Raw genomic sequence first — 57,671 nt, forward strand, 5'->3', positions numbered from 1 at the left:
TTCATAATGGCACCGACTTTTCAGGAAGTGAATGAAAAGGCATTAACCCCGTTATTTAATGAAGAAATAGATTTAGAAGAGGCATATGTACAGGCCTCGATACCTTTTAAGCAATTCATGAGTGCCCATACTAGGCAAAAGGATTTGGAGTTATTCTTGGAGTATGCCAAGGTTGATAAGCCGGAAACGATACAGGACATTCCCTTGACTGCCTTTGTACCAGCTTTTGCAATCAGTGAAATCAACACAGCTTTTCAAATAGGTTTTATGATTTTCATTCCATTTTTGGTTATTGATATGGTCGTTGCAAGTGTCTTGATGTCGATGGGTATGATGATGTTGCCGCCGGTCATGATTTCACTGCCATTTAAAATCCTCCTTTTCATTCTTGTTGACGGATGGTATTTAGTAGTGAAGTCATTATTACAGAGTTTTTAAGCAGGTGAGAAAAAATGAGTGCAGAGTTTGTTGTTGATGTAGCAGAAAAAGGAATTTATATGGTATTGATTATCGCAGGCCCATTGATGGTAATCGCTCTTATTGTAGGGCTATTAGTAAGCATCTTTCAGGCGACTACACAGATTCAGGAACAAACCTTGGCTTTTGTTCCAAAAATCGTGGCCGTCTTATTGGGTCTCATACTATTGGCTCCATGGATGCTGAGCCATCTATTATCATATGCAAATGAAATATTCGGTAATCTGAATCGATTTGTAGGGTAGGGCATGGAGGAATTATTTCCGCACTTTCCCGCCTTTTTATTAATTGTGGTCAGGGTCACTACGTTTTTTGTGGCTATGCCGATTTTTTCGTACCGTTCAATACCGGTACAACATCGAGTGGGGCTTGGGGTCTTCCTTGCCTGGATCATGTACTTTACCATTGAAGCCCCGATTCTGGACTTGGATGTCACATTTTATTTATTAATCATAAAGGAAGCAGTTGTTGGGCTCTTCATTGGGTTTGCTGCCTATATGATTTTATCGGCCGTTCAAATCGCTGGAGGATTGATTGATTTTCAAATGGGTTTTTCAATTGCCAATGTCATCGATCCCCAAACTGGGGTACAAAGCCCGTTGATGGGACAATATCTTTATACAATCGCTTTATTATTCCTATTGAGTACTAACGGCCATCATTTGCTTTTGGACGGAATCTTTTATAGTTATCAGTTCATCCCGATTGACCAATTATTTGTACCATTCGGAAATAATACACTGATAGAATATTTGGCCAAAGCTTTCAGCAAAGCTTTCATGATTGCTTTTCAAATGTCCATACCTGTAGTGGGAAGTATTTTCTTAGTGGATGTCACTCTAGGGATCCTTGCTAGGACAGTCCCTCAATTAAATGTGTTCGTTGTCGGAATTCCAGTGAAAATCATAGCCGGCTTAGCGGTTATCGTACTGGTGATGGGGATGATGATGACGGTTGTCACCCAACTCTTCAATTTCTTGCTTTTGACTATGCGTCAACTAATGCAGTTGATCGGAGGCGTTTAATATGGAGAGGTTCCAGCTGGATTTACAGTTTTTCGCTGGTGAGAAGACCGAAAAGGCGACTCCAAAAAAACGTCAGGATTCGAAGAAAAAAGGTCAGGTGGCAAAGAGTCAGGATGTAAATACCTCTGTTAATTTAATTGCCGTGCTTTCAGTGCTACTGCTTATGGGACCTTACATGTATAATCACCTGCTTGGTCTCATGAAAGAATATCTGCAGCATTTTACCTTGACTGGATTCAGCGAGGAGAATATACAAATTATCATGATTGATGTTTTAAAGGAGATGGGTCTTATTCTTGGACCGGTTTTTACGGCAGCGATAGTGGCTGGAGTATTGGCTAATGTCATGCAAATCGGTTTTTTGTTTTCGACTGAATCCATTCAGTTCAAACTTGAAAAATTGGATCCCATTAAAGGGTTCAAACGAATTTTTTCAATGAGGGCCATTGTTGAATTATTGAAATCCATTCTTAAAATATCATTTGTTGGTTTTGTTGCCTTTTATGTACTTTGGCAGCGCATGGACGAAATTATGATTTTATCACAGATTTCTGTGGAAGCAGCGATGGCAACATTGGCGGATATTACGATTAAAGTAGGATTTTATGCTGCCATGGCTTTATTGTTCATTGCTCTTTTGGACTATTTGTATCAAAAATATGACTTTGAAAAAAACATCCGGATGTCCAAACAGGATATTAAGGATGAATATAAAAATTCCGAAGGGGACCCTCTTATCAAATCCAAGATTAAGCAAAAGCAAAGGCAGATGGCCGCTCAAAGAATGATGCAGGAAATTCCCAATGCGGATGTCGTAATCACTAACCCGACGCATTTTGCAATTGCTTTAAAATACGATGAAGATAAGGCAGAGGCTCCGTACGTAGTGGCAAAAGGCGTTGATTTTGTTGCTCAGAAAATTAAATTCATTGCTAAAGAAAACGATGTGATCATGGTGGAAAATCGGCCTTTGGCCAGGTCTTTATATGATCAAGCTGAATTAGGCCAGGCAATACCTGAGGAGTTCTTTAAGGCGGTCGCTGAAATACTGGCCTTTGTATATAAAACCAAAGGTAAACTGTAAAGAAGTATTAGGGTAACCCGTTAGTTAGGAGAGAAAAAACATGCGAGCAAGAGATTTGGTTGTTATATCGAGCGTCATCATGATCGTTGCCATGTTGGTCATTCCATTGCCAACATGGTTGTTAAGTATTTTACTCCTTTTAAATATCTCTCTTGCGCTGCTGGTTCTATTGACTACGATGAATATGAAAGAACCTCTCGAATTTTCAATCTTTCCTTCCTTGCTCCTTTTACTGACATTGTTCAGGCTGGGGTTGAATGTTTCGACGACTCGTGCCATTTTGACCTATGGTGATGCTGGAGGAGTTGTAGAAACCTTTGGATCGTTTGTAGTCGGAGGTAACGTGCTTGTGGGATTAGTTGTATTCATCATTTTGGTCATCATCAATTTCATCGTCATCACGAAAGGATCCGAACGGGTCTCGGAGGTAGCGGCAAGGTTTACACTGGATGCGATGCCAGGGAAACAGATGGCCATTGATGCAGATTTAAATGCTGGGATGATCTCCGAAAACGAAGCACGTGCCAGAAGGGAAAAAATTAGTAACGAAGCAGACTTTTATGGATCCATGGATGGAGCGAGTAAGTTTGTTAAAGGGGATGCCATAGCGGGCATCATCATAGTCATCATTAACTTGATTTTCGGTATGATCATTGGCGTCATGCAATTGGACATGAGTTTTGGAGAGTCCGCCGTACATTTTTCCATGTTATCGGTTGGTGACGGAATCGTGAGTCAGGTACCTGCCTTATTGATTTCCACAGCTACGGGAATAGTCGTAACCCGGGCAGCCTCGAATGGAAACCTCGGTGCGGATATTGTTGAACAGTTATTTCAATTTCCTAAAATGCTTTACCTGACAGCAGCGACCATTTTCCTTTTAGGGTTATTCACGCCCATTTCCGACTTATTCACCTTACCGATTGCTGCTTTATTAGTCGTTGGCGGGTATTCGATTTCAAGGATACCGCAGCAGGATGAAAGGGAAATACTAGAAATGGAAGAAGTGCTGGAAACCGATGAAATGAAAAGTCCAGAAAGCGTCGTTAACCTTTTAAATGTCGACCCGATCGAATTTGAGTTTGGATATGGATTGATTCCGCTTGCGGATGCCAATCAAGGTGGAGACCTACTGGACCGAGTCGTCATGATTCGCAGGCAGCTTGCAATTGAATTGGGGCTCGTGATCCCTGTCGTCAGAATACGTGATAACATTCAGTTGAATCCTAATGAGTATCGGCTGAAAATTAAGGGAAGTGTCATGGCAAAGGGGGAATTGCTCCTTAATCATTTCTTGGCCATGAGTCCAGGGATTGAGGATGATTCAATAGAAGGAATCGATACGATAGAGCCGTCCTTCGGTTTACCCGCCAAATGGATCACGGATGATATGAAAGAACATGCCGAGATGATGGGATATACAGTTGTAGACCCGCCAAGTGTAGTATCCACACACTTGACGGAAGTCATAAAGGCCAATGCACAGGAACTACTGGGCAGGCAGGAAACGAAACAATTAATCGATCATCTCCATGAATCCTCACCTATCCTAGTAGAGGAAGTCACTCCGAATCCGTTGTCTATAGGAGATGTACAAAAGGTATTGGCAAAATTATTGAAGGAAAAAGTTTCTATAAGGAACTTACCGATCATTTTCGAAACACTTGCTGATTATGGCAAGTTATCGACTGACACAGACTTGCTTACTGAGTATGTAAGACAGAATTTAGCTAGACAGATTACGAATTCTTTTATTACGGATGAAAATAGAATTAAAGTCATAACATTATCGGGCAAAGTGGAAAAGACCATCGCGGATGGTGTACAGCAAACCGAACATGGTAACTTTTTATCATTGGATCCAACTATATCGCAATCCATATTGGAGGCAATTGCAGCCAAATTGGAAGAGTTGACGTTAATGGATCACCAACCGATCTTACTCTGCTCTCCAGCAGTAAGGATGTATGTACGGCAATTAACTGAACGTTATTTTCCCAATGTACCGATTCTTTCATACAATGAACTCGAATCGAATGTAGAAGTACAAAGTGTAGGGGTGGTGAATGTCGATTGAAGGTAAAGAAATATTTGGCACCATCTATGAACGAGGCGATGAAGCGAATAAGGGGTGAACTAGGCAGTGATGCGGTCATCTTAAGTGCAAAGGCTGTATATAATGGTGGTTTCCTAGGTTTATTCAAAAAGAGGAATATTGAAGTGATTGCAGCCATAGACCCGGTTTCCCAGCCTATCCAAATGAAAATCAAACAGAAATCGAAAAAGTTGCCAGCGAAACCGGAAGTGGCAAGTCATGCCACTGATACGAATGAAGGTAATAGGGAAAGTGCTGATTTATTAACAGAAATCGAAGGTTTGAAAGATATGATCAAGAGTTTACAAATCTATTCACCTGATAGAAAATATCCAGGGAAACTGCAAAAAATCCACGATTACCTAACAGAGCAGGAAGTGGATATATCACTTCGGTCTCAAATCATGGATGAACTATTTGAGAAATGGTTCGTTTTCAAACAACAATCTACAGATGAAGAGGTTCAAGTTTGGTTGGAAGAAGCCATGTTCGGGATTTTGGAAAAGGTTGAAAACGGAAAACCTGGGCTGCAAAAAAAGTATATTAATATTGTTGGTCCAACAGGTGTGGGAAAGACGACAACCCTTGCAAAAGTAGCTGCGGAAACCATGTTGAAGCATGATAAAAAGGTGGCTTTCATTACGACGGATACGTACAGGATTGCTGCAATAGATCAGCTTAAGACATATGCAAAGATTTTAAACGTTCCAATTGAAGTCGCTTATAATTTGGAAGATTTCAAAAGGGCAACTGAACGTTTCTCCCATTATGATTATGTTTTTATTGATACGGCCGGGAGAAATTTCCGTAACCCTCAATACGTTAAGGATCTTAATGAAATCATCCATTTTACAGCTGAGATGGAAACCTATTTAGTTTTGTCATTAACCTCTAAACAAAAGGATATGGAAGATATTTATCGACAGTTTGCTACGATACCGATTAAACAGGTCATTTTTACAAAAGCGGACGAAACTTCCACTTTCGGGGCTATATTCAATTTTATACACACTCATGAAGTAGGAGCCGCTTTTATAACAGATGGACAGAATGTGCCAGACGATATTGAAATAGCTACATCATCACAGTTATTGAAAATGATTTTTGGGGCTAAAAAATATGAAAGATCAAGCTGAGAACTTACGAAGACGATTGGAAGCCCGCCAAAATCAATCAATGGCCAGGACGATTTCCGTTTTAAGCGGTAAAGGTGGGGTGGGAAAATCAAACTTTTCTTTGAACTTTTCCATTGCTTTATCCCAAAGGGGGAAAAGGGTCCTGTTGTTCGACATGGATATCGGTATGGGGAATATTGATATTTTGATTGGGGGACAATCTCCTTGCAGTATTATTGATTTCTTTGAAAATGATTATAGTTTGAATGATATCATTACGACCGGACCGGGGAATATTTCAATCATTACAGGTGGAACAGGATTGAAGAATCTCTTTGCGTTTAATGAAGATTCGTATACCCGTTTTAATGAAGAATTCAGTTTGTTGTTGGCAAACTACGATTATATTTTATTTGATATGGGTGCAGGTATCACACAGGATTCTATGAAATTCCTTTTATGTGTGGATGAATGGGTCGTTATCACGACGCCTGAACCTACTTCTATCATGGATGCATACTCCACGATTAAATATATTCATTCCGTAAATAAAGAGATTCCACTGTTCCTTGTTTGCAATAGGGTTTTCACTAGCAAGGATGGCAAAAAAACGATTAATCGTCTCCAAAATGCACTGATGAAATTTTTGGGTCTGGAAACGGTTGCTCTAGGGTTCTTACCAGACGATAGAACAGTATCAAAATCTGTTTCCAAACAAATGCCCTTTATCCTTTTCGATTCTGAAGCCGATGTATCCAAAGCTATTTTGGACATTGCATCGAGATATGCGAATCATTCATTTGGGGAAGAATTGACTTTACAAAAAAGCGGTTTTCTCCGAAATATGAAGAGATATTTTCTAGGAAAGTAGGTCTCCTTACATGGGTAAAGTAAAAGTGCTGATAGTGGATGATTCTGCGTTTATGAGAAAGTTAATTTCAGAGTTTTTAGCAGAAGATAGCAGGGTTGAGGTCATCGGGACTGCCAGGAATGGGAGAGATGCCTTAGATAAAATAAAGTCTTTAAAACCCGATGTCGTGACTTTGGATGTGGAAATGCCGGTTATGGACGGATTGGAAGCATTAAACCGGATCATGAATGAATGTCCAACAGCTGTAGTCATGTTGTCAAGCACAACGAAAGAAGGAACGGAAAATACATTTGCTGCCATGAACAATGGGGCCTTTGACTTTGTGGCTAAACCCTCAGGTGCCATTTCATTGGATTTACATAAGATCAAGAAAGAACTCCATGAAAAAGTTATGGCAGCCAGCAGGGCAAATGTTCACAAACTACAAAAAAATGCAATAAATATGGAAATAAGTCCATTAGTCTGGGGAAAATATAGTAAAATAGATTCAAAAGAATTGATTAAAATTGAAAAAAATGAAAAAACATGGTCCTATGGAAACAGGAAGGTAATAGTCATTGGTACATCTACAGGAGGTCCAAGAGCTCTGCAGACCGTCTTGACGGAACTTCCAGAAGAAATTGATGCGCCCATACTCATTGTTCAGCATATGCCCCCCGGTTTTACAAAAACCTTGGCAACACGCCTGAATTCATTATGCAAGATTAAAGTGAAGGAAGCTGAAGAGGGTGAACTGATCCAAAAAGGTGTCGCCTACATCGCACCTGGAGGTTTTCACTTGAAAGTGAGGAAAGTCGGAATGAGCTGGGCAGTCCTTTTGGATCAATCCGAATTGCGTAATGGACATCGCCCGTCAGTTGATGTGCTATTTGAGTCGGTAAGTGAAATGAATGATCTTGCGAAAATAGCCGTTATCATGACCGGAATGGGAATGGATGGGTCGCTAGGGCTTACTAAGCTGAAACAAGAGGGTCCTTTAAAAGCGATAGCCGAATCTCAGGAGACATCAATCGTTTTTGGTATGCCGAAAGCCGCAATCAATACCAATTTAATAGATAGCATAGAGGATGTAGAAAAAATAGCTAAAGCGATAATAAGCTATTTTTAACACATGGAGGTGGGATTGTATGGATATGAACCAGTATTTAGAGGTATTTATAGAAGAAAGTAAAGAACATTTACAAATGTGCAGCGAACAGATGCTGGTACTCGAAAAGAACCCGGAAGACATCTCGATTGTCAACGAAATCTTTCGTTCCGCCCATACCCTAAAAGGGATGTCGGCAACAATGGGGTATGAGGACTTAGCCAATTTAACCCATAAGATGGAGAATGTTTTGGATGCGATCCGAAACAGTCAAATCATTCTTACGCCTGAATTGTTCGATGTGTTATTTTTAGCTGTTGATGATTTAGAGGCGATGGTCATGTCCATTGCTGAAGGTGGAGATGGAAAAAGAAATGTGAAGAGTGTTGTCCGCCAGCTGGAATTGATTGAAAATGGGGAGTCACCCGTGTCTACCTCCATTGCAGAAGTTGCAGCTTCTGTCGCTCTTGAAAAGGAGGAAATGATTGCGGGAGAGTACGATGAATTTGAATGGACAGTACTTCAGCAGTCCAATGATCAAGGCTTCAACAGCTTTGAAATTTCGATAGGTTTGCGTGAGGACTGTCTTTTAAAAGCTGCCCGGGTTTTTATGGTATTCGAGGTGCTTGAAAAATCAGGTGAAGTAATCAAGTCACACCCACCCGTAGAGCTTTTGGAAGAAGAACAGTTCGATCAGCAATTTACTGTCACCATGGTAACAACAGAGTCGAGTGAAGTGATAAAGAAAAAAATCATGAAGGTATCTGAAGTGGATCACGTTGTTATAAATACCCTTGACCTTGAAGGCTTGCGACATGCTGCCAATGTTAAAGTGGATAAAGTTGCTGAAGTTCAGGAACAAGAGACTAATCATGCAGTGCTTCCAACTGATATTAATGAGAAGAAAAAACAGTCACCCGCTAAGCCGGCATCAAGCAAGACCATTCGGGTGAACATTGAGCGGCTTGATATACTAATGAACTTATTCGAGGAACTTGTAATCGATAGAGGCAGACTTGATCAAATTTCAAGTGATTTGGATAATCAGGAATTGCATGAAACAGTCGAAAGAATGTCCCGTATAACAAGTGATTTACAAACAATCGTATTGAATATGCGGATGGTGCCAGTGGAAACGGTATTCAATCGTTTTCCTAAAATGGTTCGTCAATTAGCAAGGGATTTAAACAAGAAAGTCGATTTGGAAATCATCGGAGCTGAAACGGAACTTGATCGTACAGTCATTGATGAAATCGGTGATCCTCTCGTCCATTTATTAAGGAACGCCATGGATCATGGGATTGAAACACCTGAAGAACGTCTGGCAAAAGGAAAGGTTGAAGAAGGTAAAATCCTTTTAAAAGCATATCACAGCGGCAATCATGTTTTCATTGAAATCGATGATGACGGTGCAGGCATCAATAAAGAGCGGGTCTTGAACAAGGCGCTATCCAATGGGATATTAACTAAGGAAACTGCCGCCACCCTCTCGGATAAGTAAATCTATGAATTGATATTCGCTTCAGGTTTCTCAACAGCGGAAACCATATCGGATGTTTCAGGGCGCGGTGTAGGGCTGGATGTAGTTAAAAATACTATTGAGTCTCTCGGTGGAACTGTCACGATCGATTCCAAGGAGAATGAAGGTTCCATCTTCCTTATTCAGCTTCCGCTTACATTGTCCATTATTTCTGTCATGCTGGTTGCAATCCAAAATGAAAAATATGCGATACCGCTTTCTTCTATTATAGAAACGGCAATCATAAAAAAAGAAGATATCATGAATGCCCATAATCAACAAGTTATTGACTTCAGGGGGAAAGTTCTACCACTGCTGTTCCTGAAAGATATATTTGAAGTGCCTTTCAGCCAGGAAGATGAAGAGTTCCTCTCCGTGGTCATTGTAAGAAAAGGCGATAAATTAGCGGGATTGGTCGTTGATTCATTTATCGGGCAGCTGGAAATCGTATTGAAATCACTAGGTAATTATTTAACAACTGCATTTGCAATATCGGGGGCAACGATTCTTGGTGATGGCCAAGTTGCCTTAATCATAGATTGCAACACATTGATTCATTGAATAATAGATAACTAGGGCAGGGTGATGGGAAGTTGGTTCATAATTTCGTATATAGTTTTGCTTTAAGAGTAACCTGTCATCATGAGTTTTTTTAGAGGAGGGGAATGAGATGTCGCAGGATATGAAAGTAATCGTATTTCAAATTAAGGATAAAGAATATGCCATTCCAGTGGATAAGGTAAGCGGTATCGAAAAGCTTCTTCATATTACCAGAGTTCCAAAGGCTGCACTGTTTGTTAAGGGAGTCATAAATTTAAGGGGTGTAATCACTCCAATTATTGATTTACGGGTCCGTTTTGGTTTCGAAGAGGTGGAATACGATGGTTCAACACGGATCATCATTGTCATTCTGGATGATATGGAAGTGGGATTAATAGTGGACTCTGCCAATGATGTTTTGGATATTCCAGTGGATAGTATCGAGCCGCAGCCTGAAGTTGTGGGACATGTGGCTTCAGAATACATTAGCGGGGTGGCTAAAATTGAAAAGCGTCTGCTCGTCCTAATTAATTTGAAAAAGGCTTTGAGTCTAGAAATGACTGAAAATATATTAAGAGAAGGATAATCATATGTCGTTCATTGAGAAAATCAATCCTCTTCAACTCGATATTTTGAAGGAAATTGGCAATATAGGTGCAGGGAACGCAGCAACGGCGCTTTCTGCCATCCTAAATAGGAAAATTGATATGAATGTTCCTAATGTCCAAATCGTTTCCTTTGATGAAATGATGGTAATGGCCGGCGGGGCCGATCACGTCGTTGCCAGTGTTTTCCTTAGAATAGAAGGGGATGCTTCCGGGAGTATGTTTTTTGTCCTATCGCTTCCAGTAGCTGAATACTTGATTCGTCAGCTGACTGGTGTTGAAACCTTTTTGATAGATTCCACACCTTATAATGAATTGGCACTCTCCTGCCTTGAGGAATTAGGGAATATTTTATCGGGATCCTATCTCTCATCACTCTCTGATTTCACCCGATTGAATATCTATCCATCCGTTCCGTCATTGAGTATCGATATGGTCGGGGCATCGATCAGTTATGGATTATTGGGATTATCTCAAGTAAGTGACGCAGCCATTGTCATTGATACTGTACTTGAAAAAGACCAGCTATTTGCTGAATCCATTAATGGTCATTTCTTTCTCTTACCCGATCCCGATTTTTTTGATATCATTTTTTCCGCTTTAGGAGTGTCACCTAATGACTGAACTGTTAAAGGTCAAGGTTATTAAGGTTGGAATAGCGGATATGAATATTATAAAAACTCCCTATTCGATTCGTACTTCTGGGTTGGGGTCGTGTGTTGGTGTTGTGATTTATGATAAAAAAAAAGAAATTGCAGGTTTGGCCCACATCATGCTGCCTGACTCTTCACTTGCTAAATCGGGACAGATAAACGTTGCCAAATTTGCAGATACGGCGATAAAGGAATTAGTGCAGCTCTTAGTACAAGAAGGCGCGAGAATGCGATTCCTAAAAGCGAAGTTGGCTGGAGGTGCGCAAATGTTTCAATTTGCCTCCGGAGGGGATTTATTGAGAATAGGACCCCGGAATGTTGAAGCTGTCCGGAAAGAGTTATCTGACTTGCACATTCGAGTCGTTGCCGAAGATGTAGGCGGGAATTTCGGGAGAACGATCGAATTCAATTTGAAAGATTGTTTGCTAAATATACGGACCGTTACTAAAGGGACAAAAAACATATAGGAACGTATCAGGCTTTTCTTAAAAAAAGAACAGCCAAAACTCTGAAAGTTACACTGCAATCGAATTATTGTTTTTTTATGGCCTTTAAGGGCCGTTTTGATTACAAAACGTATACAATGTTAGGAGGATGTCCAATGTCTCATCTTACCACCGAAGAAGAGCAGTTATGTTGGAAAAATTGGGTTGGTTGCAGAGATCCGCTGGCCGGGGACATTTTGGTTAAGAAATACATCCCACTCGTATCGTATCATGTTCAACGCATTTCAGTGAGTCTTCCTAAAAATGTGAGTCGAGATGATATAAGGAGTTTAGGGATGATGGGGTTATTCGATGCCCTGGAACGTTTTGATACGAAGCGTGACCTGAAGTTTGATACATATGCCTCATTTAGAATTCGTGGTGCTATTTTAGATGGATTAAGAAAAGAGGATTGGCTTCCACGGAGTGCAAGAGATAAAGCCAAGAAAATTGAATCTGCAATAGAAAAGTTAGAGCAGCAATACATGAGGAACCTTTCTCCAAACGAGATTGCAGCTGAATTGAATATCCCGGAAGAGGAAGTATATGCTGCATTAAATGAGAATTTCTTTGCCAATGTACTATCAATGGATGAAAATCCCCAAGAACAAGACGATAAAGAAAGCACGAATTTTCATATTAAAGATGAAAAAGCGGATTTACCTGAGGAACATGTGTTAAGGGAAGAACTGTATGTGGAATTAGCCCAAGTCATAGAAACCCTTAATGAAAAGGAACAGTTGGTTTTACAGCTTTTTTATAAAGAGGAACTAACATTGACCGAAATTGGACAAGTGATGAGTCTATCTACGTCCCGGATTTCCCAGATTCACTCGAAAGCGATATATAAATTAAGAAACGCGATGAATGATCAAAAGTTGAACTAGAAGTACAGTTCAAATTCATCCTCATATGGAAATCCAATGAAAACACACTTTCGCTCGGTTTTGTTCGATGATTGGAAATGAAAAAGGGTTTTCAAAGGAAGTTGGGTAGCCTATGAGCTTAAAACCGATTGAGATGTACTTCCACGAATCCAGGGTGCAAAAGCATCCACGCCCATTTTCATGAAAAAGAAGGAAATGCAAACAGGCGCCAGTCTCCAAAAAAATATAAACAAAAAGTAATCAAGAAAAAAACAACAGTGAAAAAAGATCCCCAACCGAGGGTTGAATATTCCGGTTAATTAGGAGGCAACATGTCAGTATTTTTTATGTTTCTGTTGTTTGTATTAAATATATTCACCATTTTTGCCATCATCGTTTTATATCTTCGACAAAATCGTTTAAGTCAGCTGGAAAAAGATCAAAAGGCAATCATTGGTGAAATGGAACAACTTATGTCTGGTTATTTGATGGAAATGAAAGAGGACAACGAGACAATGGTAAAGGCATTCACCAATTCGGTTGCAATGAATCCCGAGTATGGATAAAAAAGTCAAGAACATGGGTCAATAAAAGAAACCATGGAAGATAAAGAAGTAAAACAAGAGCAAAACATGCTGCAAGCATTTAAAGAGGGAAGTCGTACCGCCTCTAAAAAGCAGGCGATCACCGCCTACAAAATAATGCCTGAAGAACAAGATGACAATTCTTTACCCGTAAAAGTTGAAGACAAATTAGAGCTTTCATCAGCAGCCACTTCCCTTCCAAACGAAGGGAAACGGACTGGTAAAGAATTTTCGGACATGTTACAGGCCTCGGTAAATGCGCGAACATTAAATGAACAAGTGGATATGTTAGCGGATCAAGGTCATTCAATTGAAGAAATCGCCAAAAAGTTAGGTCGCGGTCAAACGGAAATAGAGCTATTACTAAAGTTTCGCATGAATAGATAAATATTTCTTGATTGAGCAGAATCATTATGGTATATTATGAAATGGTGTTAATACACACGCCCCGTGATTCTTGCAGATGGTGCTGTTTCGACAGTTTCTGTATGAAAATGATCGGTGCGGAGGAAAAACAAAACCATTTAGGAGGAAATAAAATGTCAGTCATTTCTATGAAACAATTGCTTGAAGCTGGTGTGCATTTCGGACACCAAACACGTCGCTGGAACCCGAAAATGAAGAAATATATCTTCACTGAGCGTAACGGCATCTACATCATCGACCTTCAAAAAACAGTTAAAAAGGTTGAAGAAGCTTATAACTTCGTGAAAGAACTAGCTGCTAACGGTGGAACTGTTCTTTTCGTTGGTACTAAAAAACAAGCTCAAGAATCTGTTAAAGAAGAAGCTATCCGTTCTGGTATGTACTATGTAAACCAACGCTGGTTAGGTGGAACTTTAACAAACTTTGAAACAATCCAAAAACGTATTACTCGTCTTAAAGATATCGAAAAAATGGAAGCAAACGGAACTTTCGAAGTCCTTCCTAAAAAAGAAGTTATCCAACTTAAAAAAGAATGGGATCGCTTAGAGAAATTCTTAGGCGGAATTAAAGATATGAAGACTCTTCCAGATGCGATCTTCGTTATCGACCCTCGCAAAGAGCGTATTGCTGTTGCGGAAGCACACAAATTACACATTCCACTTGTTGGTATCGTTGATACAAACTGTGATCCGGATGAAATCGATGTAGTCATTCCTGCGAATGACGATGCAATCCGTGCTGTTAAATTATTAACAGGTAAAATGGCAGATGCTATCTTAGAAGCTAAACAAGGCGAAGAAACAGCAACTGAAACAACTACTGCTTAATAAGTAAAAAAGGTTGCTTATTCAGTAAGAAAAAAAGGTGATAAGAGGATAATGCCTTTTATCCCTTTTTTTTGCACTAAATAAGCATACATAAATCACTGTACGGAATGTTTTTTTAAAAGGTATGGTCGATTTTCGAGGTTAGAAAGTCATCAGGTATTGAGTTCAGTCAAATTGACTGAATAAGTGGATTGTTTTTCTGGAATATTGCCAAGGCTCGTAATTATTCTTTGATGATAACAAGTATTTTTTGGCAATAATGGGTAAAGATTGAATAAACTGCATTTAATTTGAGGAGGATATATATTATGGCAATCACTGCACAATTAGTTAAAGAATTGCGTGAAAAAACTGGTGCTGGTATGATGGACTGTAAAAAGGCACTTGTACAAACAGAAGGCGATATGGAAAAAGCAATCGATTTCCTACGTGAAAAAGGAATTGCAAAAGCTGCTAATAAAGGCGACCGTATTGCTGCTGAAGGTTTAACTTCTATCGTTGTAGAAGGAAACCAAGCGGTTATTCTTGAAGTGAACTCAGAAACTGATTTCGTTGCTAAAAACGAAGGCTTCCAAGCACTTGTTAAAGAATTGGCTGCATTCCTTCTTGCTAACAAACCTGAAAGCGTTGAAGTTGCTCTTGAGCAAACAATGGAAAATGGTGCAAAAGTTGCAGATCATATTAATGCTGCAGTTGCTAAAATCGGGGAAAAATTAACTCTTCGCCGCTTCCAAGTCGTTACTAAAACAGATAACGACGCATTTGGTGCATACCTTCACATGGGTGGACGTATCAGCGTACTATCAGTTCTTGAAGGTACAACTGACGAAGATGCAGCTAAAGGCGTTTCAATGCATATCGCTGCAATTAACCCAAAATATATCTCTCGCGACCAAGTCGATGCTAGCGAATTAGATCGCGAACGCGAAGTTCTTACTCAACAAGCGCTTAACGAAGGCAAGCCGGAAAAAATCGTTGCAAAAATGGTTGAAGGCCGTATCAATAAATTCTACGAAGAAATCTGTGTAAACGAACAAGCTTTCGTTAAAAACCCAGATCAAAAAGTGGGACAATTCGTAGAATCAAAAGGCGGAAAAATCCAATCATTCGTTCGTTATGAAGTAGGGGAAGGTCTTGAAAAACGTCAAGAAAACTTTGCTGAAGAAGTAATGAACCAAGTTAAAAAAGACTAATTGTCAGATAATTAATAATAGGGAACACTCTGGTGTTCCCTATTTTTTGAAATGTCATGAATTTTTGGTAGTATTGCAAGAAAGCATGATGAACGAACGAAAAGATTACATAGTTGGAGGTTCTCATGAGTAACGCTAAATATAAACGTGTCGTTCTAAAACTAAGTGGCGAAGCATTAGCCGGTGAAGAAGGATTTGGAATTAACCCTGCAGTAATTAAATCTATTGCTGAACAAGTCAAGGAAGTGGCTGAGCTTGATGTGGAAGTGGCTGTCGTTGTCGGCGGCGGAAACATTTGGCGCGGGAAAATAGGCAGTGAAATGGGTATGGATCGTGCTAATGCCGATTATATGGGTATGCTTGCTACAGTCATGAACTCATTGGCATTACAAGACAGCCTTGATCAGCTTGGAATTGAAACGCGCGTTCAAACTTCCATTGAGATGAGACAAGTTGCAGAACCATATATCAGACGCCGTGCAATCAGGCATCTAGAGAAAAAAAGAGTGGTGATTTTTGCAGCTGGTACAGGTAATCCATACTTTTCGACGGATACCACTGCCGCACTGCGCGCTGCTGAAATTGAAGCTGATGTCATCTTGATGGCGAAGAATAATGTGGATGGCGTTTACAATGCAGATCCGGTTAAGGACAAAAATGCAGTGAAGTATGATGAACTTTCCTATCTTGATGTGATTAAAGAAGGATTGGAAGTAATGGATTCGACTGCGTCCTCATTATGCATGGACAATGATATACCATTGATTGTCTTCTCGATTATGGAAAAAGGTAATATTAAACGAGCCGTTCTAGGCGAAACGCTTGGAACTATTGTAAGGGGGAAATAAAAGATGCCGAAACAAGTTATTTCGAATGCGAAAACGAAAATGGAAAAAGCCATTGGAGCGTACACACGTGAATTAGCCAGCATCCGTGCCGGAAGGGCAAATGCCTCATTGCTTGATAGAATCTCGATTGATTATTATGGTTCGCCGACACCAGTTAATCAGGTGGCTGGTATTTCTGTCCCGGAAGCAAGACTTTTGGTCATTCAACCATATGATAAGACAGTATTAGGTGAAATTGAAAAGGCGATTTTGAAATCGGATTTAGGCTTAAATCCTTCTAATGATGGATCGATCATCAGGATAGCCATCCCGGCTTTAACTGAAGAACGCAGAAAAGAGCTTGTGAAAGTTGTCAAAAAAGAAGCGGAAGAAGCAAAAATAGCTGTCCGTAATGTGCGTCGCGATGCTAATGATGATTTGAAAAAGCTTGAAAAAAATGGTGAAATCACTGAAGATGATTTACGTGGCTATGCTGATGACATCCAAAAGATGACAGATGGCAATATCACGAAAATCGATGAGATTACAAAAGATAAAGAAAAAGAAATTTTGGAAGTATAATTTCCATTTAAGAATTTTTTAAATAAGAGGGCCGAATCCATACAGGGTCATGTCTTGGTTCTAACATATAGGTGTGCTTAAAAGAGAAAACTGTTATAATAAGGTTTCTCCGATAATGATTACTCCTTGAGTTAGTATGTTGCATGCAAACGTTGGAGGTGGTCCTTTTTTTGCATTTTTCATTGTAATCATAACCGGTTTTAGAATAAAAGAAGTAATGATTTCTCCCTTTCTAGCTTCTAATGAAGAAATAATTTTCATAATAATAATATGAGAACGAGTTTTTTTTTGATATTATAATATAGATTCTTTTTAAGCGGCAGAAAGCTTGATATACATAGTGCACGAAAACTTTGCCTTTGTAGAGAGATAAGTACAACCTGATGGGGGACTAACATATGTATTCACTTTGGAAGCGTTTCGTTAATAAAGATGCTTCTTCCGATGTAACAAATAGGATTCAGCATATTAAACAGTTTGATGTTCCTCAGCATATCGCCATCATAATGGATGGAAACGGCCGTTGGGCCAAAAAGCGTGCATTGCCACGTGTGGCGGGTCATCATGAAGGAATGAAAACCGTTCGTAAAATTACGAAAGTTGCCAATAAATTAGGGGTCAAAACTTTGACAGTCTATGCGTTTTCCACTGAAAACTGGAAACGTCCGAAAAGTGAAGTCGACTTTTTGATGAAGCTTCCCCAGGAATTTCTTGGGACATTTTTACCTGAGCTCATTTCCGAAAATGTAAGAGTTGAAACGATCGGGGACATATCACTCATTCCTGCACATACTCAAAATGCCGTTAAACGGGCAATGGAAGATACGAAGGATAATGATGGGATGATTCTGAATTTTGCCCTTAACTATGGAAGCCGTGGGGAGATTGTATCTGCAGTGAATAGCATCATTCAAGATGCTAAGAATGGTATAGTAAAGGAAAATGTAACTGAGGAAATGCTATCCAGTTATCTGATGACCAAACATTTGTCGGATCCGGATTTACTGATCCGTACAAGCGGTGAAATCCGTTTGAGTAATTTCATGCTTTGGCAGGCGGCTTATACTGAGCTTTGGTTTACAGAGGTGCTATGGCCGGATTTTAGTGAAGAGCATTTATTGCAGGCAGTTGAGGAGTATCAAAAACGTTCACGAAGATTCGGTGGCGTTTAATGTAGAAGGCGAGGAAAATGGAATAATGAAACAACGAATTATTACGGCGGTCGTAGTTGCCGCTATCTTCATTCCACTAGTCATTTTAGGGGGCATTCCCTTTTTACTGACGGTTTATCTGTTGGGGTCCATTGGTTTGTATGAACTGATGAAAATGAAAAATTTACGTGTACTATCTTTTGAAGCATTTCTTTCTCACATATTATTGTGGGTACTTTTATTGCCTAATGAACATACCGCTTTTTTAGCGGAAATAAATTACGATAAAGTGCAAGTCTTCTTAATCGGGGTATTGCTGCTATTACTTTATACAGTCGTTTCAAAAAACCGTTTTACTTTTGATGATGCAGGATTTTTAGTGATTTCGGTCCTATACCTGGGAATGGGTTTCTACTACCTATTCGAAACACGTGACTCTTTAGGGTTGGGTCTTATCTATATCTTGCTTACATTATTTACGATCTGGGCAACCGATTCCGGAGCATACTTCATAGGTAAATCACTTGGTAAAAGAAAGCTATGGCCAGAAATAAGTCCAAACAAGACGGTTGAAGGATTTATCGGCGGGTTATGTTCCGCGATGGTAGTGGGTGTGCTATTTTACGCCTTCTCCAGTCTTGACTACACATTATTACAATTATTATTGATTTCATTGATCATTGGGGTATTCGGCCAATTGGGCGACCTCGTCCAATCGGCGTATAAACGTCATTATGGGGTTAAGGATTCCGGGAAGCTTCTCCCGGGACACGGTGGAATTTTGGACAGGCTTGATAGCGTGATATTCATTTTACCGATTTTGCATTTATTGCATGTTTTATAATATAAATATAGGCAAGTGTTTAATGAATTAGGAGATGAGCAATTTGAAAAATATCAGCCTTTTGGGCGCGACAGGTTCGATTGGTCAACAAACAGCGGATGTGGTAAGGTCCCATCCCGATCAATTCAAGATAGTGGCGCTTTCTGCTGGAAAGAATATAGAATTGGTCAGGGCCTATATACAAGAGTTTGAACCGAAACTAGTTTCAGTCCAGACTGAAGAAGATTATCATGTTTTGAAAAGTGAATTCTTCAGCCGCAAGGATATCGAGTTCATGTATGGCGATGAGGGATTGACTGCTGTTGCTGTGTTTGATCAAGCGACGATATTGGTCAATGCCGTCATCGGAAGCGTGGGCCTTTATCCGACACTTCAAGCAATAAAGGCTAAAAAGGATATTGCTATCGCCAACAAGGAAACTTTGGTAACGGCAGGTCATTTGGTTATAAGTGAAGCTAAAAAGGCGGGGGTTAGATTGCTGCCGGTTGATAGTGAGCATTCCGCTATTTTTCAGGCATTGCAGGGTGAAAGGGAAAAAAATATAGAACGTCTTGTCATCACTGCTTCAGGAGGCAGTTTTCGCGATCGGACCAGGGAAGAATTGAAGGGTGTAACGGTGGAAGAGGCGCTGAACCATCCGAACTGGTCAATGGGAGCGAAAATCACGATCGATTCAGCTTCAATGATGAATAAGGGTTTGGAAGTGATTGAGGCCCACTGGCTATTCGATCTTCCATACGATAAAATTGATGTATTGCTACATAAGGAGAGCGTCATCCATTCCATGGTTGAGTTTCATGACTCCAGCGTGATAGCGCAACTGGGTTCACCGGATATGCGAGTGCCGATACAATATGCACTTACTTATCCAGACCGTATGCCGCTAGAAGGGCGTAAACGCCTGAACCTTGCTGAAGCGGGCAAACTGCATTTTAGCGATATGGATTTCAACAGATATCCTTGTTTGCAATTCGCCTATAAAGCGGGTAAAATGGGCGGAACGATGACTACCGTATTGAATGCCGCCAATGAAGCGGCAGTTTCTGCGTTCTTATCTGGAAAGGTATCCTTCCTTGAAATTGAAACGTTAATTGAAAAAGCGCTGAATCAGCATTCTGTCATAGCCCTTCCTGATTTAGAAACGATTCAGGAAGTGGATAATATGACTAGGCAGTTTATAGAATCTTTAGTGAAAGATAGGTGACCGGAACATGCAGACTTTAGAAACGATTATAGCGTTCATCATCATTTTTGGCGCTCTTGTATTTTTCCATGAGCTTGGACACTTAGTATTCGCAAAGCGTGCCGGAATTTTATGCCGTGAGTTCGCAATAGGTTTCGGGCCAAAAGTATTCACATATAAAAAGAAGGAAACCGTTTATACCATTCGATTGCTTCCATTGGGCGGATATGTGCGTATGGCTGGTGAAGACGCAGAAAATATCGAATTGAAGCCCGGCTATCGAGTAGGATTAATGTTTGATAATGAAGAGAATGTTACAAAAATCATTTTGAACAACAAAGATAAATATCCTGATATTCGTATTGTGGAAGTTGAAGTGATCGACCTTGATCATAAACTTATCCTTACTGGTTATGAAGAGGGCGAGGAAGCTACATTAAAAACGTTTACCATTCATAAAGAAGCGGTAATCGTTGAAAATGGTGTGGAGAACCAGATTGCTCCATTTGACCGGCAATTTGCCTCAAAGTCGCTTGGGCATCGTTTTCTTACGATTATAGCTGGTCCGGCAATGAACTTCGTTTTGGCTTTTGTCATTTTTGTGTTGATCGGCTTGTTTCAAGGAGTCGTGGTGGATGAAGCGAAACTTGGTGAGTTGACTCCAGATGGTTCGGCTGTAAATGCCGGTTTAAAATCTGGGGATGTCATTCAATCCATAGAAGGGACGGAAGTGTCTTCTTGGGGGGATGTTCAGGAAAGCATTCAAAAGAACCCCGGACAAGAGATCGAGTTTGTCGTTGACAGGGACGGGAAAACATTAGAAGTGCCGGTTGTTCCACAAGAAGTGGAGAGGGAAGGTAAGAAAATCGGGATTATCGGTGTTTACCCTCCAGTTGAAAAAGCACCGATTAAAGCCATACAATATGGTTTTACAGAAACGTATTTTTGGACAAAACAAATCTTCATCATCCTTGGTGACCTCGTAACGGGTGGATTTACGATTGACAGTCTATCCGGTCCTGTAGGAATATATAAATCAACTGAAGAAGTAGCGAAACAAGGTTTATTTACTTTAATGAAATGGGCAGGGCTGCTCAGCATTAACCTGGGAATCATGAACCTGCTGCCGCTACCGGCATTGGATGGAGGAAGATTGTTATTCTTTGTGGTCGAATTCTTAAGAGGGAAACCGATCGATCGCCAAAAAGAAGGAATGGTTCACTTCATCGGCTTTGCATTGCTGATGTTATTGATGATTGTCGTTACATGGAATGACATTCAGCGATTCTTCTTATAAGACATGTTTGGGTAAGTAAACAGGCCAGCAGATTTTTCTGTTGGCTGTTTCTTTTCTGAAGAAAGAAAGTCATTTCCTAGTTTTTTAACGGTTTTGGGGAAATAGTTTGTTTTCTAGGGAAATCGTAAGTATAATCGAGAATGAGTATATTAAATTAGCTTTTCTGAATAACGCAGAAAGTCTTTTTTGTATGATATGACCGTAATCATGCTGCGGTATGAATCTTACCGTAGAAGAGTTAAATTAAAAGGAAATATTGAAGAGGTGCAGATATGAAACAAAGTATGACGTTGATCCCTACATTGAGAGAAGTGCCTGCGGATGCTGAAATCAAAAGTCATCAGCTTCTATTACGTGCAGGATTTATGAGACAAAACTCCAGCGGGGTTTATAGTTTTATGCCGCTTGGAAAAAGGGTGCTTCAAAAGGTTGAAGCGATCGTTCGGGAAGAGATGGAGAATGCTGGCGCAGTAGAACTATTGATGCCGGCTCTACAACAAGCCGAATTCTGGCAGGAATCTGGACGCTGGTACACCTATGGTCCAGAGTTGATGCGCCTTAGGGACCGCAACAACCGTGAATTTGCGCTTGGTGCCACACATGAAGAAGTGATTACCAGCTTAGTTCGTGATGAAGTGAAATCCTACAAGCGTCTTCCTTTAACGGTTTACCAAATCCAAACCAAATTCCGTGATGAAAAAAGACCACGTTTCGGATTGTTGCGTGGACGTGAGTTCATCATGAAGGATGCTTATTCCTTCCATGCCAATCAAGAAAGTTTGGATGCTGTTTATAAAAATTTATATGCGGCATATTCAAATATATTTAGCCGTTGTGGGTTGGACTTCCGTGCCGTCATTGCCGATTCGGGGGCGATGGGCGGAAAGGATACACATGAATTCATGGTCCTATCTGAAATAGGGGAAGATACCATTGCCTATTCTGATACTTCCGATTATGCAGCAAATATTGAAATGGCACCGGTGAGTGTAATATATGAAAAAAGCTCCGAAGCACAAATCGCACTTGAAAAAATTCATACACCTGGTCAAAAATCGATTGAAGAAGTGGCTTCATTCTTAAATACCGAAGCAGAGAAACTGATCAAATCGTTATTGTTCAAAGTGGATGAAAAGTATGTGCTTGTATTGGTACGAGGAGATCATGAAGTCAATGATATCAAGCTGAAGAATTTCTATAACGCTTCAATCGTTGAATTGGTCGATCCAAATGAGACGAAAGAAGTCCTAGGATGTACAATTGGATCTCTTGGACCAATCAATGTCACTTCTGAAGTGGAAGTGATTGCCGATGTTGCCGTCGAAGCAATGGTTAATGGTATCTGTGGTGCAAATGATGAAGACCATCATTATGTGAACGTAAATCCCGATCGTGATTTTAACGTGGCTAATTATATAGATCTTCGTTTCATTCAAGAGGGTGACCCATCACCGGACGGAAACGGAAAAATTAAATTTGCCAAAGGGATTGAGGTTGGCCATGTATTCAAACTGGGAACTAAATATTCGGAAGCTATGAATGCGACATTCCTGGATGAGAATGGACGGTCGCAGCCTATGATCATGGGCTGTTATGGTATTGGTGTTTCCCGTACACTTGCAGCTGTAGCTGAACAATTCAACGATGAAAAAGGATTGGTCTGGCCATCGAATTTAGCGCCATACCAAGTTCATTTGATTCCAATCAATATGAAGGATGAGGCTCAGGCTGCGCTGGCAGAAGATTTATATAATGACCTAAAGGCACAAGGCATGGATGTTCTTATGGATGATCGTCAAGAACGTGCTGGCGTAAAATTTGCTGACTCTGACCTGATCGGTCTTCCTGTAAGGGTGACGGTCGGTAAAAAGGCATCCGAGGGTATCGTCGAAGTGAAAATCCGTAAAACGGGTGAGGTTCTTGAAATTGAAAGATCTGAACTAACTCAAAAACTTCACGAAATACTAGGATAAATTATAAATTTAAAAATAGGTAGGCATCATTCAATTGGATGATGCCTTTCCTTTTCATGGATTTAGATACTAGTGAAACATTCGTGATATGTTATAATAGCCTCTGATATCGTAGTGAAAATGAAAGTGAATAATATCTTGAGAGATAGTAGATAGGGGAGAGAGGAAATGGATCAAAATCCAAATAGCGGTAGAGAGAGATTTCAACTCTTGCTCCAGCAAATGGACTTGACTGAGGATGCCTTTGTGAATTATTTCATAGGTGCCGAAATTGATAAACTCTCAATCGAGAGGGAATCCAAAACATGGCATTTTGCCTTTAATATACCTGCATTAATTCCTTGCAGTGTTCATACAAGACTTGCTACTCATTTAGCAAGTACGTTTTCCCATATTGCGAAGGTCACATTCAACTTGAATGTGGCCAACCCGCAAGTGACGGAACAATTGGTAAAAGAGTATTGGAAAAACTGCATTGGCGAGCTTGAGGGAATGTCTCCAGCACTGTTATCACTTCTGAATGAACAAGAGCCCACAGTGAATGGATATAAACTTATTGTAAGCGCACGGAATGATACGGAGGCTGTCCAGTTAAAACGAAAATATTCCGGCATCATTTCTAATATCTACCAAACATTCGGTTTTCCCCCGCTGACTCTGGAAGCGGAAGTGAAAGAGACGGTTTCGAATCCTGATTACCAGAAGTTTCTAGAAGAGAAACAAAAGGAAGACGCGGAAAAGGGACTTGCTGCCCTAGTGGAAATGCAGAAGAAAGAATCGGAAAAAGGCGGCGACGATGGCGCTTACGAAGGACCGGTTAAAATTGGCTATACGATTAAAGAAGATGCGGATTTCCGCAGAATCGAACAGATTATCGATGAAGAGCGCAGGATTGCTATCGAAGGCTTCGTGTTTGATGCAGAAGTGCGTGAGTTACGCAGCGGACGGAGCCTGTTGACATTTAAAGTCACCGATTATACAAGCTCGATATTGGTCAAAATGTTTTCGCGTGATAAAGAGGATGCGGCCATACTTGCCAGAGTGAAAAAAGGGATGTGGATACGTGCCCAAGGCAGTATCCAAAATGATACATTCGTACGTGACCTGGTAATGATCGCAAATGATATAAATGAAATTTCTAAACAAGGACGGCAGGATAAGGCACCTGAAGGAGAAAAGCGTGTAGAACTGCATATGCATACCCCGATGAGCCAGATGGATGCAGTGACACCTACTTCTGCGTTAGTTGCCCAGGCTGCCAAGTGGGGGCATAAGGCTGTTGCCATTACAGATCATGCAGGTGCACAATCATTTCCTGAAGCTTATAGTGCCGGGAAAAAGAATGGTATCAAAATCCTTTATGGCGTCGAAGTGAACCTTGTGAATGATGGGGTGCCCATTGTTTATAATGAGGCGCATATTCCTTTGGCAGATGCCACCTACGTTGTGTTTGACGTTGAGACGACAGGCCTGTCTGCCGTATATGATACGATCATTGAATTTGCTGCAGTGAAAATTCGTGACGGTGACATCATTGATCGATTCGAGTCATTTGCAAATCCGCATCACCCATTATCCAATACGACGATAGACTTGACTGGAATCACTGATGATCTTGTAGAAAATGCTCCAGAAGTCTCGGAAGTACTTGAAAAGTTCAAGAACTGGGCAGGCGATGCGATCCTGGTTGCCCACAACGCAGCCTTCGATATGGGCTTTTTGAATATAGGTTATAAAAACATGGGTTATCCTAAAGCTTCCAATCCTGTTCTTGATACATTGGAACTTGCCCGGTTCTTATATCCGGAGTTTAAAAATCACCGGTTGAATACATTATGTAAAAAGTTCGATATTGATTTGACCCAGCATCATAGGGCCATTTATGATGCCGAAGCTACAGGTTACCTTATGCTGAAGATGCTGAAGGATGCAATGGAAAAAGAGATTACCCATCATGATCAGCTTAATGACAATATGGGTAAAGGAAATGCTTATCAGCGTTCCCGGCCGTCCCATTGTACGTTGATCGCGCAAACACAGGCAGGCTTAAAAAACCTTTTCAAATTAGTTTCGATATCTCACATCGATTATTATTATCGTGTGCCCCGGATACCGCGCTCACAACTTAAAAAGTATCGTGAAGGAATTTTGGTAGGGTCGGGATGCGATAAAGGGGAAGTTTTTGAAGGGATGATGCAGAAGGGTTTTGAGGAAGTCGTCGATATCGCCGAATTCTACGATTATCTTGAAATCCATCCGAAGGAAGTGTATCAACATTTGATTGAGCTTGAATATGTCCGGGATGATAAATCGTTAGAAACAATCATCTCCAATATCGTCAAGCTTGGTGAAAAATTGGATAAACCTGTCGTAGCCACGGGAAATGTGCATTATTTGGATCCGAATGATAAAATTTACCGGAAAATCCTTGTAAATTCACAAGGTGGAGCAAATCCGCTGAATCGTCATAAGCTGCCTGACGTACATTTTCGGACTACGGATGAAATGCTACGGGAATTTTCCTTCCTTGGTTCTGAGAAAGCCAAAGAGGTCGTGGTAACTAATACGAATAAAATCGCTGATATGATTGAAGAAATCAAGCCAATCAAGGACGAGCTATATACACCTAAAATCGAAGGTGCCGAAGAAGAGATGCGTGAGATGAGCTATGGCATGGCAAGGAAGATTTATGGAGAGAACCTGCCGGAAATCGTGGAAGCCCGTCTTGAGAAAGAATTGAAAAGCATCATTGGCCACGGATTTGCCGTTATTTATTTAATTTCTCACAAACTAGTAAAAAAATCATTGAATGATGGTTATCTAGTTGGCTCAAGGGGATCGGTTGGATCATCTTTCGTTGCCACGATGACTGAAATAACGGAGGTAAATCCGCTTCCACCGCATTATGTATGTCCGGAGTGCAAGAAATCCGAATTCTTCAATGACGGTTCAGTAGGTTCGGGATTTGACCTGCCAGATAAAGATTGTCCCGATTGTGACATTGCTTATACAAAAGACGGGCATGATATCCCGTTTGAAACCTTCCTTGGATTTAAAGGGGATAAGGTTCCCGATATCGACTTGAACTTCTCGGGTGAATATCAGCCGAAGGCCCATAACTATACGAAAGTTTTATTCGGTGAAGAATATGTCTATCGTGCGGGAACGATTGGCACGGTCGCTGAAAAAACAGCTTATGGGTATGTAAAGGGGTATTCCGCTGATAATAACATCCATATGCGCGGAGCTGAGACTGACCGCCTTGTTGCCGGTTGTACTGGGGTGAAACGGACGACAGGACAGCATCCTGGCGGAATCATCGTTGTTCCGGATTATATGGATATTTATGATTTCACACCTATTCAGTTCCCTGCGGATGACAGGAATTCCGAGTGGAAAACAACTCACTTTGATTTCCATTCCATTCACGATAATATTTTGAAACTCGATATACTTGGACATGATGATCCGACCGTGATCCGGATGCTTCAAGATTTAAGCGGCATCGATCCAAAGACCGTTCCTACCGATGATCCTGAAGTAATGAAAATATTCAGCAGTACCGAATCTTTAGGTGTTACCGAAGAACAGATCATGTGTAAAACGGGTACGCTCGGCATTCCTGAATTTGGAACCCGTTTCGTCCGGCAGATGCTTGAAGATACGAAACCTACAACATTTTCCGAGCTTGTTCAGATCTCAGGGCTTTCTCACGGTACGGATGTATGGCTGAGCAATGCACAGGAGCTGATCCACAACCGGATATGTACACTAAGTGAGGTTATCGGCTGCCGGGATGATATTATGGTCTATCTGATTTATCAAGGACTCGATCCTTCCCTAGCGTTCAAAATTATGGAATCTGTACGTAAAGGGAAAGGGCTCTCGGAGGAATTCGAAGAGGAAATGAGGAAAAATGAGGTGCCGGAATGGTATATCGATTCATGTAAGAAGATTAAATACATGTTCCCGAAAGCCCATGCTGCAGCTTACGTCTTAATGGCTGTCCGGATTGCCTATTTTAAAGTGCATCTGCCTTTATTGTATTATGCAGCCTATTTCACGGTACGTGCCGATGATTTTGAAATCGACGCCATGACACGGGGATCGCAAGCGATCAAATCGAAAATGGAAGAAATTACCGTAAAGGGATTGGATGCATCTACAAAGGAAAAGAATACATTGACGGTTCTTGAACTAGCTTTGGAAATGTGTGAACGCGGCTATGCATTCGCTAAAGTGGATTTATACAAATCCAGTGCTGATCAATTCATAATTGAAGGAACTAATTTGATTCCGCCTTTCAATTCAATACCTGGTCTTGGAACGAACGCGGCAATCAATATCGTCAACGCACGCAAGAATGGTGAATTCCTTTCGAAAGAAGACCTTCAGCAACGGGGGAAGGTTTCGAAGACCATCCTTGAATACCTTGATAAACAAGGATGTCTGGAATCATTGCCTGAACAAAATCAGTTATCTTTATTTTAAAGAGGAAACTGATGGAAAAAAGGAAGAAACAGACATGATATTTGCATAAATATCTTGATTATGGTATATTTTTATTGGAAATACTAAGAGGAACCAATGGCAAGAGTGGGGAAACCCACTCTTTCGTGTTGTATTGACCATTTAATTTTGAATCCGAAACCAAGCGCATACAACGCACGTATGGAGGAAACAAATGAGTAAAAAGGTAACGGAAGTTGTAGAAGAATTAGCATTACCAATTCTTGATGAATTGCAGCTTGAATTAGTCGAAGTGGAGTATGTGAAGGAAGGTAAAAGCTGGTTCCTTCGAGTGTACATTGATAAAGAAACAGGCGTAGATATTGAAGATTGCGGAAATGTGAGTGAAAAACTCAGTGAAAAGCTTGATGAGGTTGATCCGATTCCACAAAATTATTTTCTCGAAGTTTCATCACCCGGAGCTGAAAGGCCTCTGAAAAAAGAGAAGGATTTCCTTAAAGCTATCGGTAAAAATGTTTACATAAAAACATACGAGCCCATTTTAGATGAAAAAGAATTCGAAGGAATCTTAACCAGTTTCGATGGTAAAGAAGTGACACTCGAAGTCAGAATCAAGACAAGAAAGAAAACGATTGTCATACCATTCGAAAAGGTGGCCAAAGCAAGATTGGCGATTACCTTCTCTTAAGTCAAGCAAATCATTAAATATTTAAATATCCGTAAGGGGGATCACCATGGGCAATGAGTTATTGGATGCTCTCTATATTTTAGAAAACGAAAAAGGAATTTCCAGGGAAGTTTTGATCGACGCGATTGAAGCTGCTCTTATATCGGCATATCGCCGTAACTTTAACCAAGCACAAAATGTACGTATCGACTTGAATCTTGGTAAAGGAACTATGCGTGTATTTGCCAGAAAAGACGTTGTTGACGAAGTATTCGATTCACGTCTGGAAATTTCTGTTGAAGAAGCAAGAGCAATTGATCCCAACTATCAGTTAGAGGATATTGTCGAAATGGAAGTAACACCAAAGGATTTCGGCCGTATTGCTGCACAAACTGCCAAACAAGTCGTTACTCAAAGGGTGCGTGAAGCAGAAAGAGGCATCATTTACGCCGAGTTCATTGATCGTGAAGAGGATATCATGACTGGCATCGTTCAACGTCAGGATTCCCGATTCATTTATGTGAGCCTAGGTAAAATCGAAGCTTTGCTCCCGGTTAATGAGCAAATGCCGAATGAACAGTATAAACCTCATGATCGCATTAAAGTTTTCATCACTAAAGTTGAAAAGACTTCCAAGGGCCCGCAAATTTTTGTATCCCGTTCACATCCTGGTCTTTTAAAACGTTTATTCGAAATCGAAGTGCCTGAAATTTTCGATGGAACAGTGGAAATTAAGTCAGTTGCCCGCGAAGCAGGCGACCGTTCAAAAATCTCCGTGCACTCCGATAACGAAGAAGTCGATCCTGTCGGTTCCTGTGTAGGCCAAAAAGGACAACGTGTTCAGGCCATCGTCAATGAATTGAAAGGTGAAAAGATCGATATCGTTAAATGGTCGGAGAATCCGGTCATTTTCGTTGCGAATGCTTTAAGCCCTTCAAAAGTACTTGAAGTCATCGTAAAAGAAGAGGAAAAGGCGACTACCGTAATCGTTCCGGATTATCAACTTTCCCTGGCAATTGGTAAGCGTGGACAAAATGCCCGTTTAGCTGCCAAACTTACTGGCTGGAAAATTGATATCAAGAGTGAAACGGAAGCTCGCGAAGCTGGTATTTATCCAGTGGAAGAACAGGAATTCCTTTTGAGCAGAGATAGTTATGTTAATGAAGAGGAAACAGATTTCGAAGAGGATAATGAGTAATTCAGAGGTGAAAAAAGATGAATAACCGAAAAAAAATCCCGATGCGTAAATGTGTGGCTACAGGCGAAATGAAGCCGAAAAAAGAACTCATTCGCATCGTTCGATCCAAAGAAGGGGAAGTCAGCCTTGATCCGACCGGAAAGAAATCGGGAAGGGGAGCTTATTTGACTCTTGATCGGGATGTTATCGAGCTGGCCAAAAAGAAAAATGTGCTGGCTAATCACCTTAGTACCCAAATCGATTCTTCCCTTTATGAACAATTGCTTGAATTAGTGAATAAGGAGAAAAACTAACACCATGACCCAACAACAACAATGGATGTCTCTATTAGGTTTGGCCAATCGAGCACGCAAGCTAATTTCGGGTGAAGAATTAGTGGTTAAAGAGATTAGAAGCGGTAATGCCAAAGTTGTTATTTTATCCGCGGACGCTTCAAAAAACACTGAAAAAAAAATATCTGATAAGTGCGCATTTTATCAGGTTCCTTTAAAAAGAGTCGAAAGCAGGTCTATGCTCGGCCATGCGATAGGTAAGGATGCTAGAGTTGCCGTCGCAGTTCTGGATGAAGGTTTTGCACAAAAACTCCGAACGCTGCTCGATTAAATTTTACGGGGGTGAACGTATGACAAAATTGCGTGTATATGAATATGCAAAACAAAAGAACGTTTCAAGCAAGGATGTAATAAATAAACTTAAAGAAATGAATATAGAGGTAACAAACCATATGACAGCATTAGACGATTCAACTGTAAATAAATTAAACGATTCAATTAAACCTAAAAACGAAGAAAAAAGCCAAGCTGCTGAACCAAAAGCTAACGCTACGGTTGCGAAGTACGAAGCTGAAGCAGATGAAAAGAGCACAGTCAATAAAGAAAAACTGAAGAAGAAACCACCAGTTAAGCCAGTAGGTACGAAAAAACCAACTGGGCAGTTTAACAGGGGTCGCAATAATAAGAATAAAAATAATAAACAAAGACAACAAGCACCTCAGGCTCCCGTTACAAAACGTAAAGAAAGAGAGCTTCCTGAGAAAATTACGTTTTATGAGTCATTGACGGTTATGGAACTTGGTAAAAAACTTCACCGTGAACCTTCTGAAATCATTAAAAAGCTCTTTATGCTTGGTGTCATGGCTACAATCAACCAAACTTTGGATAAAGATGCAATTGAATTGATTTGTGCGGAATACGGTGTAGTGGCCGAAGAAGAAATTCGTGTTGACCTGACTGACCTTGAGTCACTAGTCACTGAAGACGCTTCTGAAGATTTGATTGAACGTCCGGCTGTCGTGACGATCATGGGGCACGTAGACCATGGTAAAACGACATTGCTTGATTCTATACGCCATACAAAAGTAACAGAAGGCGAAGCAGGCGGGATCACTCAGCATATCGGTGCTTATCAAGTTAAAGTTAACGATAAAAAAATAACATTCCTAGATACACCAGGACATGCTGCGTTTACAACGATGCGTGCCCGCGGTGCACAAGTTACTGATATTACCATCCTGGTCGTAGCGGCCGATGATGGTGTTATGCCTCAAACGGTTGAAGCGATTAACCATGCTAAAGCGGCAGAAGTTCCAATTATCGTTGCTGTTAATAAAATGGATAAAGAAGCTGCTAATCCGGACCGTGTCATGCAAGAATTGACAGAACATGGCTTAGTTTCTGAAGCGTGGGGCGGAGACACAATTTTCGTACCTATTTCAGCCAAAAACGGTGAAGGTATCGATAGCTTGCTTGAAATGATTCTTCTTGTCAGTGAAGTGGAAGAGTATAAAGCGAATCCAACTCGTAAAGCGAATGGTACGGTTATCGAAGCGCGTTTGGATAAAGGTCGCGGATCGGTTGCTACTTTGTTAGTTCAAAACGGAACGTTGAAGGTCGGAGATCCGATTGTTATCGGTAATACATTCGGACGTGTACGTGCTATGCTTAACGATCTTGGACGCCGTGTTAAGGATGCAGGTCCTTCAACACCGGTTGAAATCACTGGATTGAATGAAGTGCCGCAGGCCGGAGATCGTTTCATCGTCTTTGAAGATGAGAAAACGGCCCGTCAAGTTGGGGAAGTGCGTGCGCAGAGACAACTTGCTTCACAACGTAATGAAAAATCCCGTGTAACGCTTGATACATTGTTCGAGCAAATGAAAGAAGGGGAAATTAAAGAATTGAACATCATTCTAAAAGCGGATGTTCAAGGTTCTGCGGAAGCAGTAGCCGCTTCCCTGAATAAAATAGAAGTGGAAGGCGCTAAAGTGAAAATCATACACACTGGCGTCGGTGCAATAACAGAGTCTGATATCATCCTTGCTACAGCTTCCAATGCAATCGTCATCGGATTTAACGTCCGTCCTGACGTGAATGCTAAGCGTGCAGCTGAATCGGAAAATGTTGATGTACGCCTTCACCGCATCATCTATAAAGCGATCGAAGAGATCGAATCGGCTATGAAAGGGATGCTTGACCCTGAATTCGAAGAAAAAATTATTGGTCAGGCCGAAGTTCGTACGACATTCAAAGTATCAAAAGTTGGTACTATCGCCGGTTCATATGTTACAGAAGGAAAAATTACACGTGATAGCGGAATTCGCTTAATTCGTGAAGGTGTCGTCATTTACGAAGGTGAAATTGATGCATTGAAACGTTTTAAAGATGATGTTAAAGAAGTGGCAACGAACTATGAGTGCGGTATTACCATTAAAAATTACAACGACCTTAAAGAAGGCGATGTAATCGAAGCGTATGTAATGGAAGAGATCGAACGTAAATGATCGTTGGCTCCGTCCAATGTGAATGCATCATCCATGACACCCATTCTTTGAAAGAAAAACGGGCCGTGCTTCAGCGTGTCATGACACGGCTTAAACAGAAGTTCAATATTTCTGTAGCCGAGACCGATTTTCAGGATTTATGGCAGCGGACAAAGATTACTATCGTAACCGTAACGTCCTCAAGGAAGGCTACAGAGCGGGAACTTCAAAATGCCCTTAAATTTCTAGATTCTTTTCCGGAACTAGAGCGAACAATAACAGATATAGACTGGCTTTAGGCTATCGAGGTGATATTAATGAGCCTTCGTTCAAATCGTGTTGGCGAACAAATGAAAAAAGAGCTGAGTGAAATTATCGGCCGAAAAATTAAAGATCCAAGAATCGGATTTGTTACCGTGACGGATGTCGCGGTAACAGGCGATTTACAACAGGCAACAGTTTATATTTCCGTTTTGGGTGATCAGGAACAGCGGGAGAAAACCCTTCAAGGCCTAGCAAAGGCCAAAGGATTCATGCGTTCAGAAATTGGGCAAAGAATCCGCCTGCGCAAAACCCCTGAGCTATTTTTTGAATTTGATGAATCGGTCGATTATGGTAATCGTATCGAGTCGTTGATTTCCCAAATCAATTCAGAGGAAAAACCGGCTGAAAAAGACGAAGAATAAGCAAGCAGTAAAAGGAGGCCGACTCAATAAGTGCTTTGCACTTCTTGAAGTCGGTCTCTTTTTTTTGAAAACGAAATATGTAATAAAGCCAAAAACACCTTTCGGAATGGAATCCATTTTGCTACATGATAACGTTTAGGGTGTTTTATAAATGATGAGGTGAAAGCGTGAACGGTATTCTTCCATTATGGAAACCCAAGGGATTGACATCCCATGATTGTGTTTTTAAATTAAGAAAAATTTTAAAGACAAAAAAGGTTGGGCATACAGGCACTTTAGATCCTGATGTAACAGGGGTTTTACCTATTTGTATTGGCAGGGCAACTAAAATCGCTGAATATTTGACAGAAGCCGGTAAAGCGTATGAAGGGGAAGTGACCCTTGGTTTTTCAACGACAACTGAAGACGCTAGCGGTGAAAAAGTGGAAGAGAAAAAGATTGATCAAGTGATTCAGCGTGAGCGGATCCTAGAAGTGTTAGAATCATTGACTGGGAAAATTAAACAGACGCCACCGATGTTTTCAGCCGTAAAGGTAAACGGGAAGAAGTTATATGAATATGCTCGTGCAGGGGTGGAAGTGGAAAGGCCGACAAGGGAGGTATCCATCTACGATATTACCCTACTCGATGATCGTTCTGAATTTAAAGGGGAAACCATTTCTTTTCGTTTTCGCGTCAAGTGCAGCAAAGGAACGTACATTCGGACGCTAGCAGTCATGATGGGTGAAGCACTTGGGTTTCCTGCACATATGTCAGATTTGACCCGTATTGAATCAGCAGGTTTTAAGCAAGAGGACTGTTTTACTTTTGCTGAGGTGGAAGCATTCATGGAAACCGGAAGAACGGATGATTTTCTATTGCCTTTGGAGCGGGGATTATTTCATTTGCCCAAATTTCAGATTAGTGATAAAGTAGCAAAGAAAGTACTTAACGGTGCGGTATTGGAACAAACAGAGGATGTCGTTGTTGAAAAAGGGAAGCCTTTTGTGATGGTTGACACATCCGGTAAGGCCATTGCCATTTATCAAATACATCCGACAAAAGTGGGATTAATTAAACCTGTAAAAGTATTGGCACAAGAATTATAGACCGTTTTACCGTCGGAAAGAGGAGATTGAAAGGTGAAAGTGATCGCAATAGAGCATCCTCATCAATATAAATCGGATGATTTTCCTGAGCTTGTAATGGCGCTTGGATTTTTTGATGGTATACATAAAGGACATCAGATCGTTATTCAAACCGCCAAGCAAAAAGCCGATGAAATGAATCTTAAGTCAGCAGTCATGACATTTGACCCCCATCCTTCTGCAGTACTGGGGAGGAAAACGGAAAATATCCGCTATATCACTCCACTTGAAGATAAGGTGGATATCATAGAGTCGATGGAGATAGATTATTTATTCATTGTCCATTTCAGCAAGGAATTTGCTTCGGTACTGCCGGAACGGTTCGTTGACGAATACATTGCCGGTCTGAATGTCCGTCACGTAGTAGCCGGGTTTGATTATTCATACGGCCGCTATGGTCAAGGGTCGATGGAAGATTTGCCTGTTTACGCACAAGGAAGGTTTTCGCAGACGGTCGTTGCAAAACAGACACTTGAAGATGAGAAGGTTAGCTCGACAAGAATCAGGGAAACTCTCGGTAATGGCAACTTTTCCGACTTTTATCATTTGGCTGGCCGACGCTATTTGACGAAAGGTCATGTCATTCACGGTGAAAAGCGGGGCAGGAAGTTGGGATTCCCCACAGCTAATATTGAAGTAAGCGACGATTATATCTTCCCTGCTGCTGGCGTTTATGCTGTAAGGATCAAAATAAGCGGTAAATGGTATGATGGAGTTTGCAATGTCGGTTACAAACCGACGTTCCACGAAGAAAAACCTAAATATCCAACTGTAGAGGTACATGCCTTGGAGTTCTCGGGAGATATTTATGGCAGCCAGGTTACGGTTGAATGGCATACAAGACTTCGGAGTGAGCAGAAATTTTCCGGACTTGAAGCATTAGTCGCTCAGATAGAAACGGATAAGCAAAATGCAATATCCTATTTTTCAAAGCTGGAAGCATAAAAGGGCACTAGATAGACAGGACTTGCAATTTTAATGAAAAACGTGTATTCTATTGTATGTATGAAAATAACCATTGCTTGGCTAGTCGAGACTCCGACGCTGGCTCGGTAATAGGTGATTTTACAGAATTTTAGGAGGAATAATAACATGGCAATTACACAAGTACGCAAAAACGAACTTATCGTTGAGTTCAGAACTCACGATACTGACACTGGGTCTCCAGAAGTTCAAATCGCAGTATTAACAGAAGAAATCAACAACTTGAACGGTCACTTACGCACACATAAAAAAGACCACCATTCACGTCGCGGTCTTCTTAAAATGGTAGGTAAACGTCGTAATCTTTTAACTTACCTACGTAACAAAGACGTTACTCGTTACCGTACACTAATTAACAAATTAGGTCTACGTAGATAATTTTTTCAGGAAGGCGGGAAATTTCCCGCTTTTTTGATGTTAATCAAATGATTTGGACGTGTTCTACTTAAAGGCTGAGCCTTCGTCCTTGGGACTCGGCAGGTGCCGGGTCCTTTTCCATTTATAGATGATTAGGATATACATAATCAAATGAATGAAATTTTTATTCATTTTACTGTTAATGCTTGTTTTTTTCGTGCATAATAGGAATAGTTTGGTTTTAACTCGAGTTCAGTTACTTTCACATATAAATGATTTAATCCAATACAGGTTTAGGTAAACTAAGCCTCTAAGTGAAGATTCAGAGAGGGGTTTAATAAATGGGACAGGAAAAACATACGTATTCATTTGACTGGGCCGGCCGTAATGTAACGGTAGAGATAGGGCAATTGGCCAAACAAGCGAACGGGGCAGTTTTAGTCCGTTATGGAGAAACTGCTGTATTAAGTACAGCAACAGCTTCGAAGGAACCGAGAAATGTCGACTTTTTCCCTTTGACGGTTAACTACGAAGAAAGACTTTATGCAGTCGGTAAAATTCCAGGGGGCTTCATCAAACGTGAAGGCCGACCGAGTGAAAGGGCAATTCTTGCAAGCCGTTTAATTGATCGTCCAATACGCCCGTTATTCGCTGATGGCTTCAGGAACGATGTTCAGATCATCAGCATGGTCATGAGTGTCGATCAAGATTGCTCTACGGAAATGGCAGCGATGCTTGGTTCATCCCTTGCACTTTCAGTTTCCGACATTCCGTTCGAAGGTCCAATTGCCGGAGTTGTAGTAGGAAGAATCAATAATGAATTCATGATTAACCCTACAGTTGACCAACTTGCAAAAAGTGACATCAATTTGACGGTTGCAGGTACTAAAGATGCTATCAACATGGTTGAAGCAGGCGCAAATGAAGTACCAGAGGAAACCATGCTTGAAGCAATCATGTTTGGACATGATGAAATCAAGAAGATCATTGCATTCCAAGAGAAAATCGTTGCTGAAATCGGCAAGGAAAAAATGCAAATCGCTTTATATCAAGTGGATGCAGAACTGGAAGCAGAAGTGAAGGGTCTATGTGAAGCAGACTTGAACAAAGCTGTACAAGTTCAGGAAAAACATGCTCGTGAAGACGCGATTAAAGAAGTGAAAGATCGTGTGTTGGCTCATTATGAAGAAGAAACTGATGAAGCTAAATTAAAACAAATCAAAGAAATCCTTAATAAATTGGTGAAATCCGAAGTCCGTCGTTTAATTACGGAAGAAAAAGTGCGTCCGGATGGCCGTAATCCTGACGAAATCAGACCATTATCATCGGAAGTTACGATTCTGCCTCGTACACATGGTTCTGGATTGTTCACACGCGGACAAACCCAAGCGCTATCGATCTGTACATTAGGTGCACTTGGTGATGTGCAGATTCTGGACGGGCTTGGAACCGAAGAGTCGAAACGTTTTATGCACCACTATAACTTCCCACATTTCAGTGTTGGTGAAACTGGTCCTATCCGTGGGGCAGGGCGCCGCGAAATTGGTCATGGTGCACTTGGTGAAAGAGCATTGGAGCCGGTCATTCCAAACGATAAGGATTTCCCTTATACAATCAGACTAGTGTCGGAAGTTCTTGAATCGAACGGTTCAACATCACAAGCAAGTATCTGTGCAAGCACTTTGGCAATGATGGATGCTGGTGTTCCATTGAAAGCTCCAGTTGCCGGTATTGCAATGGGACTTGTCAAAACAGGTGAGCATTATACAATCTTAACGGATATTCAAGGTATGGAAGATCATCTAGGAGATATGGACTTTAAAGTCGCAGGGACTTCAAAAGGTGTAACTGCCCTACAAATGGATATTAAGATTGAGGGACTTTCAAGAGAAATCCTTGAAGAAGCTTTACTTCAAGCCAAACATGGCCGGATGCATATTTTGGAATCAATGATGTCAACGATCAATCAACCGCGTGAGCAGTTATCCAAATATGCCCCAAAAATCGTTACAATGTCTATAAATCCGGATAAGATCCGTGATGTCATTGGACCGAGCGGAAAACATATCAATAAAATCATTGAAGAAACTGGCGTGAAAATCGACATCGAACAAGATGGAACGGTATTCATATCTTCTACAGATGAACCAATGATTCAAAAAGCGAAGAAAATCATCGAGGATATCGTACGTGAAGTCGTTGTGGGCGAACTATACTTAGGTAAAGTTAAACGTATCGAAAAGTTCGGTGCATTCGTTGAAATCTTCAATGGTAAAGACGGTTTGGTACATATTTCTGAACTGGCTGAAGAAAGAGTCGGAAAAGTGGAAGATGTCGTTTCACTTGGCGATGAATTATTGGTTAAAGTAACTGAGATTGATAAGCAAGGAAGGGTAAACCTTTCCCGTAAAGCGGTCCTGAAAGAGCAAAAAGAGGCAGCTAACCCTTCTCAATCGTAATAGAAATGAAAATCCGGCATGCGATTCCTTGTGAATCTGCATGCTTTTTTTGTTTAAAAGTATTGGGATAAGCATAGTTGTAATGGCATTAAAAGTATGTCATGTTCTACCTTGTCCGTTTTCTTCATACATTTTGGTATGAAGGGGGCGTAAAAAATGAATAATAAATGGAAGCAGATAGTTGCGATAAGTGCCATTGCAGGTATATCATGGTTATTAGTGCAAAATCCATATACACAAATTTATTTGACCCAATTAACAGATCATTCAGTTGCTTCAATGAAGCAAGAAGATGAGCTTCTTTTACAAATAAAAGAATCAACAAAAAAATATGAGATTGCACCACAGGATGCACGAATAGATTCGGTTTGGAAAACCGTTCCTGCATATAATGGACTTAAGGTAAATATTGATGATTCGTATAAAGCCATGAAGAAGGTAGGTGTGTTCGATAAGGATAAGCTGGTATTTCAGCAGGTCCCTGCAAAGATACATATAGAGGATTTGGATCCTGCTCCGATTTACCGGGCCCATCCCGAAAAGCCAGTGGTTTCATTTTTAATCAATGTGGCCTGGGGGAATGAATACTTACAAGATATGTTGGCTGTGTTAAAAAAGAATAATGTCAAAGCCACTTTTTTCCTTGAAGGTAATTGGACCAAAAAAAATCCAGATTTGGCCAAGATGATCGTGGGTGGTGGGCATGAAATTGGCAATCATTCTTATTCGCATCCCGATATGAAAAACATATCCGCCCAAGCTACACGTGAGGAAATTCGAAAAACGAACGAAGTCATTGAAGCGGTGACAGGTTTGAAAATGAAATGGTTCGCACCACCAAGTGGAAGCTATCGGGATGAAACGGTGAAAATCGCGGATTCTTTCGGTATGGAGACTGTCATGTGGAGTGTGGATACGATCGACTGGCAAAAACCAAGCCCTGAAGTCCTTCAACAACGAGTGCTTTCTAAGGTACACCCAGGAGCATTTATTTTAATGCATCCGACGGAATCTACTGCAAAATCATTGGAAACGTTAATAATTGAAATAAAAAAGAAAGACTTAGATGTTGTTACCGTTTCGGAAGCAGTAGATGAAGAGCGATCGAATCCATGATGTATTGGTTAAACGATAGCAGCATAGAATGATTGGGAGGAATGTTAGTTGATTAAGAAATACACGTGTCAAAATGGAGTTAGAATTGTATTGGAAAATATTCCAACTGTACGCTCAGCAGCAATTGGAGTATGGATCAAAACCGGTTCACGAAATGAAACACCTGAATTGAATGGGGTTTCACATTTCCTGGAGCATATGTTCTTCAAAGGGACAACTACAAGAAATGCGCGTGAAATTGCCGAGTCGTTCGATAGTATTGGCGGACAGGTGAATGCATTCACATCAAAAGAATATACCTGCTATTATGCTAAAGTAATGGATAACCATGCAAGCTATGCGCTTGAAATCCTTGCTGATATGTTCTTCAATTCAACTTTTGACGGGGAAGAATTGAAAAAAGAAAAAAATGTGGTCTACGAAGAAATCAAAATGTACGAAGACACACCGGATGACATTGTTCATGATCTCTTAAGCAAGGCAGTATATGAAAATCATCCTCTTGGCTATCCTATACTAGGAACGGAAAATACGCTTGAAACATTCAATAGTGATACATTAAAAAAATACGTCCATGACATGTATACACCTGATAAAGTGGTGGTATCCATTGCCGGGAATGTGGATGAAAAATTGATTCAAGAAGTCGAAAGCTACTTTGGTTCGTATCAAGGAGGAGAAGACCGACTTGAATTGGTCAAACCTTCCTTCCATGAAAATAGGATCACCCGTAAAAAAGATACGGAACAAGCCCACTTATGCCTTGGTTACAAAGGGTTGGAAATCGGTAATGATAAAACATACAGCTTAATCACCTTGAATAATATTCTTGGAGGAAGCATGAGTAGCCGCCTATTCCAGGACGTGAGGGAACAACGCGGCCTTGCCTATTCCGTTTACTCCTATCATTCCAGCTATCAAGATAGCGGTATGGTGACAGTATATGGGGGGACAGGCACAAATCAACTTGACAGCTTGTATGAAACCATTCAGGAAACACTGGATACCTTAAAAAGAGATGGTATTACGGAAAAGGAATTACGAAATAGTAAAGAGCAACTTAAAGGAAGCTTGATGCTCAGCCTTGAGAGCACGAATAGCCGCATGAGCCGAAACGGAAAAAATGAGCTTATGTTGGGTGAGCACCGTTCCCTTGATGATATCATTATCAAAATTGACGAGGTTACAGAGGATACTGTCAATGAACTGGCAAACCAGATCTTTACGGAACATTCCTTGTCATTAGTGAGCCCGCTGGAAAACTGGGACAAATAAAAACAAACAAGTCTGCACCTTCCTTATATGGGGGGGCAGGCTTTTTTTTATTAAATGCCTTTGAAAATGGAGGGATCCAGTGTAATGGACAAATATTTCGATAAATGCATTCTAAGTTTACCTTTTTCGGATATAGATTGAATAGAAGGTGAAAAAGGGGGAACCACAATTGAGATTGAGTGAACTTAGCGGTAAGGAAATAGTCGATGTGAATAGAGCGCAACGATTAGGAATCCTTGGTCAGACGGATTTGGAAATAGATGAAACTGGACAAATTACCACGTTGATCATCCCTTCTGTCAAATGGTTCGGCCTCTTAAGGAATGGCAGTGAAATAAGAGTGCCATGGGAACATATAAAAAAAGTCGGTACGGATATGGTCATCATTGATTTTCAGGAAGGACTACTTAAAGATGGAGAGCATATGGACGGGTAAAAACGCTCGTACCATACTCCTAGGGTTATCTGGAAATGGTCTTTCGAAACGCCTCAGCTGTCAATAGCTAAGGCGTTTTTTCTTTTCTTATCACCGTTTTTTAAGTGAAAACATAAGATGGCAAGGTAACTAGAGAATGTAGCAAAAACCGAATTGCTTCTTGAGGAAATTTATCATGAAGAGAGGAATGTTTAGGATCTTTTATATAAAGAAGGTGACAGTTTTAATGCTCACAGGCATGCAAATCGCTGTAATTGGTGGAGATGCGCGTCAGCTTGAAGTTGTCCGTAAATTGACGGAGCTTGATGCGAAGCTATTATTGGTAGGTTTTGAACAGCTCGACCATGCTTTTACCGGAGCGGTTAAGGAAAAAATGGAAGATATAAATTTCAAGGAAATAGATTCAGTTATTTTACCTGTCCGGGGCACGGATTCAGATGGGAAAGTGGAGACTATCTTTTCCAGTGAAGAGGTTGTTTTGACTGAAGAAATGATAAAAAATACCCCGGCACATTGCACTTTTTATGCAGGAATCAGTAACGATTACCTCAATGGGATATTTAAGAAAGCGGATCGCAAACTCGTTCTATTGTTCGAACGTGATGATGTGGCTATTTATAATTCGATTCCCACTGTAGAGGGTGCGATCATGATGGCCATTCAACATACGGATTTTACTATCCATGGTTCGAATGTAGCCGTTCTCGGACTGGGAAGGGTCGGTATGAGTGTAGCCCGGTCATTCCAGGCCCTTGGAGCAAAAGTAAAGGTGGGGGCAAGAAAAAGCGAGGATATTGCAAGGATTAGTGAAATGGCATTAACCCCTTTTCATTTAAATGATCTTGCTTCAGAAATGAAAAATGTTGATATATGCATCAATACGATTCCTTTTCCGATAATTACCGCAAAAGTCATAGCTAATATGCCAGTTCATACATTAATCATCGACCTTGCTTCAAAACCGGGGGGGACGGATTTTCGTTACGCTGAAAAAAGGGGAATTAAAGCGCTGTTGGCACCGAGCCTACCGGGTATAGTTGCCCCGAAAACAGCTGGTCAGATATTAGCGAATGCACTGGGGTTATTGATTCAAGACGAGTGCTTGATAAGGAAGGGGAAAAAACTATGAGTCTCCAAGGGAAAAGGATTGGTTTCGGATTAACAGGATCACATTGCACTTATGATGAAGTGTTTCCGGAAATAGAAAAACTTGTAAATGAAGGGGCGGAAGTCATTCCAATCGTAACATCGACTGTACAGAACACGGAAACCCGTTTTGGAAAGGGCGAGGACTGGGTCGAAAGAATTGAAAAATTGACGGGGAATCATGTCGTTGATACAATCGTCAAAGCGGAGCCATTAGGACCTAAATTGCCACTGGATTGTATGGTGATCGCTCCTTTAACGGGGAACTCAATGAGTAAAATGGCAAATGCACTTACCGATTCGCCTGTACTTATGGCTGCAAAAGCGACGATGAGAAATCACCGTCCAGTCGTGGTCGCGATATCAACAAATGATGCACTTGGGTTAAATGGTGTCAATCTAATGAGGCTGATGGCTGCAAAAGATATTTTATTTTGTTCCATATGGCCAGGATAATCCAACAGGCAAGCCAAGTTCCATGGTTGCCAGGATGAGCATGATTAGGGATACGATCATTTCAGCACTGGAAAGGGAACAGATTCAACCGGTCATCGTCGAAAGGTTCAAGGATGATTTAGACTGAACGAGTTTTCTGGCACGCTCCCGCTTTCTAATGACTGGCATATATGCATAAATTTGTAGCTTGAAGTTATAAAAAACCACTCCGCTACCAGAATATTTTGTTAAAGTGCGACCCTTTGGAATGTTAATGTGATAAAATAAATGATATTCTAAACAAGAAGTAGTAAATCCAAAAAAACAACTAATTTTAAGAGATAGAAAAGGAGTATGTATAAATGACTGAGACACAGGGATTGCGTATTGCAGTTGTGGGAGCAACTGGAGCAGTAGGACAACAAATGATTTCAACACTCGAACAAAGGGACTTACCGATTAAACAAATCATCTTTTTATCATCGGCTCGTTCCGCAGGAATCAAACTTACGTTTAAGGGCGAAGAAATCGAAGTGCAGGAAGCAAAACCTGAAAGCTTTGAAGGCATCGATATCGCTTTATTCAGTGCTGGAGGAAGCGTGTCTAAGGAATTGGCTCCAGAAGCAGTGAAACGCGGAGCGATAGTGGTGGATAATACGAGCGCATTCCGCATGGATGAAAATGTGCCGCTAGTCGTTCCTGAAGTAAATGAAGAAGACTTGAAACTTCATAATGGGATCATTGCAAACCCGAATTGTTCAACTATCCAAATGGTTGTGGCATTAGAACCTATCCGCCAGACATATGGCTTATCAAAAGTTGTTGTTTCTACCTATCAAGCTGTTTCGGGTGCAGGGGCTGCAGCGATAAATGAATTAAAGGAACAAGCTCGCGACTTGCTTGATGAAAAAGAAATAGATCCGAAAATTTTACCGGTAAAAGGGGACGAAAAGCATTATCAAATCGCATTTAACGTCATTCCCCAAATCGATAAATTCCAAGATAATGGGTTCACATTCGAAGAGATGAAAATGATTAATGAAACAAAGAAAATCATGCATATGCATGACCTTTCAGTAGCTGCAACATGCGTAAGGCTTCCTGTTGTAACGGGTCATTCCGAATCTGTTTACATTGAAGTCGAAAAGGATGGCATAGCGGCTTCTCAAATCAAAGATTTAATGAGAACGGCACCTGGAATAGTGTTAGAAGATGAACCGGAACAACAAGTATACCCAACGCCTGCTTCATCCGTCGGCAAGAATGATGTATTCGTCGGTCGGATTCGCAAAGATTTGGATGAAGATAAAGGCTTCCATTTATGGGTGGTTTCCGATAATCTATTAAAAGGAGCAGCTTGGAATTCTGTTCAAATTGCTGAAAGCCTTTTGAAATTAGGTTTGGTTACCGTTAAGTAATAATTTATTCTTAATTAATTACCAATAGGATAGAGAGTTTTTGTCAGCTTCCCGAATCGGGAAGCTGGCTTATATTTGGGGTGCATATAATGAAAATCATCGTCCAGAAATACGGTGGGACATCCGTTCGAGATGAGGAAAGCCGTTCGTTTGCCAAAGGGCATATTCAAAATGCGATTAAAGAAGGCTATAAAGTGGTGGTTGTGGTTTCAGCAATGGGAAGAAAAGGCGATCCTTATGCAACGGATACCTTACTTTCACTAGTAAATGGAGCAAAAGCCAGCCTTTCAAAACGAGAACAGGATTTACTTATGTCAGTAGGAGAAACGATATCTTCTGTTGTATTTACGAACATGCTGTTAGAACACGGTATTGATGCCGTCGCTTATACTGGGGCTCAAGCTGGATTCATGACGAATACCGACTATTCAAGTGCGAAAATAATCGAAATGAAGTGTGACCGTCTCATGAAAGAACTGGAAGTGAAGGATGTTGTCGTTGTAGCAGGATTCCAGGGAGCGGCTAAAAATGGGGACATCACGACCATTGGCCGTGGTGGAAGTGATACTTCAGCTGCTGCATTAGGTGCAGCATTGCAAGCTGAACGGGTCGATATTTTTACGGATGTTGAAGGAATCATGACGGCAGATCCACGTATTGCCGATAAAGCCCGTCCATTATCAATTGTTTCATATACGGAAGTTTGCAACATGGCCTATCAAGGTGCGAAAGTCATTCACCCAAGAGCTGTTGAAATTGCCATGCAGGCCAAAGTGCCGATTCGGATAAGATCAACATACAGCGAAGGTTTGGGAACACTTGTTACTAGTGTGAACAAGGGAAGCCAGGGTAGTGACATACGTGAAAGGCTCGTAACCGGGATTGCCCATGTGCCAAAAATCACTCAAATCAAGGTGCGTGCGAAAAAAGATCAATATAATCTACAGGCAGAAGTTTTCAAAGCAATGGCCAATGCCTCCATTTCAGTGGACTTTATAAATATTTATCCAAGTGGCGTAGTTTATACAGTTTCGGAAGAGATGACAGAGCTTGCCCTCTCGATTTTGGCCGAGCTTGGTCATGAACCGGTCATTGAACGAAATTGTGCCAAGGTGTCCGTAGTCGGTGCAGGCATCAACGGTGTGCCGGGCGTTGCGGCTAAGATTGTTACAGCGCTTTCCGAGAAGGAAATTGCCATTCTCCAGTCAGCGGACAGCCATACGACTATTTGGGTGCTCGTAAAAGAAGAAGATTTAATAGAAGCTGTTAATTCCCTGCACTATGCATTTCAACTGCATGAAAGTGAAGTCCTATAATCATAGGGTTTTCAATAAATAAAGGTTTTAAAAATTAAAGAGGTGTTAGATGATGATATTTGGTAGAGTATCAACCGCAATGGTCACCCCTTTCGATAGCAAGGGAAATGTTGATTTTCAAAAAACGACTTCATTGGTTAATTACTTATTAACGAATGGAACGGATTCGCTTGTGCTTTCGGGAACGACAGGGGAATCTCCAACTTTATCTTCGGAGGAGAAGATTGCGCTATTGCGTCATGTTTCCAAGGTTGTTGAAAAACGGGTGCCCATCATCATGGGTACAGGAAGCAACAATACGTATGCATCCATCGAGTTGACAAAAAAAGCAGAACAAAATGGCGCCGATGCAATCATGCTGGTGGCCCCGTATTATAGTAAAACGAATCAGGAAGGTCTGTACCAGCATTTTAAAGCTATTGCAGCTAGTACGACTCTCCCTGTAATGATATATAATATCCCTGGGCGTGCTTCGGTTAACATTGAACCGGAAACGATCATCCGACTTTCAAAAATTCCCAATATCGTAGCCGTGAAGGAAGCGAGCGGGGATTTAAACGCCATGACCCAAATCATAGCCGGAACGGATGAGGATTTTGCATTATACAGTGGGGACGACGCTTTAACACTGCCTGTACTAGCGATTGGTGGTGTGGGTGTAGTTTCGGTTGCTTCACATATTGCTGGTAATGAGTTACAGAAAATAGTGGAGGCTTTTATCAGCGGGAACTTGAAAGAGGCGGCTCGGCTGCATCAGGAACTGTTACCGCTTATTAAAGGTTTGTTTGCAGCGCCAAGCCCGGCACCTGTCAAAACAGCGCTTCAGTTATATGGAATTGACGTTGGATCGGTCAGACTTCCAATCGTGCCATTGACGGAGCAGGAACGCTTGGCTTTAACTAAGGTATTAAAAAAATAAAAAGACAAGGAACAAGCTGATCGTTGAAGATTGGCTTGTTTTTACATAATGATGTATATGAAAGGGGTATACTATCCAATTTCTTAAATGATCGATCGAAACTGCATAGGGTAATATACAGGGATGATTGTCTTATACATACACATGGAAAAGCTTTTTTAGGGATGAAATGAAAAAGTCCCTTTGAAAATGGTAAGTGTTGTCATGTTTTTTGAACATCGGTTATAATGAAATCATTGGGAAATTATGAACGGGATTTTTTAAGGAGGATATTCGATTGGGTAAAGATAAAAGTAGTGGGATAAAAGTCATTTCTCTTGGAGGACAAGGGGAACTTGGTAAAAATATGTACGTCGTTGAGGTGAACGAGGACATCTATCTTCTTGATGCAGGGTTAATGCTGCCAGAAGAAGAAATGCTGGGAATCGATGCAGTTATTCCTGATATTTCTTATTTGATGGATAATAAGGAACGGGTGCAGGGGATATTCATTACCCATGGTCATGAAGACCATATGGGAGCGCTTGCTTATGTTTTGAAATATTTACCTGTTCCAGTTTATGGAACAAAGCTTACACTTGCTTTAATCAAAACGAAATTAAAGGAAGATGGCTTTAACGGCAGGGCAATATTTACTGAGATCGATTCAGATTCCCTTTTAAGTTTTCCTCAAGCGGCCGTGTCTTTTTTCCGGACTAACCATAGTATCCCCGATTCTGTCGGAGTCGTGATCCATACGCGTGAAGGTGCAATCGTATATACAGGGGATTTCAAATTCGATCAAGCGGCAACCGATCTGTATAAACCGGAAATCGGTAAAATGGCTAGTATCGGTGAAGAAGGTGTCCTATGCTTGCTTTCGGATAGTACGGGTGCCGAGAGGCCAGGTTATACCCCATCAGAAGCAGTTGTGGCCAGAGATATTACAGAGGTTTTCCATGCTGCCTCCGGAAGGATTATCGTTGCGTGCTTCGCTTCGAACATCAACCGGATTCAACATGTCTTCAATGCAGCGGCAGCTAGTCGCAGGAAAGTGGCAGTTGTAGGCAAAAGCCTGCAACGCGTATATGAAACAGCCTTGAATTTAGGCTATTTAAAGGTCGAAGAAGAGCTGATCATCCCAATAAACGAAATTAGCCAGTATAACGACCGTGAAATCGTCGTGTTATCGACAGGTCATCAAGGGGAGCCCATTGCGGCACTTCAAAAAATGGCAAAACAAACTCATAAGCAGGTAACGATCAAAAAGGGAGACACAGTTTTGATCAGTGCATCACCCCTTCAGGGCGGCGAACTTATCTTATCCAAAACCGTCGATTTGCTATACAGGGTAGGCGCTGAGGTGGTATCTGCGAATAAATATAAAGTGCACGTAACAGGTCATGGTAGCCAGGAAGAACTGAAAATGATGATCAATTTGATGAATCCTAAATTTTTCATTCCTGTGCATGGGGAATACCGCCATTTATATGCCCATCAAAAAGTTGGGATTGCCGCGGGGATAAAACGTGAGAACATCATAATTGCCGAAAAAGGCGATGTCATTGAATTAAAGGGCGATAAAATGGGTCTATCCGGCAAAGTTTCAGCAGGAAATATCTTGATTGATGGCAGCGGTGTTGGAGATGTGGGTAATATCGTTCTTCGTGATAGGCGCTTGTTATCCCAGGATGGCATTTTGATTGTAGTCGTCACGTTGAATCGTCAGGATAAAAGTATTGCAGCAGGTCCTGAAATCATTTCAAGGGGATTCGTTTATGTTCGTGAATCAGAAAAAATGATTGGGGAAGCAACCGAAATAGTAAGTGAAATCGTGAAGAAAAATGGATCGCGCCAACCTTTCGATTGGTCTACGTTGAAGCAGGAAATGCGTGATGCATTAAACCAATTCTTCTATGAAAAAACGAAACGCCGGCCAATGATTTTACCGATCATCATGGAATATTAAGTCAAAAACCCCTGATCTGAAAAGTCAGGGGTTTTTTTCTTTGCCAAACCTCTTATATCTTGAAGAATGAAGTCCGAGACTCGAGACATAATAAAGCTATAGGCTTAAGAGAAAGGGGTTGGCATAGTGGATAATGCACCATTACCAAATGAAAATGAAGGCCGGCAGGAAGGTAAAAGTTCAACATTAATCGAAAAGATCCAGCAGCTGGGGGCTACTAATGTCCCGCAACTATCTCAGGACTCAAAAATCCATTGTTTGACGATCATTGGACAAATTGAAGGACATATGCAGCTGCCTCCTCAAAATAAAACGACCAAGTATGAACATGTTATCCCACAAATTGTGGCAATTGAACAAAATCCCAATATTGAGGGGCTGCTTGTCATTTTAAATACAGTAGGAGGAGATGTCGAAGCGGGACTAGCCATCGCAGAGATGCTGGCTTCCCTGTCCAAGCCGTCCGTCTCGATTGTACTTGGGGGAGGCCATTCGATCGGTGTGCCGATTGCGGTTTCGTGTGACCATTCCTTTATAGCGGAAACGGCAACGATGACGATTCATCCCATTCGTTTGACAGGTCTAGTCATTGGAGTGCCTCAAACCTTTGAATACTTGGATAAAATGCAGGAAAGGGTCATTAAATTTGTTACACGGCACTCCAATGTTACGGAAGAAAGTTTTAAGGATTTAATGTTTGCTAAAGGAAATTTAACCCGTGATATAGGCACGAATGTAATCGGGGCCGAGGCAGTTGAAATCGGTATGATCGATGATGTAGGAGGAGTAGGCCAAGCCATGAGAAAACTAAATACCTTCATGGAAGAAAGAAGGCCCAAAATTGCCGGGACAGAAGAGGGGCTTCTGCAATGACACTTTATACGATCGTTCCTGAAGAAATCATTTTCCCCCATCACCATGAGAAAACGGCGAATTTAATAGAAATGATCTATAATGGTGTACATGTAATGGTTGAACATGACGGTGGACGCACGTTTCGCATTGATCGAATTGTGAGCACGGATCCTGAAGATTATATGAATGTACACATTCAGCCGGGGGCAGTCATCAATGTGTTCGGACAAATGAATACCTAGTAAAAACGACTAACTAAGGTAAATTATGATATACTGGAATGATAATCAGCAGCCTCTTGGCTGCTTTATTCATTATCTGGACATATTGTCCGACTTAAGAAGAAATGGGATATATATCAAGGACAGGGTCATATTTTTTTGGTATAATCAGCAAGCGAACATTTGTTTCGTGAAGGGAAATCAGGTTGTGATGTTGAATAGGAAAGTTAGAATAGTTTCATGAAGAATCAGGTGATATTATGGCAAAGAAGAAACGCAGAAATAAGAAAAGTACAGAGAAGTTAAAATTAACGCTTAAATATGAATTGATTGGCCTTACTTTAATAGGGTTGGCCATCATAGCCATTGCCAAGCTTGGAGCAGTGGGAAATGGGACGGTCTTTTTAATCCGCTTCTTCATGGGGGAATGGTATATCCTCTTTTTGTTGGGAGCGATTGCTACTGGATTCTATTTGATGATAAAGAGGGAGGTTCCTTACCTGTTAAAACGGCAATTCATCGGGATGTACTTCCTTGTCGCGAGCATGCTCTTGCTAAGTCATGTGACGCTGTTTAACATGCTTGCAGATGGAGGCCCGTTTACGAAGCCCAGCGTGATTTCGAATACATGGGAACTATTCTGGATGGAAGTGACCGGCAAGGCAAGCACAAAGGACCTTGGAGGAGGTATGATTGGAGCGATATTATTTGCAGCCTCATACTTTTTATTCGACGAAGCTGGATCGAAAATCGTTTCATTCCTTTTTATCATCGTAGGTGCCGTGCTATTGACCGGGAAAACTTTAGGTGAAACCCTCGGGAAGTTTTTCATGGGTCTTGGCGGCTTTTTCAAAAAGCAATGGGCTGCATTCAGAGATGATATGAAAACGTGGAATGAAGACAAAAAAGAAAAGAAAAAAAATCCCGTGAAAAAGAAGAAGCGAGAAAAAGATTTGGTGGAAGAAACGGATCAGCCCCTTCATCAAGAAGAGGAAACACAGCAAATGGCGACGGAACGTATCATTTCCAGCTTTGCAGATAAAGCATATAGTGACGAAACTGAAATAATTCCCGTTGCAATGGAACCTGCAGCTGAAAGTACAGAGGAACAGGATGATGCCGTTCTGCCAATGAATTTCACAGAAGTGGAAAATAAAGAATATCTTTTACCGCCCCTTTCACTATTATTGCAGCCCAAGAAAACGGACCAAAGCGGAGAGTACCAATTGATCCATGAAAATGCGGCAAAGCTTGAACGCACTTTTCATAGCTTTGGAGTGAAAGCGAGGGTCACTCAAGTTCATTTAGGGCCAGCCGTAACCAAATATGAAGTGCATCCGGATGTAGGGGTGAAGGTAAGTAAGATTGTCAGCCTATCCGATGACTTGGCCCTTGCACTGGCCGCAAAGGATATTAGGATCGAAGCTCCGATTCCCGGAAAATCGGCTATTGGAATAGAAGTGCCTAACTCCGAAGTGGCGATGGTGTCTTTAAGGGAAGTTTTGGAAGCCAAAGAAGTTGACAAGCCTGACGCAAAACTGCAAATAGGCTTAGGGCGGAATATTTCTGGTGAAGCGGTTAAGGCTGAGCTCAATAAAATGCCGCATTTACTAGTGGCTGGAGCTACTGGCAGCGGGAAATCCGTTTGTATCAACGGGATTATCACGAGTATCTTGATGAGGGCAAAACCGCATGAAGTGAAAATGATGATGATCGATCCAAAAATGGTGGAGCTCAATGTCTATAATGGAATTCCCCATTTACTCGCACCCGTAGTGACAAATCCAAAGAAAGCTGCACAGGCTTTGCAAAAAGTGGTCAGTGAAATGGAAAGGCGATACGAGCTATTTTCTCATTCTGGTACGCGTAATATTGAAGGCTACAACGATTATATTAACCGGCATAACATTGAAGAAGATGCCAAGCAACCGCTCCTGCCTTATATCGTAGTCATTGTCGATGAGCTGGCAGATCTCATGATGGTCGCCTCAAATGATGTAGAGGATGCCATCACACGACTTGCACAAATGGCACGGGCAGCTGGCATCCATTTGATAATTGCCACTCAGCGGCCCTCTGTCGATGTTATTACAGGGGTCATTAAAGCGAACATCCCATCTCGGATTGCTTTTAGTGTTTCATCAATGACCGATTCGAGAACGATTCTGGACATGGGCGGGGCCGAAAAACTGTTGGGACGGGGTGACATGCTCTTCCTGCCTGCAGGAGCTTCAAAACCGGTTCGGGTCCAAGGGGCATTTTTATCCGACAATGAAGTCGAGGAAGTTGTCACATATGTCATTTCACAACAAAAAGCCCAATATAACGAAGAGATGATACCGGATGAAATTGCGGACACTTCAAATGGTGAAGTCGAAGATAGTTTATACGGGGATGCCGTCTCCTTGATCATAGAAATGCAAACCGCATCGGTTTCCATGCTGCAGCGCCGTTTCCGGATTGGCTACACGCGGGCAGCCAGGTTGATTGATGAAATGGAAGCGAGGGGAATTGTCGGTCCGTATGAAGGCAGTAAACCACGAAATGTATTGGTTACTAAAGATGAACAGGATGAAGCGCATTTATCATAGGTAATAAAAAAAACCGGGCTGCAGCCCGGTTTTTTAATTATTCATCGCCTCGTCTAAATGTTTAAGGCAGAAGTCGGCAATCATCGCTTCTTCATCTTCCTCTAAATCGAATTCGAGTGCGCCTTCGTTCCCTTTTTCAAAAATATCATATTTAATCAGTTTGCCTATTTGTTCTTCCACTACAAAAAGCACCCGGATATATAAACCATTTTCTGAAAAGAGCTCATCCTCTTCAGGCACTTCAATATCCAAGAACAACTCGTAACGATCCCCGGTTAAAATTCCGAATGGATCATTCAATTTTTCGATCGTGTATTCTGTAATCTTTAACATCATGTGTACATCCCTTCAAAGAAGATAAATCTTATTATACAGGAAAACAGTATCTTGAAAAGAAAGCTGGCTATTTTCAGTTTACATTTTCAAAATTTTTTATAGTCTGATTTAGGAGAATAATCGTGCAAATTCCGTGGCCGTTCCTAGATTGAAAGACACAGATGAGGGTAATTTCTCCTAAATTCTTTTAAAGTAAATAGTAAAACACTATTTATTTATATCAAAAAAAATGTTATATTATTTTCGATTAGTAGGAATGATTCAACATCAGAGGTCTGATGTCTTAAGAAAGAAATTAGCTGGGGGAAACTGTATGTCAATAAAATCAGATAGTCGACATTTATATTTGCAGGTCATTGATTACCTGAAGCAGGATATTGAAGCAGGAGTCTATCAGGAAAATGAAAAATTCCCTTCAGAATTCGATCTTGCCAAAAAATTGGGAGTGAGTAGGGCGACACTTCGTGAAGCGCTGCGAATTTTAGAAGAAGAAAACATCATCATTCGCCGCCATGGAGTTGGTACTTTTGTCAATCCAAAACCTCGGTTCACTTCAGGTATCGAGCAATTAAAAAGTGTCACGAACATGATTGAAGAGGCAGGAATGAATCCGGGTACGATTTTCTTAAGTTTGACGGCCCAAGAACCTACAGAAGAGGATATTCGCAGGTTTTCTTGTTCAACAGATGAACGCATCGTCATCATCGAACGTGTAAGGACAGCGAATGGGGAGCCGGTTGTCTACTGTGTCGACAAAATTCCTGAATCAATACTATCAGAAAATTTCGACCGTAATGATGAGTCTCTTTTTGATATTTTGGAAAGAGATGCGAATCGAAAAATTACGCATGCCGTAGCAGAGATTGAACCTATTGGATATCACGAGAAAGTTTCTCCTATCCTTAAATGTTCGCCAGAAGCCGCATTACTCGTTCTAAAGCAGATGCATCTGGATGATTGGGACCAGCCTATCCTGTATTCTGTTAACTACTTTAAAGCCAATATGTTCAGCTTTCATGTTCTTCGTAAACGTGTGTAACTCTGCATACGTGTGAATGCAAGCGTTTGTTTCGATTGCGTAAAGTTGATCAAATGCATGTAAAAAAAATTAACGAGAAGTGAAAACGCAAACATGAATGACTTTTCAGAACATTCCTGCTCAAAAAACTATGTAAATTAGGGGGATAAAAATTGAAAAAGCGCAAATTAGGTCTAGCTCTTTCACTTGTTCTTGCAGCCGGTACGCTATTGGGAGCATGTGGTAATTCAGAGAATGATGATAAAGAATCCTCAAATGGTAAAGACAAGAAAGATAACTTCACAGTTGCCATGGTAACTGATACTGGCGGCGTGGATGACGAGTCGTTCAACCAATCCGCTTGGAAAGGAATTCAGGAATTCGGTAAGGACAATGGTTTGGAAAAAGGTAAAGATGGCTTCAACTATCTGCAATCCAAATCTGATGCTGACTACGCTAAAAACCTGAATACGCTTGTACGTGAAGATTACAAACTTATCTATGGTATCGGTTTTCTTTTAGCCGAAGCTGTTGGTGAAGTGGCTGACCAACGTCCGGATTCACAATTTGCAATCGTGGATACGGTTGTGGATAAAAAGAATGTTGCCAGCATTAGTTTTAAAGAGCAGCAAGGATCGTTCCTTGTAGGTGTAATTGCAGGATTGCAAACGAAAACAAACAAGGTAGGTTTTATCGGCGGAGTTGAATCTGAATTAATCAAAAAATTCGAAGTTGGCTTTAAGGCTGGGGTTTTATCTGTAAATCCGGATGCGAAAGTGGAAGTTAAATATGCCGGTGATTTCAATAAAGCCGACATCGGTAAATCCACTGCAGGCTCCATGTATTCTTCAGGCATCGATATCATTTATCATGCTGCTGGAGGAACTGGAAAAGGCGTATTCACTGAAGCTGTAGAGCAAAAGCAAAAAGATCCTAAGAGAGAAATATATGTTATCGGTGTAGATAGCGACCAAGCTAAATTAGGAGCAGTGCCAGGAACTGACGACAATATCACACTGACTTCTATGTTAAAACGTGTTGACGTAGCAGTTAAAGACCTTTCCGAGAAAGCGAAAGAAGGAAACTTCCCAGGTGGAAAAGTAATTGAGTACGGTATCGAAGAAAATGGTGTAGGCATTTCTGATACAAAAGATAACGTTACAGAAGAATCTTTAAAAGCGGTAGAAGAATGGACAGAAAAAATTAAATCAGGTGAATTCGTTGTTCCAGGTACGGATAAGGAATTCGAAAAACTTGATTTATAAGCTGTAATTTAAGAAAGAATAGGGAGGCAGACTTGCCCTCTATTCTTTCTTTTCCCCAATTGCTCTTTGCAACTAAAATATCGAATGAAAAACTATGATAGAATCGTAGTTTTTCATTTGGTTTTTTTGAAAAAATCAAAAAGTTAGGATCAGCAATTAAATAATTAAGATAATTACACTCATTTTAGGAGTTGATAATACGTGGAATATGTAATTGAGATGCTCAATATCCGTAAGGAATTCCCAGGCATCGTGGCAAATGATAACGTTACCCTGCAGGTGAAAAAAGGGGAAATTCACGCATTATTAGGTGAAAATGGCGCGGGTAAATCTACTTTGATGAATGTTTTATTTGGCTTATACCAGCCTGAGCAGGGAGAAATTCGTGTGAATGGTAAGCCAGTCAAGATTACAAGTCCAAACATTGCTAATGAGTTAGGGATTGGAATGGTCCATCAGCATTTTATGCTAGTTGATCCTTTTACAGTAACGGAAAATATAATTTTAGGAAAAGAACCATCAAAAGCGGGTAAGATCGATTTAAAAGAAGCGAGTGAGGAAGTTAGGAAACTATCAGAACAATATCAGCTTAGTGTTGATCCTTATGCAATAATTGCCGATATTTCGATAGGGATGCAGCAGCGGGTCGAAATTCTTAAAACGCTTTACCGAGGAGCGGAGATATTGATTTTTGATGAACCAACCGCTGTGCTGACTCCTCAAGAAATCAAGGAATTGATTAATATTATGAAAGCCCTTATCAAAGAGGGGAAATCCATCATTTTAATTACACACAAACTTAAGGAAATCATGGAGGTTTGTGACCGAGTAACGGTTATACGCAAAGGGCAAGGAATTGGTACAGTGAATGTCAACGAAACGAACCCTAACGAATTGGCCAGCTTAATGGTCGGTAGGGAAGTTCTTTTTAAAACGGAAAAAACGGCAGCTGTCCCTTCTGATGTAGTTCTCGAGGTTCGGGAACTGGAAGTCAAGGATTCCCGGGGAGTTTCGGCAGTTCGGAACTTGGATTTAGCTGTCCGTGCAGGAGAAATTGTCGGAATCGCCGGTGTAGATGGAAATGGTCAATCCGAATTAATCGAAGCATTGGCTGGCCTAAGGAAGACAACAGCAGGTTCCATAAAGCTAAATGGAAAAGAAATCAGGAATCTGAAGCCGCGTAAAATCACTGAAGCAGGCGTCGGCCATATACCAGAAGACAGACATAAGCATGGTTTGGTTCTCGATTACAGCATTGGGGAAAATATTGTCTTGCAAACCTACTATCAAAAGCCTTTCTCAAAAGCTGGTATCTTGAATTCAAAAAAAATATTTGAAAAAGCCCGTTCCTTGATTAAAAGTTACGATGTTCGAACTCCGAGTGAATATACCCCGGCAAGGGCTCTTTCTGGCGGGAATCAGCAAAAAGCAATCATCGGCCGGGAAGTTGATAGGAATCCGGATTTGTTGATTGCCGCACAGCCTACTCGCGGGCTTGATGTAGGAGCGATCGAATTTATCCATAGACGTCTGATTGAACAGCGGGATGCAGGAAAAGCGGTACTCCTCATATCATTTGAATTGGAAGAAATCATGAATGTAAGCGATAAAATTGCCGTTATATACGAAGGGGAAATCGTCGCAATCGTCGATCCGAAAGAAACGACTGAACAGGAGCTGGGTCTTCTTATGGCCGGCAGTAAACGGACGGAAGCAGGTGGGAAACAAAATGTCTAAGTATTTATCTAAATTAACCAGTCCGTTAATAGCGGTTATCCTCGGCTTAGTCGTTGGGGCCATAATCATGTTAGTAAGCGGCTATGACCCAATTGCCGGCTATGGCTCTATGATAAACGGGATTATTGGGGATTCGTATTATGTAGGGGAATCCGTCAGGACAATCATTCCTTATATCCTAGCTGGTTTGGCAGTGGCTTTTGCTTTTCGTACGGGCCTATTCAATATCGGCGTTGAAGGGCAATTGATTGTTGGCTGGCTTGCGGCAGTTTGGGTCGGAATTGCTTTCGAGCTTCCTAGGATTATACATTTGCCGTTGGCAATCTTAGCTGGGGCAGCTGCTGGTGCCTTGTGGGCATTCATCCCTGGTTATTTAAAAGCGAAGTTTCGTGTGCATGAAGTAATCGTTTCTATCATGTTGAATTATACAGCTTTATATGTAACGAATTACTTAATCCGGAATGTTATGACAGAAAAGCTGGATAAAACAGAAAGAATTGCTGATACAGCATCACTTCGGTCTCCTTTTTTTGAAAGCATTACGGATTTTTCCCGGATGCATTGGGGGATAGTGGTAGCGATAATCTGCGTCATCATCATGTGGTTCATTCTCGAAAGGACAAAAACGGGATTTGAACTGAAAGCGGTAGGTTTTAATCAGCACGCTTCCGAATATGCAGGGATGAGCGTAAATAAGAACATCATCCTTTCCATGGTTATTTCGGGTGCGTTTGCAGGACTTGCGGGTGCTATGGAAGGCCTTGGAACTTTTGGTTATGCAGCGGTCAAAGGTGGATTCACAGGTATGGGCTTTGACGGGATTGCGGTAGCCTTACTTGGAGCGAATACGGCTATTGGTGTTGTTCTCGCAGCCTTATTATTTGGGGGACTGAAAGCAGGGGCCTTAAATATGCCGCTAGAAACTGGCATACCAAGTGAAATTGTAGATATTGTCATAGCATTGATTATTTTCTTCGTCGCATCCAGTTATTTTATTCGTTGGATTGCCGCTCGATTTAAGAAAGGGGTGAAATAAGTGGATTTTTACCAAGTGTTACAAATTATTATTCCTTCTATGATTGCTCTAGCTGCTCCACTTATTTTTACTTCACTCGGAGGAGTATTTTCTGAACGAGCAGGTGTCATAAACATCGGTTTAGAAGGATTGATGGTCATTGGTGCCTTTACAGGGATTGTTTTTAACTTAATGTTCGCTGATGTCTTTGGAGAATGGACTCCTTGGCTTGCAGTCTTGGCGGCTATGATCGCTGGCTTGCTATTTTCCATTCTACACGCTGTGGCATGCATTACGTTCAGGGCGGACCAAACGGTTAGTGGGGTCGCCATCAACTTATTGGCAATAGGTCTAACCATGTTTTTGGTGAAGTTGATTTTTGATAAAGGACAAACTGACAGAATCACAGAAACATTCCCAAGGATTGATGTTCCATTATTAAGTGATATTCCATTTATAGGACCTATCTTTTTCGCAAATGGTTATTATATCGTATATATAGCGGTTCTAATATCATTTGTCGTTTGGTATGTACTATATAAAACACCATTTGGTTTAAGGATTCGGGCGGTTGGGGAGCATCCCATGGCTGCTGACACGATGGGTGTC

The 57,671-nt window shown here is 41.1% G+C and carries 53 protein-coding genes and 2 pseudogenes (2 of these 55 running past the window's edge); 53 read left to right on the forward strand and 2 right to left on the reverse strand.

Annotated elements, in window-relative coordinates:
• The 19 genes and pseudogenes from fliP to frr form a co-directional block, all read left to right on the forward strand.
• Window positions 1-438: the 3' portion of a flagellar type III secretion system pore protein FliP gene (gene fliP, locus ABIE66_RS08520; protein ID WP_370017002.1), read on the forward strand. 228 nt of this gene lie to the left of the window's left edge; 438 of the gene's 666 nt are visible here — the last part of the coding sequence; its start codon lies off the left edge, out of view; the stop codon is at window positions 436-438.
• 14 nt (window positions 439-452) lie between these two features.
• Complete coding sequence (gene fliQ / locus ABIE66_RS08525) at window positions 453-722, forward strand: flagellar biosynthesis protein FliQ (RefSeq protein ID WP_289324398.1); 270 nt, start codon at window positions 453-455, stop codon at window positions 720-722.
• A gap of 3 nt (window positions 723-725) precedes the next feature.
• Window positions 726-1,502, forward strand: a complete 777-nt coding sequence (gene fliR / locus ABIE66_RS08530; protein ID WP_289324399.1) for a flagellar biosynthetic protein FliR — start codon at window positions 726-728, stop codon at window positions 1,500-1,502.
• A 1-nt stretch (window position 1,503) separates the two neighbouring features.
• On the forward strand, window positions 1,504-2,586 hold the full coding sequence (gene flhB / locus ABIE66_RS08535) for a flagellar biosynthesis protein FlhB (protein WP_370014408.1): 1,083 nt from the start codon (window positions 1,504-1,506) through the stop codon (window positions 2,584-2,586).
• A 40-nt stretch (window positions 2,587-2,626) separates the two neighbouring features.
• Window positions 2,627-4,663, forward strand: coding sequence for a flagellar biosynthesis protein FlhA (gene flhA / locus ABIE66_RS08540; protein ID WP_370014409.1), 2,037 nt, complete (start codon window positions 2,627-2,629; stop codon window positions 4,661-4,663).
• Window positions 4,660-5,817 carry a flagellar biosynthesis GTPase FlhF gene (gene flhF, locus ABIE66_RS08545; protein ID WP_289324402.1) on the forward strand — a complete coding sequence of 386 codons (1,158 nt, stop codon included), beginning with the start codon at window positions 4,660-4,662 and terminating at the stop codon, window positions 5,815-5,817. Before flhA ends, flhF begins: the two co-directional genes overlap by 4 nt.
• Window positions 5,801-6,667: a MinD/ParA family protein gene (locus tag ABIE66_RS08550; protein ID WP_289324403.1), complete on the forward strand. Its 867-nt coding sequence runs from the start codon at window positions 5,801-5,803 to the stop codon at window positions 6,665-6,667. Before flhF ends, ABIE66_RS08550 begins: the two co-directional genes overlap by 17 nt.
• A 10-nt stretch (window positions 6,668-6,677) precedes the next feature.
• On the forward strand, window positions 6,678-7,775 hold the full coding sequence (locus ABIE66_RS08555; protein WP_289324404.1) for a protein-glutamate methylesterase/protein-glutamine glutaminase: 1,098 nt from the start codon (window positions 6,678-6,680) through the stop codon (window positions 7,773-7,775).
• A 19-nt stretch (window positions 7,776-7,794) separates the two neighbouring features.
• A pseudogene (locus ABIE66_RS08560) lies at window positions 7,795-9,834 on the forward strand (chemotaxis protein CheW).
• A 109-nt stretch (window positions 9,835-9,943) separates the two neighbouring features.
• The gene (locus tag ABIE66_RS08565) at window positions 9,944-10,399 is read left to right on the forward strand and encodes a chemotaxis protein CheW (protein WP_289324406.1); all 456 of its coding nucleotides are present in this window, start codon (window positions 9,944-9,946) and stop codon (window positions 10,397-10,399) included.
• Window positions 10,400-10,403: 4 nt separating this feature from the next.
• Window positions 10,404-11,042, forward strand: a complete 639-nt coding sequence (locus tag ABIE66_RS08570; RefSeq protein WP_370014410.1) for a chemotaxis protein CheC — start codon at window positions 10,404-10,406, stop codon at window positions 11,040-11,042.
• Window positions 11,035-11,538, forward strand: a complete 504-nt coding sequence (locus ABIE66_RS08575) for a chemotaxis protein CheD (protein WP_370014411.1) — start codon at window positions 11,035-11,037, stop codon at window positions 11,536-11,538. Before ABIE66_RS08570 ends, ABIE66_RS08575 begins: the two co-directional genes overlap by 8 nt.
• A 134-nt stretch (window positions 11,539-11,672) precedes the next feature.
• Window positions 11,673-12,443, forward strand: coding sequence for a FliA/WhiG family RNA polymerase sigma factor (locus ABIE66_RS08580; RefSeq protein WP_370014412.1), 771 nt, complete (start codon window positions 11,673-11,675; stop codon window positions 12,441-12,443).
• Window positions 12,444-12,754: 311 nt separating this feature from the next.
• A complete protein-coding gene (locus ABIE66_RS08585; protein ID WP_370014413.1) occupies window positions 12,755-12,988 on the forward strand; it encodes a hypothetical protein in 234 nt (77 codons plus the stop codon).
• A gap of 33 nt (window positions 12,989-13,021) precedes the next feature.
• Window positions 13,022-13,393 (forward strand): hypothetical protein, encoded by a 372-nt coding sequence (locus tag ABIE66_RS08590; RefSeq protein WP_370014414.1) that lies wholly within the window; start codon window positions 13,022-13,024, stop codon window positions 13,391-13,393.
• A 152-nt stretch (window positions 13,394-13,545) separates the two neighbouring features.
• Entirely contained in the window at window positions 13,546-14,259 is a 714-nt protein-coding gene (gene rpsB, locus ABIE66_RS08595; protein WP_056526825.1) for a 30S ribosomal protein S2, read from the forward strand.
• A 308-nt stretch (window positions 14,260-14,567) separates the two neighbouring features.
• Complete coding sequence (gene tsf / locus ABIE66_RS08600; protein ID WP_289317137.1) at window positions 14,568-15,452, forward strand: translation elongation factor Ts; 885 nt, start codon at window positions 14,568-14,570, stop codon at window positions 15,450-15,452.
• Between the two features lie 125 nt (window positions 15,453-15,577).
• Entirely contained in the window at window positions 15,578-16,300 is a 723-nt protein-coding gene (gene pyrH / locus ABIE66_RS08605) for a UMP kinase (RefSeq protein ID WP_057913387.1), read from the forward strand.
• A gap of 3 nt (window positions 16,301-16,303) precedes the next feature.
• Complete coding sequence (frr, locus tag ABIE66_RS08610) at window positions 16,304-16,861, forward strand: ribosome recycling factor (RefSeq protein WP_289317136.1); 558 nt, start codon at window positions 16,304-16,306, stop codon at window positions 16,859-16,861.
• Window positions 16,862-16,954: 93 nt separating this feature from the next.
• On the opposite strand, the gene ABIE66_RS08615 is transcribed toward frr, so the two are convergent.
• Complete coding sequence (locus ABIE66_RS08615; RefSeq protein ID WP_289317135.1) at window positions 16,955-17,122, reverse strand: hypothetical protein; 168 nt, start codon at window positions 17,120-17,122, stop codon at window positions 16,955-16,957.
• Between the two features lie 137 nt (window positions 17,123-17,259).
• Between ABIE66_RS08615 and ABIE66_RS08620 the strand changes: the two genes are divergently transcribed.
• The 29 genes and pseudogenes from ABIE66_RS08620 (at window position 17,260) to ABIE66_RS08760 (ending at window position 51,691) form a co-directional block, all read left to right on the forward strand.
• Window positions 17,260-18,033: an undecaprenyl pyrophosphate synthase gene (locus ABIE66_RS08620; RefSeq protein WP_289317134.1), complete on the forward strand. Its 774-nt coding sequence runs from the start codon at window positions 17,260-17,262 to the stop codon at window positions 18,031-18,033.
• Between the two features lie 25 nt (window positions 18,034-18,058).
• Complete coding sequence (locus ABIE66_RS08625) at window positions 18,059-18,856, forward strand: phosphatidate cytidylyltransferase (RefSeq protein WP_289317133.1); 798 nt, start codon at window positions 18,059-18,061, stop codon at window positions 18,854-18,856.
• Between the two features lie 43 nt (window positions 18,857-18,899).
• Window positions 18,900-20,060 (forward strand): 1-deoxy-D-xylulose-5-phosphate reductoisomerase, encoded by a 1,161-nt coding sequence (dxr, locus tag ABIE66_RS08630; RefSeq protein WP_370014415.1) that lies wholly within the window; start codon window positions 18,900-18,902, stop codon window positions 20,058-20,060.
• A 7-nt stretch (window positions 20,061-20,067) separates the two neighbouring features.
• Window positions 20,068-21,336, forward strand: a complete 1,269-nt coding sequence (gene rseP / locus ABIE66_RS08635) for an RIP metalloprotease RseP (protein ID WP_289324412.1) — start codon at window positions 20,068-20,070, stop codon at window positions 21,334-21,336.
• A 272-nt stretch (window positions 21,337-21,608) separates the two neighbouring features.
• The gene (locus ABIE66_RS08640) at window positions 21,609-23,309 is read left to right on the forward strand and encodes a proline--tRNA ligase (protein WP_289324413.1); all 1,701 of its coding nucleotides are present in this window, start codon (window positions 21,609-21,611) and stop codon (window positions 23,307-23,309) included.
• Between the two features lie 168 nt (window positions 23,310-23,477).
• On the forward strand, window positions 23,478-27,800 hold the full coding sequence (locus ABIE66_RS08645; protein ID WP_370014416.1) for a PolC-type DNA polymerase III: 4,323 nt from the start codon (window positions 23,478-23,480) through the stop codon (window positions 27,798-27,800).
• Between the two features lie 193 nt (window positions 27,801-27,993).
• Entirely contained in the window at window positions 27,994-28,467 is a 474-nt protein-coding gene (gene rimP, locus ABIE66_RS08650) for a ribosome maturation factor RimP (RefSeq protein WP_289317128.1), read from the forward strand.
• Window positions 28,468-28,513: 46 nt separating this feature from the next.
• On the forward strand, window positions 28,514-29,644 hold the full coding sequence (gene nusA, locus ABIE66_RS08655; RefSeq protein ID WP_061462442.1) for a transcription termination factor NusA: 1,131 nt from the start codon (window positions 28,514-28,516) through the stop codon (window positions 29,642-29,644).
• Between the two features lie 17 nt (window positions 29,645-29,661).
• Complete coding sequence (rnpM, locus tag ABIE66_RS08660; protein ID WP_034313617.1) at window positions 29,662-29,937, forward strand: RNase P modulator RnpM; 276 nt, start codon at window positions 29,662-29,664, stop codon at window positions 29,935-29,937.
• 4 nt (window positions 29,938-29,941) lie between these two features.
• On the forward strand, window positions 29,942-30,247 hold the full coding sequence (locus ABIE66_RS08665) for a YlxQ family RNA-binding protein (RefSeq protein WP_061144653.1): 306 nt from the start codon (window positions 29,942-29,944) through the stop codon (window positions 30,245-30,247).
• 19 nt (window positions 30,248-30,266) lie between these two features.
• Window positions 30,267-32,423: a translation initiation factor IF-2 gene (infB, locus tag ABIE66_RS08670; RefSeq protein WP_370014417.1), complete on the forward strand. Its 2,157-nt coding sequence runs from the start codon at window positions 30,267-30,269 to the stop codon at window positions 32,421-32,423.
• Window positions 32,420-32,701 (forward strand): DUF503 domain-containing protein, encoded by a 282-nt coding sequence (locus tag ABIE66_RS08675; RefSeq protein WP_057913375.1) that lies wholly within the window; start codon window positions 32,420-32,422, stop codon window positions 32,699-32,701. Before infB ends, ABIE66_RS08675 begins: the two co-directional genes overlap by 4 nt.
• 18 nt (window positions 32,702-32,719) lie before the next feature.
• The gene (gene rbfA / locus ABIE66_RS08680; RefSeq protein ID WP_289317125.1) at window positions 32,720-33,088 is read left to right on the forward strand and encodes a 30S ribosome-binding factor RbfA; all 369 of its coding nucleotides are present in this window, start codon (window positions 32,720-32,722) and stop codon (window positions 33,086-33,088) included.
• A 167-nt stretch (window positions 33,089-33,255) separates the two neighbouring features.
• Complete coding sequence (truB, locus tag ABIE66_RS08685) at window positions 33,256-34,176, forward strand: tRNA pseudouridine(55) synthase TruB (RefSeq protein WP_289324417.1); 921 nt, start codon at window positions 33,256-33,258, stop codon at window positions 34,174-34,176.
• A 33-nt stretch (window positions 34,177-34,209) separates the two neighbouring features.
• Window positions 34,210-35,160 carry a bifunctional riboflavin kinase/FAD synthetase gene (gene ribF, locus ABIE66_RS08690; protein WP_289324418.1) on the forward strand — a complete coding sequence of 317 codons (951 nt, stop codon included), beginning with the start codon at window positions 34,210-34,212 and terminating at the stop codon, window positions 35,158-35,160.
• Between the two features lie 147 nt (window positions 35,161-35,307).
• Window positions 35,308-35,577 carry a 30S ribosomal protein S15 gene (gene rpsO / locus ABIE66_RS08695; RefSeq protein ID WP_289324419.1) on the forward strand — a complete coding sequence of 90 codons (270 nt, stop codon included), beginning with the start codon at window positions 35,308-35,310 and terminating at the stop codon, window positions 35,575-35,577.
• Between the two features lie 320 nt (window positions 35,578-35,897).
• Window positions 35,898-38,015: a polyribonucleotide nucleotidyltransferase gene (pnp, locus tag ABIE66_RS08700; RefSeq protein ID WP_289324420.1), complete on the forward strand. Its 2,118-nt coding sequence runs from the start codon at window positions 35,898-35,900 to the stop codon at window positions 38,013-38,015.
• A 156-nt stretch (window positions 38,016-38,171) separates the two neighbouring features.
• On the forward strand, window positions 38,172-39,131 hold the full coding sequence (locus ABIE66_RS08705; protein WP_289317121.1) for a polysaccharide deacetylase family protein: 960 nt from the start codon (window positions 38,172-38,174) through the stop codon (window positions 39,129-39,131).
• Between the two features lie 48 nt (window positions 39,132-39,179).
• On the forward strand, window positions 39,180-40,406 hold the full coding sequence (locus tag ABIE66_RS08710) for a M16 family metallopeptidase (RefSeq protein WP_289324421.1): 1,227 nt from the start codon (window positions 39,180-39,182) through the stop codon (window positions 40,404-40,406).
• A 169-nt stretch (window positions 40,407-40,575) separates the two neighbouring features.
• Complete coding sequence (locus tag ABIE66_RS08715) at window positions 40,576-40,842, forward strand: YlmC/YmxH family sporulation protein (protein ID WP_289324422.1); 267 nt, start codon at window positions 40,576-40,578, stop codon at window positions 40,840-40,842.
• A 226-nt stretch (window positions 40,843-41,068) separates the two neighbouring features.
• Complete coding sequence (gene dpaA, locus ABIE66_RS08720; RefSeq protein WP_370017003.1) at window positions 41,069-41,971, forward strand: dipicolinic acid synthetase subunit A; 903 nt, start codon at window positions 41,069-41,071, stop codon at window positions 41,969-41,971.
• A pseudogene (locus ABIE66_RS08725) lies at window positions 41,968-42,571 on the forward strand (dipicolinate synthase subunit B). Before dpaA ends, ABIE66_RS08725 begins: the two are co-directional and overlap by 4 nt.
• 214 nt (window positions 42,572-42,785) lie before the next feature.
• A complete protein-coding gene (gene asd, locus ABIE66_RS08730; RefSeq protein ID WP_289324423.1) occupies window positions 42,786-43,841 on the forward strand; it encodes an aspartate-semialdehyde dehydrogenase in 1,056 nt (351 codons plus the stop codon).
• 89 nt (window positions 43,842-43,930) lie between these two features.
• Entirely contained in the window at window positions 43,931-45,157 is a 1,227-nt protein-coding gene (gene dapG, locus ABIE66_RS08735) for an aspartate kinase (RefSeq protein ID WP_370014418.1), read from the forward strand.
• A gap of 49 nt (window positions 45,158-45,206) precedes the next feature.
• Window positions 45,207-46,076, forward strand: coding sequence for a 4-hydroxy-tetrahydrodipicolinate synthase (dapA, locus tag ABIE66_RS08740; protein ID WP_370014419.1), 870 nt, complete (start codon window positions 45,207-45,209; stop codon window positions 46,074-46,076).
• Between the two features lie 277 nt (window positions 46,077-46,353).
• A complete protein-coding gene (locus ABIE66_RS08745; RefSeq protein ID WP_289317114.1) occupies window positions 46,354-48,024 on the forward strand; it encodes a ribonuclease J in 1,671 nt (556 codons plus the stop codon).
• Between the two features lie 123 nt (window positions 48,025-48,147).
• Window positions 48,148-48,897 carry a ClpP family protease gene (locus ABIE66_RS08750; protein ID WP_370017004.1) on the forward strand — a complete coding sequence of 250 codons (750 nt, stop codon included), beginning with the start codon at window positions 48,148-48,150 and terminating at the stop codon, window positions 48,895-48,897.
• On the forward strand, window positions 48,894-49,121 hold the full coding sequence (locus ABIE66_RS08755) for a YlzJ-like family protein (RefSeq protein ID WP_289317112.1): 228 nt from the start codon (window positions 48,894-48,896) through the stop codon (window positions 49,119-49,121). Before ABIE66_RS08750 ends, ABIE66_RS08755 begins: the two co-directional genes overlap by 4 nt.
• 239 nt (window positions 49,122-49,360) lie before the next feature.
• Window positions 49,361-51,691 carry a DNA translocase FtsK gene (locus ABIE66_RS08760; RefSeq protein ID WP_289335897.1) on the forward strand — a complete coding sequence of 777 codons (2,331 nt, stop codon included), beginning with the start codon at window positions 49,361-49,363 and terminating at the stop codon, window positions 51,689-51,691.
• A gap of 33 nt (window positions 51,692-51,724) precedes the next feature.
• Here ABIE66_RS08760 and ABIE66_RS08765 read toward each other — a convergent pair whose 3' ends face one another.
• Window positions 51,725-52,024, reverse strand: coding sequence for a DUF6509 family protein (locus tag ABIE66_RS08765; RefSeq protein ID WP_370014420.1), 300 nt, complete (start codon window positions 52,022-52,024; stop codon window positions 51,725-51,727).
• A gap of 316 nt (window positions 52,025-52,340) precedes the next feature.
• On the opposite strand from ABIE66_RS08765, the gene ABIE66_RS08770 reads away from it, so the two are divergent.
• The 5 genes from ABIE66_RS08770 to ABIE66_RS08790 all read left to right on the forward strand — a co-directional run.
• Window positions 52,341-53,066, forward strand: a complete 726-nt coding sequence (locus ABIE66_RS08770; RefSeq protein ID WP_289324429.1) for a GntR family transcriptional regulator — start codon at window positions 52,341-52,343, stop codon at window positions 53,064-53,066.
• A gap of 152 nt (window positions 53,067-53,218) precedes the next feature.
• The gene (locus tag ABIE66_RS08775; RefSeq protein WP_289324430.1) at window positions 53,219-54,310 is read left to right on the forward strand and encodes a BMP family lipoprotein; all 1,092 of its coding nucleotides are present in this window, start codon (window positions 53,219-53,221) and stop codon (window positions 54,308-54,310) included.
• A gap of 201 nt (window positions 54,311-54,511) precedes the next feature.
• Entirely contained in the window at window positions 54,512-56,047 is a 1,536-nt protein-coding gene (locus tag ABIE66_RS08780) for an ABC transporter ATP-binding protein (protein WP_370014421.1), read from the forward strand.
• On the forward strand, window positions 56,040-57,083 hold the full coding sequence (locus tag ABIE66_RS08785) for an ABC transporter permease (protein ID WP_289317106.1): 1,044 nt from the start codon (window positions 56,040-56,042) through the stop codon (window positions 57,081-57,083). The genes ABIE66_RS08780 and ABIE66_RS08785 overlap by 8 nt, the downstream gene beginning before the upstream one ends.
• Window positions 57,084-57,671, forward strand: partial view of an ABC transporter permease gene (locus tag ABIE66_RS08790; RefSeq protein WP_289317105.1) — the 5' portion only. Its footprint extends 372 nt past the window's final position; 588 of the gene's 960 nt are visible here — the first part of the coding sequence; it begins with the start codon at window positions 57,084-57,086; its stop codon lies beyond the right edge, outside the window.

Source organism: Peribacillus sp. B2I2 (genome assembly GCF_041261685.1).
In the GTDB taxonomy this organism is placed as follows: domain Bacteria; phylum Bacillota; class Bacilli; order Bacillales; family DSM-1321; genus Peribacillus.

Coding starts and splice junctions, on each gene's coding strand:
- ABIE66_RS08675 (WP_057913375.1), top strand. CDS start 32,420: ATGATCGTTGGCTCCGTCCAATGTGAATGCATCATCCATGACACCCAT.
- flhB (WP_370014408.1), top strand. CDS start 1,504: ATGGAGAGGTTCCAGCTGGATTTACAGTTTTTCGCTGGTGAGAAGACC.
- ABIE66_RS08580 (WP_370014412.1), top strand. CDS start 11,673: ATGTCTCATCTTACCACCGAAGAAGAGCAGTTATGTTGGAAAAATTGG.
- rpsO (WP_289324419.1), top strand. CDS start 35,308: ATGGCAATTACACAAGTACGCAAAAACGAACTTATCGTTGAGTTCAGA.
- asd (WP_289324423.1), top strand. CDS start 42,786: ATGACTGAGACACAGGGATTGCGTATTGCAGTTGTGGGAGCAACTGGA.
- ABIE66_RS08590 (WP_370014414.1), top strand. CDS start 13,022: ATGGAAGATAAAGAAGTAAAACAAGAGCAAAACATGCTGCAAGCATTT.
- ABIE66_RS08640 (WP_289324413.1), top strand. CDS start 21,609: ATGAAACAAAGTATGACGTTGATCCCTACATTGAGAGAAGTGCCTGCG.
- ABIE66_RS08575 (WP_370014411.1), top strand. CDS start 11,035: ATGACTGAACTGTTAAAGGTCAAGGTTATTAAGGTTGGAATAGCGGAT.
- rimP (WP_289317128.1), top strand. CDS start 27,994: ATGAGTAAAAAGGTAACGGAAGTTGTAGAAGAATTAGCATTACCAATT.
- ABIE66_RS08665 (WP_061144653.1), top strand. CDS start 29,942: ATGACCCAACAACAACAATGGATGTCTCTATTAGGTTTGGCCAATCGA.
- ABIE66_RS08770 (WP_289324429.1), top strand. CDS start 52,341: ATGTCAATAAAATCAGATAGTCGACATTTATATTTGCAGGTCATTGAT.
- nusA (WP_061462442.1), top strand. CDS start 28,514: ATGGGCAATGAGTTATTGGATGCTCTCTATATTTTAGAAAACGAAAAA.
- flhA (WP_370014409.1), top strand. CDS start 2,627: ATGCGAGCAAGAGATTTGGTTGTTATATCGAGCGTCATCATGATCGTT.
- infB (WP_370014417.1), top strand. CDS start 30,267: ATGACAAAATTGCGTGTATATGAATATGCAAAACAAAAGAACGTTTCA.
- pnp (WP_289324420.1), top strand. CDS start 35,898: ATGGGACAGGAAAAACATACGTATTCATTTGACTGGGCCGGCCGTAAT.
- ABIE66_RS08645 (WP_370014416.1), top strand. CDS start 23,478: ATGGATCAAAATCCAAATAGCGGTAGAGAGAGATTTCAACTCTTGCTC.
- fliQ (WP_289324398.1), top strand. CDS start 453: ATGAGTGCAGAGTTTGTTGTTGATGTAGCAGAAAAAGGAATTTATATG.
- ABIE66_RS08705 (WP_289317121.1), top strand. CDS start 38,172: ATGAATAATAAATGGAAGCAGATAGTTGCGATAAGTGCCATTGCAGGT.
- dpaA (WP_370017003.1), top strand. CDS start 41,069: ATGCTCACAGGCATGCAAATCGCTGTAATTGGTGGAGATGCGCGTCAG.
- rseP (WP_289324412.1), top strand. CDS start 20,068: ATGCAGACTTTAGAAACGATTATAGCGTTCATCATCATTTTTGGCGCT.
- rpsB (WP_056526825.1), top strand. CDS start 13,546: ATGTCAGTCATTTCTATGAAACAATTGCTTGAAGCTGGTGTGCATTTC.
- ABIE66_RS08620 (WP_289317134.1), top strand. CDS start 17,260: ATGTATTCACTTTGGAAGCGTTTCGTTAATAAAGATGCTTCTTCCGAT.
- tsf (WP_289317137.1), top strand. CDS start 14,568: ATGGCAATCACTGCACAATTAGTTAAAGAATTGCGTGAAAAAACTGGT.
- frr (WP_289317136.1), top strand. CDS start 16,304: ATGCCGAAACAAGTTATTTCGAATGCGAAAACGAAAATGGAAAAAGCC.
- pyrH (WP_057913387.1), top strand. CDS start 15,578: ATGAGTAACGCTAAATATAAACGTGTCGTTCTAAAACTAAGTGGCGAA.
- ABIE66_RS08615 (WP_289317135.1), bottom strand. CDS start 17,122: ATGAAAATTATTTCTTCATTAGAAGCTAGAAAGGGAGAAATCATTACT.
- ABIE66_RS08555 (WP_289324404.1), top strand. CDS start 6,678: ATGGGTAAAGTAAAAGTGCTGATAGTGGATGATTCTGCGTTTATGAGA.
- rbfA (WP_289317125.1), top strand. CDS start 32,720: ATGAGCCTTCGTTCAAATCGTGTTGGCGAACAAATGAAAAAAGAGCTG.
- rnpM (WP_034313617.1), top strand. CDS start 29,662: ATGAATAACCGAAAAAAAATCCCGATGCGTAAATGTGTGGCTACAGGC.
- dapA (WP_370014419.1), top strand. CDS start 45,207: ATGATGATATTTGGTAGAGTATCAACCGCAATGGTCACCCCTTTCGAT.
- ABIE66_RS08585 (WP_370014413.1), top strand. CDS start 12,755: ATGTCAGTATTTTTTATGTTTCTGTTGTTTGTATTAAATATATTCACC.
- fliR (WP_289324399.1), top strand. CDS start 726: ATGGAGGAATTATTTCCGCACTTTCCCGCCTTTTTATTAATTGTGGTC.
- ABIE66_RS08785 (WP_289317106.1), top strand. CDS start 56,040: ATGTCTAAGTATTTATCTAAATTAACCAGTCCGTTAATAGCGGTTATC.
- ABIE66_RS08570 (WP_370014410.1), top strand. CDS start 10,404: ATGTCGTTCATTGAGAAAATCAATCCTCTTCAACTCGATATTTTGAAG.
- ABIE66_RS08550 (WP_289324403.1), top strand. CDS start 5,801: ATGAAAGATCAAGCTGAGAACTTACGAAGACGATTGGAAGCCCGCCAA.
- ABIE66_RS08625 (WP_289317133.1), top strand. CDS start 18,059: ATGAAACAACGAATTATTACGGCGGTCGTAGTTGCCGCTATCTTCATT.
- ABIE66_RS08755 (WP_289317112.1), top strand. CDS start 48,894: ATGACACTTTATACGATCGTTCCTGAAGAAATCATTTTCCCCCATCAC.
- dapG (WP_370014418.1), top strand. CDS start 43,931: ATGAAAATCATCGTCCAGAAATACGGTGGGACATCCGTTCGAGATGAG.
- ABIE66_RS08760 (WP_289335897.1), top strand. CDS start 49,361: ATGGCAAAGAAGAAACGCAGAAATAAGAAAAGTACAGAGAAGTTAAAA.
- ABIE66_RS08765 (WP_370014420.1), bottom strand. CDS start 52,024: ATGTTAAAGATTACAGAATACACGATCGAAAAATTGAATGATCCATTC.
- ABIE66_RS08565 (WP_289324406.1), top strand. CDS start 9,944: ATGTCGCAGGATATGAAAGTAATCGTATTTCAAATTAAGGATAAAGAA.